The following is a 57,671-nucleotide window of genomic DNA, read 5'->3' on the forward strand; positions in this document are numbered from 1 at the left end:
TCACAAAAACATTGTGGTAAAACTCTAACTTTAAATTTTATACTTATAGTATTTTGAGGATTAATCTTGTTTATATAAAATCCTTTTTCAGGGCTCAGACATCTTTTTCTTATATTATTTATATGAAGTGAATTTTCTATAAAAAAAGTTCCTTTAGGAATATTGTCTTTAAAAAATATATTACTAACAATATAATTACTTATATTATATATGACAATATTATAAGTTAGTATATCGAATGCATATGTGCATGGTTTATCTACAAATTTTTCTATATTTAATATATTCCTTACAATATCGGTTGAAACTACATTACTAAAATTTGTCTGACTTATTAAAGGACTTGTGCAAGTCAATCTATATTGAAAATCCACCCTACATTCATTAATTACCCTCACTTTATCACCTTTTTCTTTTTAACAATTCTATATTAAAATTATTAATATTCATCTAGATACTGAATTATCATAGTTACACTTACCAATATTTGATTTAGAGTAATTTTGGTTATAGTAATATCCTCTATTAAATATCTTAAATTCAATGTTTTTATATTGCACACATCTGATGGAATTACTATAAATGTACTAAATGGCATATTAAAATTATTTATATCCTTTTTAGTAAAACTCTTATTTTTTTTAGTCTTAGATGAATATTCTAATATTAAACTCATATTTATATTACCTACTATTATTAAATTTTTACCACTTAAATATTGACCTTCCAATGAAGTACCTTTAATAGTTTCAGTTATTTTAGTATCTATTATTTTAGTTGAACATAATTCTATTTTAGGATTTGTATTTTCTATATTTAAAATAGATGAATTCTTATTACTTAAATGTATATTTTGATATATATTGAATTGCTTAAAATATTCTAAAGGCCCTAATTCCTCAAAGCAAGATAATTTACAATCCATCTTTTCTAAAATAACTTTCATAGTAATATCCTCCCTTCATATTATTCTTTAAGTTGTTACAAAAGTAATGCAATCTTAATCATAACTCTTTATAAATATATTAATTAATATGTAGTTTTTTAATTTTAAATAACTATAAAGCTATAAATATAAAAATATAGAGTTTGCTTTAAGCAAACTCTATATTTTTATATCAATTTATTTAAATCACATTATTTTGAATAGGTATATTAACCCAATCACACCAAGCACTATTAGCCCAATAGCTGCATATCTTTCTATTTTTGTAAATTCAGGTTTATTTGGCTCTGTTTCTTTTCTAGCTTTTTTAAATACCGGAATACCTATTGCATAAATTACAAGAGATATTAATAAGTATTCAAGTCCAGCTGCATAAAGCAACCATATACCATATATAGTTCCTAATATAGCCGTAACAACTGCATATGTACGACTTGCAAATATTTTAGGATAAGTAGCATCTTTTGAAGCTATTTTATATAGATATAAAGTTGAAGCTATATAACAAGGTAGAGCCATAACACTTGTTATACTTAACATCATGTTCCAAGCATTTCCCGTAAAATGAACACATATTAGTATTATTTGCATTACTATAGTAGATGCAAGTAATGAAAATGATGGAGATTCATTTTTATTTTCTTTTGTAAACACTTTAGGGAATGTTCCACCTTTAGCTGCTGCAAATGGAAGTTCTGAAAGCATAACAGTCCATATAAGCCATGAACTTAAAATAGCTATAATAACACCAACATTCATTATTATGCTACCCCATTTACCCATTACAGACATTAAAACTGCTGCTGTTGATGGCGGAGCCATTGTTGATACAGTTCCTTGAGGAACTACCCCAAGTGGTAATAATGATAATGCTGTATATAGTAAAAGACAAGTTAAAAATCCTAAGAATGTTGCTTTTCCAACATCCTTTTGAGATTTAGCTCTTCCTGATACAACTACTGCACCTTCTATACCAGTAAATACCCATAAGGTTACTAGCATGGTGCTCTTAACCTGAGGCATCAATCCGCCTAATGCACTATCATGCACTGATGCTACTGTTTTTAATCCCCAGAAATCTGTAAAGAAAAGCGAAGCTTTAAATGATACAGCTAACACTAATATAAATATCGCTAATGGAACTAACTTCCCGATTGTCCCTATGATATTTAAAAATGAAGCTTGCTTAACTCCAGATAAAACAGCAAAATATATAATCCAAAGTACTATTGATCCACATGCAATTGATAACCAGTTGTTCCCACCAGTAAAGTATGATGGGAAGAAATAATTAAGTGAATCCATTAATAATACTGCATATCCTACATTGGCAAAAGAGTTACAAATCCAATAACCCCATGCCATTAAAAATCCTGTAAATTTACCAAAACCAAGTTCGCCGTATGCATATATACCAGTTGTTACATCTGGTTTAGCTGCTGAAAGTATTCTAAATGTATTCGCAATAAACCACATCCCTATACCTGTTATAATCCATGCAATTAGAATTGCCCCAGCAGATGCATGTTGAGCCATATTTTGTGGAAGATTATAAACTCCACCACCTAGCATAGCACTTATAACTACGCCCGCTAAAGCAACTACACCAAGCTTTTTAGTGCTATTATTGTCCGTTTTGCTACTGCTTTTATCGCTCATAATAGCCCTCCTAAATTTCATTTAATTTTATGAAACAAATTAGCTTTAAGTGCATTCTGCCATTTAAACTCTTAACAAAATGTACTTAGAAATATTATTTTTGAGTACATTCTGTTAATGGTTTAAATTCCATTTCGTCTAACCAATTATTAAGTGTTAATTTATTTAAACTTGAAAATCCACATTCAGGAACTGCATCTCTTGCAAGAGTTACATAAGGAGCACAAGTTAATGCATTTCCTATTTCTCCTGGTTTCATTATTGTATAAGCAAATCCAACGTAAGTTCTATCGAAGACTACATGTGAATCTCTACCACATTCTTTAACTGACCAAGCCACTGCTTTTCTATGCTCTTCTAAGAATTTTTTTAAATCTTCTTCATTATCATTTTTTGTCCAAAGTCCCGCATCCTCTATAAATAAATCCGCACAATGATCTCTATCGTTTGATAATGATATTGCTATAAATGACCAAACTCCGTAAGATTCTCCATCTTTTAAAGGTCTATCTTCTTTTGGTCTATAAGATGTAACACTTTTATTGGCACATATTACATGAGCCCCTGGAGCTGTTGTAAAACGTCTATTTTTTTCTGTACCAAATAATTCAATCCCTGCTTCTAATAAAGGTTTTGCATCATATACATGAAGTGGTGTTCCATCATATTGTTCAACATCAAATAATGGTTTTTCTTTTTCATCCGCTATTAATTCATGGGCTGCTAAATCATATCCCCATACTTGTCCTGCTATCCCACAGAAAGATGATGCTGTAAGCATATTTATTTGTCCAACATATGCATCGTTTATCTCCGCTCTATCGTATGAAACTATCCCGTCTAATAAAAAGTCATCTGTTTTTTTTACTGTACCAACTGAAACTGTAAGCACTGAAACATATCCATTTCCGTATGCACCTGGCATTCCATAACCATCACAATAACGATTGTATGGACTTATTGCTGTTTTATCAACTTTTGCCGCTCTCACTTTTCTTGACTTATTCGGCCCTATACCAATTGTTCTATTCCTTTGTTCTTCAAGATTTTTATTCACCTTAAACACCTCCTAAATTTTTTGTACATCAATTGCTTGTACATATAAATCTATACCCTCGCATATTACGCACAATCAGAAAACGTTTATTTCATTATATTTTGAAATATATAAACTTTACATTAATTCGCATGTTAATTAAAACCTTGCAAATATAATACGTCATATACCTTACTATAAGTTTTCCCTATAATTATCATATATTTTTACTATTTAACTTATTTATCTTAAAGTACTATAATGAAAACTATAAAAATTTAAATTAATTATTGAGAAAGAAGGTATTTTTTTATGAATATAAAATTAATATGCATAGATATGGATGGTACTCTTTTAATGGATCAACAAAATATTTCTAGAGAAAATAAAGATGCTATAAAGGAAGCTATTGCTAAAGGCATTCATATTGCTATTACTACAGGTAGAGTTTATGACTGTGCTAAATTATACTCTGATGAGATAGGTTTAAAAACTCCTATAATAGCTTCTAATGGAGCCTTTATCGGTGGAAGTGATGGTGAAGTGATTTATAGTAATCCACTAAATCGTAACGAAGTTGATGATTTTTTAAATATAACTTCTAAATATAATTTATATGCTTATTTAACTGCTAATTTTGGTATAGTTTCAACTAACAAACTCCCAGAGAATCATATTTATAAAGTTTTAAATAAAAGGCTTAAAGATGATGAGAAAATAAAGTTAAAAGTAATTGATAATATAGCAGATGCTTGTCATTTATATCCCAATGAATTATTAAAAGGAGTTTGTGTAGAAAAAGAAGATACAGAAAAATTAATGAGAGCAAAATGCGAACTTAAAAAATTAAATCCAGAACTTGAAATAGTCTCTTCTTGGGATGATAATTTTGAAATAATGAAAAAAGGTAGCTCTAAAGGAGAAGCTGTAGCTCGACTTGCTAAGTATTATAACTTAAAAAGAGATGAAATTATGTGTATTGGAGATAGTGAAAACGACTTATCAATGATTGAGTATGCAGGTGTTGGTGTAGCTATGGGAAATGCAATAGACAAAGTAAAAAAAGCTGCTCAATATGTGACTTCACCTAATACAGAATCAGGAGTTGCAAAAGCTATAAGAAAGTTTGCTTTAAAATCTTAATATCACGATATCGTGAATTAAAGGTTATAAATAAAGCAAGTACAGTAATTTTTTAATTTATATTTACTATGCTTACTTTATTTATACTTCAATCTATTTTAATAACCTATATTTTTTAAATATTGTCTTAATATATCATTTGAATTTTTAAACTTAGTTTTTTCTTCTTTTGTCATATCAATTTCAAAAACTTTTTCAGCTCCATCTTTACCTATTATAGTTGGTACACCTGTATAAACATCATTTTCACCATATTCACCTTCAAGTAAAGAAGACACTGGTAAAATTCTCTTTTCATCACTAAATATAGACTTAATAATTCCCACAACTGCAGCTGCTATACCGTAATAAGTGGTACCTTTTCTATTGTATACTTCCCAACCAGCTCTAGCTGTTTTTTCTACTAACTCATCTAAGTTGATTTCTGATTTTAGGTTTTTATCTTCTTCTATTATCTTGAATAGTGATTTACCTGCAACACTTACATTTGACCAAGGAACCATTTGTGAATCTCCATGTTCCCCCATTGAGTAAGCATGTATAGATTTTGGGTCAATCCCATTTAAGTGTTGTGATAAAAAATTCTTTAATCTTGCTGAATCTATCGTAGTTCCTGTACCTATTATTTGATTCTTTGGTAATCCTGATAATTTCCATATATGATATGAAATTATATCAACTGGATTTGACGCTATTATAAATATTCCATTAAATCCAGATTTCATAACTTCTTTTACAACTGAGTTACATATAGCTGCACTAACGTCTAGTGTATCTAATCTAGTTTGTCCTGGTTTTGGAGCTGCTCCAGCAGTAAATATTATAATATCCACATCACCACATTCATCATATGTTCCTTGTCTTACTTTAGTTCTCTGAGACATATACTCAACACCATGAGTTAAATCCCAAGCTTCCCCTTTCGCTTTTTCTTCATTTATATCAATCATTAAAAGTTCATCGCATACACATTGATTCACTATTGCAAATCCACAACTAGAACCTACCAGTCCAGTCCCTATTATTGCAATTTTTCTTGATTTTAAAGACATAATAATTACCTCCTACAACTAATTCAATTCATTATTTATAATAAATTATATCATTTATATTTTATAAAAAATATAATTTCATTTTATTTTTGTAGAATATTGTATTATTTTGTAGATTTACTTAATGAAAAACATCCTATATATAAGGATGTTTTTTATTAAGCAATTATATTAAAATCAAAAATATCTATTACATTTCAAACAATACTTCAATTTACTTTTTTGAATATTTTTTATTATTTATATCCTTGTTTTATAACTTATTTCCTTTTATATCATAATTACCTGGAATAGGTCTATAAATATCAGCTTTTTCTTTAGAGTCATATGGTTCACAACTTATTCCTAAAATTTTATCTCCCTCAACTATCATATATATAACTGTTGATTCTATATTATCTCCCTTTTCAGAGTCTAATGGATGATTTTTTACTATCACTGTATATTTACTTAACATGCTCAAACCTTCATAGTCATCTTTTATATTGTAAGCCCTACCTTCTTCATCTGATATATAGTAAGATGATGCTTCATTTGTGCTTATAAGTTTTAAGTTATTTTCTTTTAAAACTTCTTTTACTACTTTAGGTGTTAAAACTACCTCTACCGCCTTATGTTCAAATAATACATATCCACATAACAACACCCCTATTAATAATCCTATTAATGGATTGTGTTTCTTTATTTTTTTATAATTATTTAGTTTATCTTCTTTTGCATACTCATAAAAATTAGCATATGATAGTTGCATATATGGACCTACCCAAATATAAGCTATTCCAAATGTAATTCCAACTAAAATTACCCACCCTATAAAACTTAACGTTAATACTATGTATTCGCCTATATGATTTTTTATAATAATTATAGATTTTTTTATTGCTTCTATAGGTGCTATATCTTCTTTATCTGCAATTACATATTCTACTTGCGACAATATAATTGAGAAAAAGAAACCTGATATTGTTATTATACTAGATACTATAACCATAGCTGAAAAACTATCTTTTGATAAAACAATAGGAATTGCTACTAGTGGAGCTGTTAGTATAAAAATTATAAGCAATTGTAATAAAGATGTTGAGTATGATTGATAGAGTCTATCAAATCCTTTCAATAAATCATTTAACTTAATATCTCTGCCTTTTGTACAATCTAATGTTAGTATCATAAAACCTAGTGTTAAAGGCGTTCCGATAATAATTGTTAAAATACTTATTATCATATCGATTTTATATGATGTTATAAAAAGTTCGCTTACAAATTGCGGTACGGCTGAAATTAGTGTAACTATTAAAGTAGCTAACATTAATATTTTTTTATTTGCTTCTAACTGTTTTCTTGAATCTTCTTTTATCTGCCTTCTTATTTCACTCTTATTCATTTTATTTTCCCCTTTTAAAATTTCCGACTTCCTTTAATATAATTGTATATCTATTTTTTCTACTTTTAGTTACATTAAATTTACAAAATCTGTGAAAATGTTAAAATAAGTTCTTCATAAAAACATTCTATATTTTTATATCTATCTCTATTTTTTTCATAATCCTGTAATTTATCTATAAGATTGGGTATATATTTATACCCTAAATCATAGTCATGCTTTAAATGTTTATCTGCATAATAATCTCCTCTATACCTTCTCGTCATCATTATAGAAAAAGCTCTTATAATGTGTTCATTTACACATTCCTCCCAATCTGCATATCCTGAGAAAGGAGTTTTATATGTTTTTAAATATTCATATGCAGATTTATATTGGTTTATTAGTTTTTTATTTTTTTCAGTTATGGGATTTATTATAGGATGGCTAAGTTCATGAAAAATAGTATTACAAGATAATGCACCTCTATTCAATTCATTTTCATCCTCATTTTTACTTATACAATCTAATGTAAAAACAGTATAAATATCAATTTTATTATTTTTATTTTTAAAACCAATACCAAAATTACCTTTACTCAAATTACTAACAATAAAATTATAATTAATATTTGTACTTCCATAAAACTTTTCTGTTGCTTCAATAAATGGATATTTATTTAAATGATTATTTATTTTTAATATACTTGGAACATAATAAGAATTTATTTTAGGAATAAAGTTTTGAAAATCTGTTTCTTTTTCAAATCGTTTTAATAATTTAATTAATTTATCAATATTTTTTTGACCTCCACTCATTTCTACTGAAGTATTTGATATTTCATACTTAGATTTAAAATCATTTAACATATCTATAGATAATGCCAGTTCTATAGGCCTTCCTAAAAAAAATCCGTTTTGAGTCATTTCCTCTATTTGATTATATATTTTATGATTTTTAAATTTTCCAAAATAATTTTTTATTTCATTAGTATACATATTATTAGTTTCTATGATTGGTGAAAATCCGATTATATTTTTACATATATCACCGTGTTTACTTGTGTATAATATAATGTTTATCAGTTCTACTTCTAAGCTAACTTTTATTTTTTTCATATCTATCCCTCCCTAAAATATAAAATTCCATTTTATTTTATCAATACCTTTTATGTTAATCTCAATTTATATGGTCATAATTTATTTTTAATTTTTTCTTTCATTTTAATATATATCAATTTGTCTAAAAGTTGACTTAATAAAACTATTTCTTCTTCAAGCCCATATCTGCAATATAGTTCACCTAATATATATTGTAATTCTTTTATTATTCCATCTATATTTTCCATTTATCTCTCCCTCAATAATTTACTATTTAATTAAAATAAAACCGACTAAGTTTCTACTTAGTCGGTTCTCTCATTGTCTTAATACTATGCTTATTTTTTATTTAAATCTTTATTTTTATATAACATATAGTCAGCTTGTCTTATAATACTATCAATATCCTGATTTTCATCAAATATGGCATAACCTTGAGATATACTTATTTTAAATTTTTTATACCTTTCATTCTCACAAGCATTATTAACATCGTATATATATTTTTTGCATTTATCTTCATTTGCATCAAATAATAATGTTATAAATTCATCTCCACCCCATCTAAATACTAAATCATTACTGCCACAACACCTAGCTAATATGTCAGCAATTTTTTTTATAAATTTATCTCCATCTATATGCCCCAAAGTATCATTAACTTTTTTTAACCCATTTATATCCCCTATTACTAATCCTAATTTAAATTTTTCACACTTTTTTATTTCAGTTATTTTTTCATCGAAATAGGTTCTATTATATAGTCCTGTAAGTATATCTCTATAACTCAAATATCTTAATTTATCTTCTATCTTTTTTTGTTGTGATATATCTCTCACAGACCCTATAAGTCCATGTAAGTTTCCATACTTATCTATAATAGGGGTCTTTATAGTCTGGTATATAGCAAATTCATCACTATTTGGTATGGGAACCTTCTCTTCTATATAAAGAGCTTTTTTATTGTTCATTACTACTTTATCATTTTCTCTACATGTATTTATAAACTGCTTGTTCATATCAAACTCTAAGTCAGTTTTGCCTATAAGATCATAAACGCCTCTATCATTATAAAATTTTTCACATTCTTTGTTTACTATAGTGTAATTTAAATTTATATCCTTACAAAATATAATTTCTGGAATACTATCTATAAGTAAATTAAACATACATGATGCATTTTTACATTTTTCAATATCTAATGTAGGAATCAACACGCCTATATAAATATTATCTTTAGATATTTTCATTCCTAATTTATTGTAACTTTTTTCTTGTAAAGTAATTGGTCCTTTATATCCTATACTTTCATCTTCTATTAATTGTTGTATCATTCCTAATTCAATATTTAAATTAAAACTTTTATTTAAATATATTTTTTTATTTTTATACTTTGTCCATATTGGAGTGTCAATCTTGTCTAATTCATAAATCCAGCTATCCATAATCATCTCCCTAATAGTTACATATCATTTCTATGTTTTCCTTATTATCTATGTAGTCAATAAATTCATCTTGAAAAATTTGATTTAATACATTTATATACTTTATTTTATTAATAGGTATTAGTATAAACTTATCTTCTAACTTAGAATATAAATGAATTCCATTTTCCTTTAAAATATATTTTATTGGTTTTATCTTGTAAATTTTAGATTCTAAATGTACTTCTATAATTTTCTTATTTTTTATACAATATGTAATTTCACTATATAACTCATTTTTCAAATCAATTTTTTCATTTGAAATATCTATTATAAGATATTCTTCAAATTCCTTAATTTGTGATTTTACTTTCTCTCCACTTACTAATAACATTTTTTTTATTAGATTTTCAAAAACTGAATTTTGTACAATATGTTCACCTATATGTAGCGATAACATTAAAAATTTAAACTCACAATTATTAATTACTCCTTTTTTTAGCATATATGTTTTTTCTATTTCAATACCACCATTTATTCCTCTATGAATGACAATTGGAATCCCTAATACTGTCAATTTGTCTAAATCTCTTTGAATAGTTTTTATAGATACATTAAAATGCTGTGCAATTTCTCTTGTAGATAACCGCTCACTTTTTAATAACAAAAAAAATAATTCTATTAACCTCATGCAACTAAACTCCTCCTTATTTTATGTAAAATATTAATTTAGTAATTATTTTTTATTAGATATAATTTTACATCTTACTTTTCGCTTCAATTATAATTTATTGTTGAAGTATTACTTTTAAGGTTAATTTTATTTTTTTGTATATAATATAGCATGCTCTGTCTAAATTCGTTTTATAATCACTTTCCATTATAAAAATCACATTGATTAATAACACCTTAACATTTATGTATATTAATTGTATCTGCCTCTCCAACATTCTTAAGCCTATTATCCCTAATTTTTTAATTTATATCAGTACACAAAAACTCTATTATAATATTTAATAATACTCTTAATCTAAGACACCTAGCGTCTTATTTTGTCGTAAAAAGTAAAATTTTACCATTTTGATATTATATCAGATATATAATCTTATTTTTTACCAATATAAAAAGTGTAGATATATATTATCTACACTTTTTATAAATATGTTTTAATTAAGCCTCTATCTCAAATTTAACTTTAGATTTTTGCGAAGATTTTTTATATGTTCTAAATTCTCTAATTACAATTACCCAGGTTATAATTATTGCAATAAAATCCGATATTGGCTGTGCGTACCAAACACCGTCTAAACCAATGAATTTTGATAAAATTATAATCATAGGTATTAATATTATAACTTGTCTAAGCAATCCTAATACTATTGCTTTTTTAGCTTTACCTATAGATTGAATATAATTTGATCCTAATATAGATATAGGTACTAGTGGCATCATTAATGAATATTTTTTAAGACCATTTATCGTTACTGCAACTAGTTCCTTATCTCTATTAAATGCTGTAACTAGCGTTTCTGGCCATAAATTTATAACTCCCCATCCTAAAGTTAAAATAGCTATTCCATATATCAATGATATATTAAATGTTTTATTTACTCTATCATATTGTTTTTTTCCATAATTAAATCCTATAATGGGCTGAGATCCCTGACTAATACCAAAAACAGGCATAAAGAACACCAACATAATAGAAGTTATAGTTGACATAGCTCCTATAGCTAAATCTCCACCATATAATTTCAATGCATTATTGCTAATGATCTGAACTAAACTTGCTGCTATTTGCATTGAAAATGCAGACATACCTATTGCAAATATAATTTTAACTATATTTATATCTAGTTTTAAATATTTTTTATTTAACTCTAAATTCGATTTACCTCTTACATAATACATTACTCCCCATACTGCTGTAACAGTCTGAGCAATTACAGTAGCAATAGCCGCACCTTCAATTCCCATGTTAAACTTAAATATGAAAATATAATCTAAAACTATATTCAAAATACAACCAACAGACATTATAATAGCCGCTAATCTTGGGTTTCCATCTCCTCTTATTGTGCTATTTAGTGTAAATGCAAGTATATTAAATACCGATCCTAAAAGTATTATATTTATAAATGGTTTTGCATAAGGCAATGACTTATCACTAGCTCCAAATAAAATCAATATTGTATCTCCAAATGCTATACCTATAATCATTAAAATTAATCCAATTATCACAGACAAAGTTATTGAATTTCCAAGTACATTTTCTGCTTCGTCTCTTTTTCCTTCGCCCAACTTTATGGATATATTCGTAATAGCTCCTATTCCAACTAGCATCCCAAATGCTATTAAAATAGTTGTTATTGGCATAGTAACACCAATGCCAGCTGTAGCTAGCTGTCCTACATCAGGTATATTTCCTATAAACATTCTATCTACAACATTATAAAGTGCATTTACTAGCATTCCTATTATTGCAGGAATAGAATATCTTATTAGTAATTTTCCTATAGACTCATGTGCTAATAATTCTTGTGTCTTATCCATATTAATCTCCTTTTTAAATTTCATATTAATTTTACGTAATACAATTTAAAATAGCTGACTCCTATAATCTAGGAGTCAGCTAATATAAATATATTTGCTTTGTATCTTATTCAATAAAATCAAATAACGTTACCCTATTTATTTCATATTAAGTTATAACATTTGTTTTAAAATTATTAAATCTATTATGATACACAAATATCATTTTTCTTTTCATTAAGCCCTAATTTTTCTAACCCTAATATTGCTTTCTTTAAAAATTCTATATTTTCTACTAAAGCTATTCTTACATATCCAGATCCACCGTATCCAAATCCACTCCCTGGTAATACTAATACATCCGTCTCATCTAAAACATAACTTACGAATTCTGTATCCTTCATGTAATTATACTTTTCGGGTATCTTTGCCCATATAAAGAAAGATCCTTCTGGTTTGCTTACATTCCATCCAATTCGATTAAGTTCCGATACAAAATATTCTATTCTTTCTTCATATATCTTGGCTTGATATGAAGAGTAAACTTCCATATTATCAATCATATCTATGGCTGCTTTCTGAAAAGGTATAAATGTACCAAAATCAACATTATATTTTAAAGCTTTTGCATTTCTTAATACTTCTTCATTTCCTAATGCAAAACCTATACGCCAGCCAGCCACATTACATGATTTACTTAAACTGTATAGTTCTACAGATACTTTATTTCCATCAGGTAAGGATAGTATACTAGTAACATCATTACAGCCAAAGCAAAGTTCTCCATACGCCAAGTCATGTATTATCTTAAAATTATATTTCTTAGCTAGATTTATTACTTTTTGTAAAAATTCTTTTGGTAATATTTTCGTCGTCGGATTTCCAGGAGAGCATAAAACCATTACATTTGCATCTATTAAATCTTGTTCTTTTATAGAATCTAAATCTGGAACAAAGCTTTCTCTATCACATGGAAAATATACAGACTCTCCACCTATTAAATGTACAATGTTCATATATACACTATATGACGGAGAAGGAATCAAAACTTTATCGCCTTCATCAATCATAGATGAAAGCAAATAATATATTCCTTCTTTTGTTCCATTTAATATTTCTACTTCTTTATTTTGATTCAAATCAACATTAAATCGTCTTTTATAGTAATTTGATATAGATTTCTTAACTTCTTTTTCTGTATCTTTATCTGTAAATCCATATCCATGAGAGTTTTCATCTAAAATATATTTATTTAATTTATTTAATATAGATCCATCAGGAGGATCTATAGGATTACCTATTGATAAGTTAATTACATTATCTTTTTTCAATAGTTCTTTATCAATAAAACTAAAAGCATCTTCTGGAATTGTATTTATATATTTCTTACTCATATTCCCTATCCCCCCATGTATTATCTTATCGGTTTTTCAAAGTTAACTTGTCCAACTTTTATTTGTTTTGATAATACTTTTTCTTCAAATCTAGTTATAGTAGCATCTAGTTTATCAACAATTTCATTTATAATTTCATTGTCCAAATACATAGACATTGGGAAAATTAAAAATGCAGTATGGTTTTTATCTCCAGGATATACCTTATATTCAGGTACTATACTTATTAATGGTATAACCTCTCCAGCATTTACCTGATCCCAACAGTATTGCATAAATACCTTTGAAATATTTTCATAACTCTCATTAAACAAAGTCTCAATCTTATTAAAATCTATAGTAAATACAATCTCCCACCCAAGCGAGTTATTGATAATTGATATTCTTTCATTTTCCTCTAATTTATTTTTTAATTCTTCACTCATAGAATGTAGCTTTACTAAATAATTTTGGAAGCCCTCTCTTCCCAGTCTATTCATAGCTACCCATGATGTTACAATACCTGTTGCCGGTCTAGAATTTTCGAAAGTATATCTATAAGCTCTGAAGTTTCCAAATTCATAATCTGATTCTCCATACGAATATTTACCATCATTTAAATAATCGAAATTATCATCTGTCTTTGATACAAACATACTAGTAGAATACGGACATAGTCCATTTTTATGCATATCAACACCGAAGGAATCAAATTTAGAAACTCCTTCTATGCGTTTAACTACTTGTTTAATTTTACTTTTAATTTTTTCATCTGATACTTTTTCATTCCATTCATCTTCACTTAATCCCATAAAATTAAGCCATAACCATCCAATAACACTATCTAAATGGAAATATGGGAAATAATCTTTATTATTTTTTTCAAATAAATCTTTTACACTATCGTATACTCCTACTGTATCATCACATGCAAAATTTATTGTTGTCCCTCCTGCACATATAATTGCAGCTATCTTCTTCCCCTTTTTATGTTGCTCTTCAATTGTATCTAATAAACTTTGTCTATCCATTTTCCATCCATCTTCGGACTCTATTCTAATACAATTATTAGAACCCATTCCTAATATAGAGCATACATGCTCAACACAATAATGTGATGACTCATTAGTTAAAACTACTAAATTTGGGTCTATACCTTCATTTCTAGAGTTTGGATTTATTTTTGATATTGCTGATTTTACAGCATATAAAAGTGTTAATTTCCCCCCATTGCAAGATATCCCATAAGAGTTATCCCATCCAGCTAATTTTCCTATCATTCTTGCTATTTTTTGTTCAAATAATAATACTTTTCCCCCAAATGAATCCATCAAACTATTAGTGTTGTATAATTGCGTAATAGTTGATGCTGCAACTGTATCTATAAGCGGCGATGGAACCATATTGAATAAAGAATAAGGAGACTGAGTTCTTATGCTTCCTTCAAATAGTTCTGCTAAATCTTCGAATACTTTTTCAGATGATTCCCCTTTTTCTGGTATAACTATATCTTTTAAAATATCATTATATGAAAATTTATCAACTTCAAATTTAGGATTTAATCCTTTATCATTTAAAGACTCATGTAGTAATGAAACTTTTTCTAATAATACATTAAAATTACTTTCATTTGATTTTAAGAATTCTTTTTCTAGACTCATGGAATTTAATCCCAATGTCGATTCTTTTCTATTCTCTTCCCTATTTAAAACTGTTGCTTCCAATGTTATTCCCCCCATATGTTGTTTATTCTTAAAATAATAACAATTTTTACCATTTATTTGTAATGGTAGTATGTATTTCTTCATTTGTCTACAAATAAATAAATATTTTTTTATAAAAAAATAAATTTTTAATGCTTTTTTAACTATAATAATCCATATTCATGGTTTTATTTAATAAATAGTCTATTTATCTATTATTATCGTAAGATATCTAACTTAAGCTTCTACTTTAAATAAAAAAAATAGATACAGCATTGCTGTACCTATTTTTTTATTTAAATTTAATTTGAGTTTTCTGTTAATCTATCTATTATGCTAACAAGATTAGCTATTTCAGGCTTAGTTATTTGTTCATCTGCTCCAATTGATTTACCTTTGATACGCATTTCTTCACTTATTAATGAAGAGAATAATATTAAAGGAATTTCTTTAAGTATACTATCTTCTTTTATAAGTTTTGTTAACCTATGTCCATCCATTAAAGGCATCTCTATATCTGATACTATACAAGAAACATGCTTTTTAACTGGATCTCCACAAGTTCTAACTTCTTCTAAATACTCCCATGCTTCTTGTCCATTATCTACTTTGATTGTACTCTTGTACCCAGCTTTATGTAAACATTCCACAATCATTTTAGAAAGTAACATTGAATCTTCTACTATTAAAACTGTTTTATCGTTTTGTTTACGCTCCCCTAATCTTTCTATAGCTTCAAATTGGATGCTTGACTCCGGACTTATTTCTGCAACAATTTTTTCAAAATCTAAAATAGTTATAAGTCTATCTTGGTATTCTGCTATACCTGTTGCAACACCTTCATCTCCACCATATATAACTCTATCAGGTTTTTTTATTGATTCCCAAGATACTCTCGCAATCCCTACTACTGATTCAACATGGAAAGCGAAATTTAATTTATTAAAATGAGTAACAATAAAAATATCAGTAGTTGAGTTATCTGATTTAGGAAGATTTAAATATTTACCTAAGTCTATTACTGTTATAATTTCATTTCTTGGTTTAAATACACCTTCTACAACTTCATGTGAGTTAGGCATTTTTTTTACATCTTGCGCTATCATAATTTCTCTAACTTTTGCTACATTTATACCGAATAATTCACCTGCAATGGTAAATTCCATAATTTCAAGTTCATTAGTTCCCGACTCTAAAAGTATTTTTGTTTTACTTGTGCTTTCTGAAAATCCCATAAATAACCTCCCGTGTTACAAAATTTGTAACTTTCAAAATATCATTGCTTATTTGTATATACGGACTTTCTTTTTAAATCTGTAGGTCGCTTAGGATAGATATATGTGTATATGTTGATTATTTTTGTGTGTTTTGTGGATATCTTGCTTTACGTTTTCACACTTTCAAAATCTGCCTGTGTATAACCTAGATAATATATTTTAGATATAGGTTTATATTCTGTAAATTAAATTATATATAAACCTATAATTATTATTGCTATAGTTATTAAAATCCAGGTTAAATTCTGTGATAATGAAGTTGGTATTATGTAAATGTATGGATTTAAACTGAATAATTTATTTTCATTTTCTCTTTTTAAGTTTTCTATAGCTAACATTTTAAATTTAAATTGAGTTGTTGATAAAATTCCTTCTTTAAACATAATATCTATGTTATTAATAGCTTTAGATATTATTTGTTGTTTTTCTTCATTTGTTTTACAATTTTTTAGTTGAGTTTTTAAATCTTTATTTTCTTTTATTGATTGTTCTGCTTCTTGTTTTATTTCAGGATATTTTTCAGTTATAAATTTTTGCTCACTTGGAGTTAGCTTTTCACCTTTTAATATTTTTATAGCTATACGATCTGCTTTCTTAGTTTCTATATTTATTTTGTTAGAAAATTTTTCAACATCCTCCATACCCTCTATTTTAATTTTAACTTGGAGTTCTGAAAGAACTCCTTTTTTGCCCATGATTTTTATGTTATTAATTGCAGTAGATATTATTTGTTTTCTCTCTTCATCTGTTTTACAACTTTTTAATTGTTGTTTTATATCTTGCATTTCTTTTTTTGATTGATTTGCAAATTGTTTTATATCTGGATATTTTTCAGTTATAAGACGTTGCTCTTTTGGATTCAATTTTTCACCTTTAATTATCTTTATAGCTATTAATTCTATATTTTTTAGTTCTTCCTTAATTTTTCCTATAAAATTTTCAGATACTATATTTTGAGTTTTATTTTGTAATTGTTTATTTTCTTCATTAGGTTTTATATTTGACTTTGTATATAAATTTGCATTGTAAGTACTTTTATTTACATTATTGATCATCTTCTATTTGCTCCTCAGGTGCAGTTTTTATTAATGTAAAATTAATATACTTATATTACCATACATTAATTACTTGTCTACCCTTCACAACTAGACAGTATAAATACCTTGAACTATAATAGTTTTAAAACTATACAATTTATTTAATTTATATATAAACAAGGTTAAAGTTTAGAAAGGATAGTTATGAGTAAAATAGGATTAATATTAGAAGGTGGCGGTATGAGAGGAATTTATACTGCTGGAGTGTTAGATTTTTTTATAGAAAAAGATATAGAAGTTGATATAGCAATTGGAGTTTCCGCTGGGAGTTGCCATGCCTCTTCTTATTTATCAAAACAATTTAAAAGAGCATATCATGCTACTGTAGATTATATAAATGATAAAAATTATTTAAGCTTTAGTAATTTAATTAAAACAGGTTCAATATTTGGTATGGATTTTATGTTTAACACAATACCCAATGAACTAAACATTTATGATTATGATACTTTTAATAAATCCAATACTAAGTTTGTAGTAGTTGCAACAAACTGCGAAACAGGCACCCCAGAATATTTTGAGTTAACAGATTTAAAGAAAGAAATTATTTATATGCAAGCATCTTGCTCTATACCTATGTTTGCAAATATAGTTGAAATAGATAATTATAAGCTAGTTGATGGTGGTGTTTCTGATTCTATACCATTAGAGTATTCTCTAAATCAAGGTTATAAAAAAAATATAGTTGTATTAACTAGAGACATTACCTATAGAAAAAATAAACAAAAATTTACTTCAGTTGTAAAACGAAAGTATAAAAAATATCCAAAACTTATTAAAGCTATTGAAAGTAGACATATCAACTATAATAAAAGTCTTGATTTAATAAATAAATTATCTCAAAGTGGAGATGTTCTTGTTATTAGGCCAAAGAACCCTGTTAAAGTTAGTCAAGTTGAAAAAAATATTGATAAACTTACTGATTTATATAATGAAGGCTATAATAATGCAAAAGAATTATATCAAGATATATTAGATTTTATAAATACATCTAAAAACTATAATTAATTTTAATAATTTTTATATATAAAAATAATAGCTGATGCGCTTATGTATTGTCATATGTCGCATCAACTATTAAAAATTTTTCTAATTACAATTCTAAGTTTAAAAGTTCTTCATAGCTCTGTCTTTTGCATATTAATTTAACTTCTCCATTTTGTACAGATACAACTGCTGGTTTTGTTATTTTATTATAATTTGATGACATAGAATATCCATATGCACCCGTTGAAGACATTATTAGTATGTCCCCACTTTCTATATCCATAATATCTGCATCTGTTATAAGTATATCCCCACTTTCACAACACTTACCTGCTATTGTTACTTGATTATTTTTTTCTTGGCCCATTTTATTGGCTATTGCACATTCATATCCTGCTTGATATAGTGAAGGTCTTATATTATCTGTCATTCCTCCATCTACACTTACATAAGTTCTTACATCTTTTATATCTTTTATAGACCCCACTGTATATATTGTACTTCCTGCATTCGCTACTATTGATCTACCTGGTTCTATTATTAAAATAGGTGTATCTATTCCTATTTCTCTGCATACTTTATTTGATCTTTTTATTATAGCTTCACAGAATTGCTGTATAGTTTTAGGTTCATCTTTTTCAGTGTAATAAACTCCTACACCTCCACCTAAATCAACTTCTTTTATATCTATATTATATGTTTCTTTAATTTCTTTTACTAAGTTCATCATTATTTTCACTTCATCTAGATATGGTTCAACATCAAATATTTGAGACCCTATATGTGCATGTATTCCTACTAATTCTATATTTTTATAATTTTTCATATTCTCTATCGCACTATGTAAATCTCCATTTGATAATGTAAATCCAAATTTAGAATCAATTTGACCTGTTTTTATATAGTCATGGGTATGCGCCTCTATCCCTGGAGTTATTCTAAAGTATATAAGTTGCTTTGTATTTCTTTCTTCACAAATTTTTTCTAATATATCTAATTCATAATAATTATCTACAACAAATCTTCCTACTCCAAACTCTACACCCATAATTATTTCTTCTATCGTTTTATTATTTCCATGAAATAATATTCTTTCCATTGGGAAATCAACCTTGTGCGCTGTATATAATTCTCCTCCAGATACTACATCAAGATACAATCCCTCTTCGTTTATCAAGTTGCACATATGCATTGGTAAAAAAGCTTTACCTGCATAAGCAACTCTATTACCACTTTCATTAACTCTAAAGTTATCTACATATTCTCTGCAATTATTTCTAACTAATTCTTCATCAAATATATATAAGGGTGTTTGATATTTTTCTTTAAGCTCTTCACAACTCACACCTCCTATATAAAGCTGATTTTCTCTAATAGACATTGTTCCTTGTAATTTCATTTGCATAACCTCCCATATTTTGATGTTTTGAGGTTGCTACAGGACATTTTAGTTTTCTATATAAAAAATCCCCTCTTAAGTCATCACTTAAGGGGGGATAATTATACTAATATAAAATACTATCTATTCCTCAAATGTAGCTCAACACAATTTACCTTGTGACAGTTATACATATATTCTATGCATACCCAGGATTATAGCCTTAAAGCTTAAGCTATATCCTTCGGCGATAGTTCCTTTCCCAATAAGTCATTGTGCTTACCTCATTATTGGTACTGATAAATATCGCGACCTCTACAATCAATATTCTTTTGTTAATACGTTATTTTACATATCAAATTTGTATTTGTCAATGTTTTTTCTGAATATTTTAAATAATTTTAAAATATTCATATTATAAATTATATTATTAAATTTTTACTCATTTCACTTATCTCTCTCATAATATCTATTTCAATTATTTTAATAAGTTCTTTATCAAGTATTACCTGCTTATAATCTATACATCCAATCACAAAAGGTACCCCTAATTTTCTAAATACATAAATTCTAGAGTTATCTTTATAAATCTTCTCAAAATCATTGTTTATTATACTTATTATCGATTTCATTTCTTCCATAGTTATAACTGATTTTACAAGATATTTTTCTATTATAGTAATTGCTAATAATTCTTTTCTTCCTATCATAGTATTAGATTGATAAAAATTATAAAATATATCTTTAGTATAATTACTTATAACTTTTTTATCTAACATAATTTCCATATTAAATTCTTTTGCATCTGTTTTTTTAGTAAACATATTTGCTATATCATCTAAAGACACATCATCTTTCATAGAAAGTATTAAATCTATTCTTTCTAATATTTTTTCTTTTGGAAAAAAAGTTTCCTGTCCTGTAAATGTAGATTTTTTTATAAACCACTCTTCAGGTATAATATTTTTTCTCTTCCATCTATATAATTGACCATAGGAAATATTCGCCTTTATCAATAAGTCTTTCTTTGATATTAATTCATCCATATTTTTGTCCTCCTTAGCCTATCTTAACATGATTTTTTACAGTTGAATTTTTAGATATATTAAGATTGCTAGTGTATTCTATATTGTCTATATTACAGTTGCTTATTATATCAACTTGTTTACCCCTTATATTTGTTATATCACAATTTTTAAGTTTAATATAATCGCCTTCTATAGTACTACATTTAAAACTTTTAGTTAAGATACTAGATAAACTTAAAAATGTTAAAATTGACTTATTGTTTTGCTTACGTATATTAATATTAGTAGCTCCAACTTCATTGCAACGAGACTTTCCTTTAAGATAGATAGTAATATCCTCTGAATTTATTAATCCATTGCAATCTATAGAACCATCTATCACTATGTTCTCGCATTCAATATCTCCATCTACACTTATATGTCCTATAACTCTTACTTCTTTAGCTTTTAAATTTCCTTTTATATTGGTATCTCCATATATTGTAACATTGTTACACTCAACGTCATAATTAAACTTGGCATCTCCACGTACTATTAAGGTATCTAGTTCACAATTTTTATCTACCGTTAAATCTCCATTTATTTTTAAATAATTTGATATTAAACTTCCTTTTATAGTTGCATCTCCATTTATTTTTAAACTTCCAAAGTCACAATTTCCACTAAATACTGCGTTTCCATTAACTTTAACTTGGCTAGCTTTTACATTTCCTGTTGAAGTTGCATCTCCCATAACACTTATCTTTTCATATTCTCCAGGGCTTATAAATCCATCACCCATTATTTTTATATCATGATTCATACAGTTTACCTCCTACCTTATATCTTATTTATGTTTTTTACTTTTGATCTATCGTCTACTTCAATAGTTCCACTATACTCAATAGTATCTATATTACAGTCTGCCCCTATTTTTATGTTCTTTCCTCTAATAATTTTCACATAACTATTTTCTAATTGTATATTGTCGCCTTCTATACTATTTACAGTTAGTCTATACAATTTTTTAGGTATCAATAAATTGAAAATACTTTGTAATAATCTTCTTTCATAACTTATATTTACTGTACTTGCTCCTATTTCATCTATTGTTGATTTTCCTTCTATTCTCAAGTCGAAGTTTTCACAATTCAAAAAACCTCCACAATTTATTACCCCATCTATATAAACATCTTCACATTCTATATCTGATAATACTTTTAAAACTCCACTTACATTAACTTTATCAGAATTTATACTTTTTAAGCATTTTAAAGACCCTGATGTATTTAACTCCTTAGAGTTTATATCTCCTTCTATTTTGCAATTTCCTGATGTTGAAAATTTTTCACTATCTATATTACCTGTAACTATTCCATTACCTGATACACTGAACTTGTTACATATTATATTTCCATGAATTTTACCATTACCTGATATAGATACTTTGTCAAATTCTCCACCTGGATATGTTCCCATTCCATTTATGTTAATTGAATTTAATTTATTTTCCATATAACATCCTCCGTAACATTGTTTTATTATATAATATTACATTAGCATAACATTGTTACACAATCAAGGTAAAAACTTATTAATTTTTATAAATAAAAAATCACCCTAATTTAAATCAGAGTGATCTTAATAATATTATGTTCCACAATATGTTCTATAAGAACAGTTTGTCACTTTCGGAAGCTTTGAATATTCATCTTGGTCTTTAGAATGATCATACGGTTTTGAAACTATTTCTATTAATTTTTGCATAACTTGAAAATCACCTTTATTCGCAGCTTCTATTGCTTCTTCTACCCTATGATTTCTTGGAATTACTGCTGGATTAGAATTTTTCATTAATTGATTTACTAATTCTTTCGATTGTGGCTGTCTTTGTAATCTTTCTTGCCATATCTTGTACCAATTATCAAACTCTATACTACTAAACATTTCTCTACCGTTATTTTTTTCAAAGGTTAAATATATAAAAGTATTTGTGAAATCTTCATTATACTTTTCCATCATGCTAAGAAGATCTTCAATTATAGCTTTGTCCTGTGCTTCTTCATTGAATAAACCTAACTTTGATCTCATTTTAGATAGCCAATTCAAATAATATATATCTGTAAAATCTGAAATTGCATCTTGTGCTATTTTTATAGATTCATCTTGATTTTCATGTAACAATGGTAATAAAGCTTCAGCAAATCTACATAAATTCCATTCACACATAATAGGTTGATTTTTATATGAATAACGTCCCTGAGTATCAATAGAGCTAAACACTGTATTTGGGTTATAGCTATCCATAAAAGCACAAGGTCCATAATCAATAGACTCTCCACTAATGGTCATGTTATCTGTGTTCATAACCCCATGTATAAATCCAACAGTTTGCCATTTAGCAACAAGGCTAGCCTGAGATTTTATTACTTCTTTAAGTAAATTAATATATTTATTCTCATTATCTTCTATATTTTTAAAATGTCTTTTTATTGTATAATCAGCTAGTTTTTTAATATCATCTATACTACCAAATTGGGCTGCATACTGAAATGTACCAAATCGTATATGGCTAGAAGCTACACGAGTTAATATGGCACCTTCTTGTATTTTTTCACGAACTACTGATTCTCCAGTCTTTATTACTGCTAAACTACGTGTCGTTGGAATACCAAGTCCATGCATGGCTTCACTTATTATGTATTCACGAAGCATAGGCCCAAGAACTGCTCTTCCATCTCCTCCACGTGAATATGGTGTTCTTCCAGATCCTTTAAGTTGAATATCATATCTTTCACCTGAAGGTGTTGTTTGCTCACCTATTAATAAAGCTCTTCCATCTCCTAACATTGTAAAATGACCAAACTGGTGACCAGCATAAGCTTGAGCAATAAATGAACCTTCTTCTATAGTTTCATTTCCTGAAAGTATTGATATACCTTTATAACTTTTAATCAAATTGCTATTTAATCCTAAAATTTTTGCTAAATCATCATTGAAAATTACTAATTTAGGATCTTTTACTGGATTTATATTTATTCTACTGTAAAATAACTTTGGTAACATAGTGTAACTATTATCTAGCTTCCATCCCATATCTACAATTTCTTTTTTATTTAACATATCTACTCCTTGTATATTTTATATTTGAAATGTATTTCTTTTATTAAATTAATATACCCTTATTCTTAATTTGAAATAAGTTTATTTATAGAAATAAAAAAACTGTGACTAAGTATTTTAACCCAAATACTTAATCACAGCTATAACATTCCCATTTTCACTATATCGTGAAATATTATAATTTATTTATATATTTAAAACTGTAATTCTGGATATAATAATTTAAATATTTTCATATTTCTTTCTATCTTTGGAAGATAGTATTGACTAGCATATGCTCTCCTATCAATAGTGTCTTCATCCCCATTTTTAACATTCCATTCTCGAATAACTGTTTCTAAACCTTGATTGTTAAATTTAGATACATAATATGCTCCTAGCTTTAAACTAGTTTGTGAGTCAACTAAATCCTTAGGTTTAAATTTACTCATTTTCAATTCTTTAGCTAATTTCATTGAAGCTTCATCACTAAATCTTAAAATCCCATTATTTGAATTTGACTCATATTTCTTATTATCAAATCTAGATTCAAAGTGCGCAAGTTCAGCTAATAAATATGGATCTATTTTATATTCATTAGCAATTCTTTTTATATCAGATTTATTTTCTATAGGAAATAATGCTGTTCTTATCGTAAAAATCACTCCTACTAATATAAGTACAATTGTTACTATGGTAGTCATTATTTTTTTCATATTAATTTCCCCTAATTTTTTTTAGTAACTATATCAAGATAATATTTAGATGTAATTAAATAATAAGTTATATAAATTATTGAGTAAGGTATCAATGTAGATGCCATTACAAATGTTGTGCTTTGCCCCATCATATCACAAACAACATAATTTGCTACAATACTATGGATACTTCCTACTAACAATGGCACGAAGAAGTTGAATCCAACTTGCTTATACACAGCTGATTTTATATCACTTTCATCTACTCCAATTTTTGATAATACATTGTATCTAGGTGCTTCATCTTGAGCCTCAGATAATAACTTGAAGAATATTACACTACCAGTACATACTAAAAATACTAATCCTACAAATACTCCTATAAATACTAATACTCCAGAAGTTGTAAATTCTGCTTTGAATGTTGAATAGTAAGATTTCATTAATCTACTAACTGATTTTTCATAATCTCCAACTGCATATTTTTCAGTTATTTTTGCGACTTCATTATCAAAGTCTTCACCATCTTTTTGATTAGTTATATCATATGTGTAGTAAGTGCTTACGTCATTAGTTGCTTTTAAATTTTCAAAAGTACTATCAGCTACGACTATAGTATCCTGAATATTAGTATTATATAACACCTTATCTAAATCAGATTTAAGTTTTAAATTAACTGTAGATCCATTATTATTTATATCAACTGTTGACTTAAATTCAAAATCACGTTCTTTAGGATACACATGAATAAATTCATCGTTTTTTATATTATCTATTTCTTTATCACCTTTTAAATTTAATATTTCATTTAACTCTGATAAAGATATTATTTCAAATCTATCAGTATATTTAGCACTCGAGTCTGTTTGTACCGCCGGTAATTCAATATACTTATATTCAATTTTATTCTTTAATTCATGGTTATCTGACTTGCTTAAAGCATCTTCAAATTCGTTTATATAATCTTTGTTATCAATTTTTAAAGTATATGAATAGGGAGCAATTCTTTCTACATTTTGAGAACTCATAAAATAAGTAGTCATAGCTACCCCTATAGCAGTCAACGTTGTAGCACTTAATATCGATATTATAGCCAACATCTTTGCATTACTGCTAATTCTATATAGCAATTGAGATGTAGATATCATATTTAATCCTTTGTAATAGTTATTCTCATTATTTTTCTTTTTTCTAATTATAAAATACATAAAAGATCCAAAGAACAGGAATGTACCTATTACAACTGTAGGTAATGTAATCATAGCTCCTAAAACTAGATTTATGTTTTTTGAAACTATAATATATGCTGCATATCCAAGTCCTATAAGGATTATTGACATTAAAGCTAATAATTTTGATCCTTTTTTAGATTTTTCAGATACACTTGAAGCCTTAAATAATTCTATAAGTTTAAATTTATATATTATTCTATTACTTTGGTAAGCCATAAATAAAAATACTAGCATGAAAAGTATAAATGTATCAAATATACCTTTAAATGATACTGCAAAAGTAATATCTAAATTTAAGCCAATAAGCTTTAAAAGTACTACTAGCATAAGTTTAGAAACTATGATTCCTGATATTATTCCTATTACTAGCGCTGCTGAACCTATTATTAATGTTTCAAAGAATAATAACAGCCCTATTTCTCTATTTTCTATTCCCAAAAGAGCATATAGTCCTATCTCTTTTTTTCTTTTCTTTATAAAGAAACTATTTGAATACCATATAAATAAAACTGAAAATAAAGCAATTACAATTGAAGCTGCATTAAATGCAGTAGATACCTTTGTACTCGCTGATAATACAGCATCTATACTTGGATTGTACTGTAAGTTCTTAAATGAATAATACATGCATACAGTAAATACTATAGAGAAAAAGTATAAAAAATATCCTTTTAAATTCTTCTCTACATTCTTTTTAGCTATATTAAATAAGACCATTATCACCACCACCTATCAATGATAAAACATCTAAAATTTCATTAAAGAATTCTTTTCTAGACCCAATTTTGATAATTTCCTTAAATATTAAACCATCCTTTATAAATAAAACTCTATTACAATAACTAGCAGCAAAAGCATCATGTGTAACCATCATTATAGTTGCATCTTGTTCTTGATTTAATCTTGTCATCGCATTTAAAAGATCTGCAGATGACTTAGAATCAAGTGCTCCCGTAGGCTCATCTGCTAATATTAATGAAGGTTTAGTGATTATAGCTCTAGCACAAGCTGTTCTTTGCTTTTGTCCTCCTGATACTTCATAAGGATACTTTTCAAGTAAAGTTTCTATTCCCAATGTAGTAGCTATTGATTTTACAGTTTGATTTATTGTTTTTGCATCAACTCTACCAAGAGCTAATGGTAATGCAATATTATCTTTTACAGATAATGTATCTAATAAATTGAAATCTTGGAATATAAATCCTAAGCTTTCTCTTCTAAACTTAGATATCTGCTTGTTGTCTAAGTTAGTTATATTTTTATCTTCTATCTTAACGTCTCCGCTAGATGCAGTATCTATAGTAGATACTATGTTTAAAAGAGTACTTTTACCAGCTCCAGAAGGACCCATTATTCCTACAAATTCTCCTTTGTTAATTTGAAAATCTATACCATTTAATACTGTTTGTTGATTTTCTTTATTTCCATATATTTTTTTTAAATTTTTAACTTCTAATATTTTAGACATATTTTACTACCTCCTATTTCTCTTTACAGTAATTCAGTATACTAGGTTTTGTGATTTTCTAATATTGATTTACATATCAATAGACTTACAAATTTGTAATTATAAAATATATGATTTCTTAAAGTTTTGATTGTTTATTGTAATACATGATAAAATAAAATATATAATAAAAGTTAGGATGTGATTTTTTGCCTTTAGATAGAACAAATAAAGTTAGTTGTAGTAATTATAGGTGTGAAATTGAAGTTACTCTAGAAATTATAAGCGGCAAATGGAAATCTCTTCTATTATGGAACTTAGGTATTCATAAAGTTATTCGCTATAATGAATTTAGAAATATAATTCCAGATATAAGTCAAAAAATGTTAACTCAGCAGCTAAGATCTTTAGAAAAAAATCGTCTTGTACATAGGAAAATTTATAACCAAGTACCTCCTATGGTTGAATATTCACTTACTGACTTAGGATTAAAGTTATTGCCTATATTAAATGAAATGGATATTTGGGGTAAGGAATTTGTTTCAGAATTAAACAAATAAAAATAAAGCCTTCTAATTTAATAGAAGGCTTTACTTTCATTTAATATGATTTTATTAGAAGTTTACATCTGCTCCGTAGTAAACAGCTTTAAACAATTCTTTCATTTCTTCTACTGATATTTCTCTTGGATTTGTACCTGTACATGGATCAGCTACTGATGTTTCTGATATTGATTGTAAATTCTCCATAAATACTTCTTCAGATATTCCAAATTCTTGTAATGAATTAACCATTCCCATATCTTTTCTAAATTGTTTTACAAGATTTACTAATGAGTTAACTAATTCTTCTTCACTATTTCCTTGTAATCCTAATCTTCTAGCTATATCTGCATACTTATCACCTGCTGTTTTTGCATTGAATTGTATAGCTGGTGATAGATATATAGCATTTGCTAATCCATGAGGTATATCAAATATCTTACCAGTCTTATGTGCCATAGAGTGAACTATACCTAATATTGCATTTGAAAATGCCATTCCTGCTAAGTTTTGAGCTATATGCATATCTTTTCTAGCTTGTTCCTCTCCATTATAAGAATCAATTAAATTTGCATATATCATTTCTATTGATTTCATAGCTAATGCATCTGTTATAGGATTACTAGCATTTGATACATATGCTTCTATCGCATGTGTTAATGCATCCATTCCTGTATTTGCTACTAATACTTTAGGCATAGTTTGCACTAATTTCGTATCAACTATAGCTAAATCTGGTGTTACATTGTAATCTGCTATAGGGTATTTTACTCCTGTTTCATTATCTGTTATTACCGCAAATGAAGTTACTTCTGTAGCTGTACCACTAGTTGTTGGTATTGCTATGAATTTAGCTTTTTGTCTAAGTTCTGGTAAATTAAATGGCTTTGCAGCTTCTTCGAAAGTAAACTCTGGGTATTCATAGAATATCCACATAGCTTTTGCTGCATCTATTGGAGATCCTCCTCCTATACCAATTATTAAATCTGGGTTGAAATCATTCATCATTTCAACACCTTTTCTAACAGTTGCTACTGATGGATCATTTTCTACCCCTGTAAAAACTATATTTTCTATATTAGCTAATTTTAAGTTTTCTTGTATTTTAGGAACTGTTCCATCTTTTATTAATCTCTCAGATCCTATTACAAGCATAGCTTTATTACCCTTTACTTCTTTTAAATGATCTATTGCATCGTCTCCAAAATATAAGTCTCTTGGTATTGTAAATCTATTCATTTTCCATTCCTCCTATTTTTATATAAATGTTTTAATTTATGTGTTTGTTTGTTGCTACATTTATTAGTATATAGACGTTTCAACATAAAAAAAAGAAGGCACCTTTTGGTATGACACAAACCAAAAGGTAGTATTTATGTGATTTCATAGGATACACATTTTAAATTTTTTAATAAAAAAATCCCACTTAATGTGGGATAAGTTTATTTATATAAAAATTTTATATAAAGCGACAATCGTTGCAATATTACACATTGCACTAATCATTCCTTCTTGTGTTCCTGTTTTTATATTAGCTATATGTAATCTACGTTTACTAAGTGGGTATAATATCGGCACTCCCATTGGGTTAAATAAATCTAAAATAATATGACTTACATATCCAATAGTTGCTCCCAAAGCAAATATACCTAAGCTATTATAAACCATAGTTGAAAACACTGTACAAAGTATTACTAAAACTATCAAAGATGGTAATTCTAAATCCAATAATTTTCTAATTTTCTTGTTATGTACAAACTTAGGTCTCATAGAATTTAATGCTGTATCTAGTGCTATCCAAATTAAAAAACCACTTGCAGCACCTAAAATAAGTCTAGAGTTTAAATCTCCTTTGTAAATATTTTTAAGAAAATCTACCGTTCCAAATAAAAATATAGCTACCAAAGCTGTACATACTAAGGTATGCGTGAAACCTCTATGTTCAGTATTTTTACAAATAATCTTAGATATTGGTTTTAATTTTTTGCCTACTTCACTACCTTTATGATCTATATCTGGTAACAAAGCTCCAAAACTTGCTCCTGTAATAAGCATAACTCCTTGCTCTACTGATACTGTATTTCTACTTCCTAGAGCTAGTACTGCCAAAGTAGCTAGTGCTACTCCACCACATTTATGCGTCCTTCCATTCATCCATGTCTCTCCTAGTCTTTATGTCTACATTTTAATTTATATTTTATAATAATACACTACTTACAGCAAGTATACCTAACTTTTATAAAGCCTATTTTAAAATATGTAAATTGTTCTACCTGCTTATATTTAAGACTACATATAATATTATAAAATATTAATAATCCTCAATTTGTGTTAAATTAAAATGCAAATAATAAACTTTTATTCACACTTTTTGATGAATTTCATAATATGTACTATAGCTAGTAAATAGCTATAAAATCAAATATAATTCTAAAGGTGATATTTTATGGCATTTGTAGTTAAAGACTGTAAACAAGTTAAATCAACAACTATGGCAGATAATCTAGCTGCAGGTTCTGTTACTGTATTAGATATAGCAGCTAATTACGAAGCTAATGATAGTACTAAAAGTATAATAAAAGGTACTGTAACTGTTGTTTCTGGAGAAGCTGTTATTCTTGAATTAGTAGATGATGCTGCTCCTACAGTAGCAATAGCTACATTAAAAACAGATACAAGCGGAACTTACGGATTTGCATTTACTCCTTCTGGAACTGCAAAATATAGTCTTAATGTTTATAAAGTACTTTCATAATAACAGGTTTAAAATAATTTTATTAAGTTAAAGGTTGATATAAAATGTCCAGTAAAAAAATAATAAATGGTAAGGAATGTGAAAAGTTAGAGGTAGTTTCGTTAAATATTAATGGAGAGGATTCAAATAGTAATAAATTTACTGGAGAATATATATCCAAACTATCAAAAGATGGACCTATAGTTATAAATATAGAAACTCTTCATAACTCATCAAATACTACCTCTCCACTTTCTGCTAGTGAAAATGTGGAAGATAGATCTTCAAATGAATCTAATATTGAAAAAATATATAAGTATAAAAAATATAATAAAAATATTTTTATAGGTATATCAATCACAGCTATAGCTATACTAACATCATTGATTATATTCTAACTATAAAAAATATAAGGGAGGTGTTTTCCCTCCCTTATTTAAATAAAGAGGATTTAAAATGCTCTATTCACAAATAACATGGTTCATAAGAAAAGAAGATTTGCAAAAAAATATTATAATTTCAAATAGTTTCGTGTTATCACCTGAAGAAATATCTATTATATTTGGAACAGTAACTTTAAAAGATGGAACCCTTGCCAATGGGTTTGGTGTTTGTCTTGAAGAAATTGATAAAACTAGCAATATATCTATTGATAAGTGTTTTACATTTACTAATGAGGAGGGTAAATACTATTTCTCTTTCATACCTCTAGAGAATAAAATATATAATGTTGTTGTTTATAGGTATATATAACATACTTTTAAAAGCATGGAGGCAGATTCATGGGTACTTTTAATGGAAGTTTAAATTTAAAAGTTAATCAAGGTGAGATTTGTAATAAAACAATAGTAATAACTGAGCAAATAGGTTCAGTTGTTAAGGGTAAAGTTACTTTTACTGATGGAACTCCAGTTTATAAAGCTACAGTAGTTTTGAGCTATTTAGAAAATACAAAATCAACTCCTGTAACATTTACTTTTACTGATATAAATGGTGAGTTTATATTAGGAATTAAGAATACTAGCTTAGACTATATTGTTCAAATAACTTATAATGAAGATATATATTAATAAAAATCACCTTGTTTTAAATGAGGTGTTTTTATTATTTTATAAAAAAATCTCATCAGTCTTTATACAATCTACAACATGACTCTCCTTATTTCTAATTATCCTTTGCTAATATCTTACTAATTAAATTATTATCATATATTATGGTACGGTTTTCTATTTCTACCTTCATCGATACCACAGACATGCTTTTAACCCAAATAAAAAAGATACTGGATAAATATCCAATATCTTTTTAGTAAATTTAAACGTTGTAGATGATTCATTAAAACCATACCACCAGTTTTATTAATTATTATTTATCTTCATTATATATATTATATCTCTATCTAACTAGCACTAGCTTTATCTTTTGTATTATGAGCATTCCAAGTAAATGATAAAAATACTATTGCTAAAATCGAAGATATTATTAGCATTATAAATCCTCCATCCCAGTTAAATTTATCAACTACCATACCCATTGCCAACTCAGCTAGAACTTGTCCTCCCATATATCCAAATAAACCTGTAAATCCTGCTGCAGTCCCAGCTGCTTTTTTAGGTACAAGATCCAGTGCACTTACCCCTATTAACATAACAGGTCCATAAATTAATGCTCCTATTGATGCAAGCGCACAATTTATAGCAAGTGGACTTGTACTTTTCCAATATACCATTGTTGCTATAGCTACTCCAACCATACATATTACCCCCATTGGAGCACGTCTACCATGGAATACATGGTCACTAATCCATCCAACTATAATAGTTCCAGGTATAGCTGCATATTCAAATAATGCAAATGCTATAGCAGAATCTTTTGGATCAAAATTTCTAACTTCTTGTAGATATGTAGGAACCCAACTTATAACCCCATATCTAACCAAATAAACGAAAACGTTTGCCACAGCTATACACCATAACAACTTATTATTTAATACATACTTAAATAAAATTTCCTTAGCAGTAAGTTCTTCTTCAGCATCTATACCTTCAACCTCATACTCTGGATAATCATCTTTAAATTCTTCAATTGGAGGTAACCCAACAGATTGCGGAGTATCTCTTGCAAATATAGTATATACTATTCCACCTACAATTGCTATTATTGCTGGTAAATAAAAAATACCTTTCCATGTTCCAAATAATGATACCCCAATTAATGCAACTGTAGCTATAAATCCTCCACCTATATTATGTGCAGTATTCCAAATAGACATCTTTACACCACGTTCACGATCTGAAAACCAGTGAGTCATTATTCTACCACATGGAGGCCATCCCATTCCTTGGAACCATCCATTTAATAACATTAAAATAAACATAAGAGAAATATTTGTTGCATTTGGTAAAAATAAATTTACTATACCTGACAATATAAGCCCTATTGCTAAGAAATATCTTGGGTTAGATCTATCTGATATGTTTCCCATTACAAATTTACTAACACCATATGATAGTCCTAAAGCTGATGCAATAAATCCTATCTCAACCTTTGTAAACCCCTGTTCTATAAGATATACCTTTGATAAGGCAAAATTACTTCTTACAAAATAGTAGATAAGATATCCTACATAAATACTTATAAACACCTGGATACGATATCTTTTATATGTTGGTGCGATTTCTTCTTCTGGCAGTCTTTTTATATAAGGTGCCGGCTTTAAAAATTTTAGCATTAAAAATCTCCCTCCCTTACGCTAAAAAAAACCAAGCTAAGCCTATATTAGTTCTATTGTACTAATATTTAAGGCTTGTGCTTGGCTCCAATTCTCTAACGCACGTTATATTGTATTTTATCTAAACTTTTTATCTCTTATATAAAATTTACCATATATTACCTTATTTTTCAACAATTTTCAACAAATAAAACTATTAACACTTCTACTAAATTTATTATTGATTCCACTAAATCTTAATATCACAGTACATCAGTACATCAATAATAATAAAAACTTAAAATATATACTTATAATAAAAAACTTAAAATATTATAAAATCTAATGTACTTAATGTACTAATCCTTAAAATCATTGATTTATATATGTTTAACTCGGTACACCAAACATAATACCTATTGTATTTTTAATGTAGTTTTGCTGTACTTTTATAAAATTTTCAGTTTGTTTTATATTTCATCATCCAAAATTCTAATATTTAGTGTACTTAAAACCCACTATGTCCAAATAGTGTCTTGTATGGTGGCGTAAAATATCCCCGCTTATTTCCTACTTTTTTATAAACTGCTCCATTATTTTCTAAGTTAGCTCTAAGGCCTTTACTAGATTTTAGATGTAGTTTATTAGCTATATCCGTTGAAGATTTCCAAGTCCATCTATCTCTATTAACATCCCAATCAAATTCTGTATTAATACCTAATTCTAAATGACCTATAACTTTAAAATCAGCATTACTCGTATTTAGATTGTCTATTTGTTCTTGATTTAAATAATTTGTTTCTAGCTTTTCTTCCTTAAGATGCATAACTTCACCCCAAAGTTTATCTATATCTATTTTATCTATATTATCAAAATCTATCTTCTCAATAGGAATAACCCAATATCTTCTATTACCTGTTTCATCTTTTAAAAACTCTTCATTATTGACAGTTGCATAAAAAGAAGTTTTTCTAGGATACTTAACAGGTGCTAGTCCATATGGTCTTCTAAACTCATCTATTTGTTCCGTTATAAATGCTTTTAGCTTTGCTAAATCTTTTTTAAGAGTTGAATCTAACTCACCTAGTTCGCATACCCAATATTTTATACATTGATATACTTTATCTTTATCACTTGGATCTAGCTCTAAGCCAGTTTTAACATGTATAGGTATTAACTTTCTTATTAGTCTTGTTTTTCCTATACCTTGTTTTCCTTGCAAAGTTAGTATTCCTTCTATATTAGAATTTCCTTCATTAAAAGGAATAGTAGCTGTATTTAGTAACCATTTTCTTATTAATAGCTTTTTTAATTCTTGGTTAAAATCATTTCTAGTTATAAGAGCATCACATAACATTTGTATGTATTTCATTTCTCCATCAAAATTCATATAACAATCTCTTAGATAATCTACTACTGGATTTACTGGATAATTATTTGCTATACGATTTACAAAAGCATGTATTTTATTTATGCTAAGTGAAAATCCGTACTTATAGCAAAGCGAGTGTATGTCTACTAATTGACTTTCAAAATTGGTTCCTTCTAGCCCCGTTATTTCAATATCTTTTATTATTTCGTTGTACTTTATGGTTATATTATTTTGTTTCAATAATTCATCTAGGTTTTCCCATATTTTCTTAGGTTTATTTTTTTCGTCTGTGTAGGGAAAGTTTATATGATATTTTTTATTATTTTCTTCTTCTTGTCTACAACTTAGCTCAAATGCTTTGTCTAAGTTTTCTTCATTTATAGCTTCTTTGACTTTTTCATTGTAAAATTCATTGATATTATTTTTATTTACTGTATTTAGTCTTGTTATATTACTTTTGGGTAATGATAAAGGTTTGTTTAATATATAATAAGCTTTTTTTAAAGCTTCTATAAATTCTATTTTTTCTACTCTTTTTATAAAGTCGATTATATCTCCACCTACTCCACATCCAAAACATTTGTAAAAAGCACCATTTCCTTTGTCAGCTATTTGAAAACTAGGTGTTTTGTCTTGGTGAAAAGGACAGCTCATTTTGTTTTTTGTTATTTGGTTTGGATAATAGTAGTTTATTATTGTTTCTAAATCTCTAAGACTTTTTATTTCATCTGTGTATTGTTTATACATCCTAATCCCCCCTTGTTTTTAAAGTATTATATCTTTTGTTTCTATTTCTAATGCTTTTGCTATTTTATATATAGTTTCTGCTCTTGAATTTCCATTTTGGTTTATTAGTCTTGATACTGTTGATTTTCCTAATTTGCTTTCTTTTGCTAGTTTTGTTATTGAGTATCCCTTTTTTAGCATTTGTAGGTTTATTAGTTCTGTGTTTATTTTATATTTCATTGTTTCCTCCTATTTTGTTTCGTTTTGTTTTATGAGGTTATGATATCAGGTGTATTTGAAAAGTTACAATAAAGTATTTGAATAAATTATTTTAATGTCCTTACCCCCCCTCGCGAAACACGATACCCTCTTTTTATGTAAATAGTAATTAATGTGATTTATATTTTTCCTCATGCAAAAAAGACATTGATTTTTAATCAATGCCTTTTTGCGGATTTCAATAATTAAGATGCTTCACAAAAGTTATATCAAATATTAGTTTTACTTTTTTCTTGTTTAATATAAATCTTCACCTTCTTCAAAACAAATACCAGCCCCCATAAATAGAGCATGTAAAATCATATTTATTTCATTAAAAGTCAGCCAATACTTAACTAAACCTTTGTATCTTCTAAAAATAAAATTAAAGACCTTTTTCATTTGCTTTTTCTTCGTCCCCTTTAGGAAATATTCTACTCCATGCAATACTCATTCTATATACTTTAAATCCTATTTCGCTAAATAGCTTTATATCTTCTTTATGTCTTCTTTATATAACACATATGATTTTTCACACTATTAATATAAATTTATCTTGTCCGGCCATGGGTTATTTTGTGCAATACTCCATGTCTTATCAATATATTGCAAAGTATAAATTTGCTCTACTGCATGGAAATAATAAGAACCTTTTGTAGTGACCTTGTATCCAAACTCATCTTCCTTCAACAAATTCATTTTTTTAGCTAACATCAATTCAGCTCTATAATCTTTCTTTAAATCACTATCAAACATTCTTTTATAAAGCTCTTTATCTAAATTCATGTTGTAAACATTCCAAAATAACCAATACGATTTTCTTGAAAACTTGGTGAAATTTAATACTAAAGCACAAGGAAATTCCTTTTTATTTATTGCATTTATATATTCTTCAATAGAGAAAGTATTTAATTTAAACTTATCATCAAATAATGATGCAGCTCCTGGACCTAATCCTATAAAATTTTCTCTAGTTATAGAAGAATATTTTTCTGTATTAGGTTTAGCAAAAGTCCATACAGAGGTTCTATCTAAACCTATTTCTTCTGCCATATTTACAAGTTCAAAAAGCATTTTTTTCTTTTCATTAGCAGATAGAGGTTTTCGTTTATTATTAGCATAAGAAAAATCAATAAATGGATAAGTAGAAATTTGAGTTGCTCCAATTTCAAATGCCAAAACCATATCTTCTTTTAAATCTTCTATACTTTGATTAGGTATTCCAAATATTAAATCTACATCTATAGTTTCAAATCCCACTTCTTTAACTAGCTTTATTTTTTCTGCTTCATTATTTTCTTTTCTACCCAAACTTTCTAAACAATCTTTATTAAATGATTGAATTCCAACACTTATCATATTAAATCCTAATTTCTTTAACTTATTCAATAAGCTTAAATTTATATTACTTGGATGCAATTCTATAGCTAGGCTACCTTTTAGATTGAAGTTTTCTTTTACAGTATCTATAATTTCTTCAAGATATTCTATAAGTAATGCAGGTGTTCCACCTCCGAAATACAAAGATGTTATATCCTGTTTTTTATATCTTATATTGGCTAGTTCTATCTCTTTTAACAAAGCTTGTTTATATTCAAAAGCCTTTTTTTCGTCATATAATACTTTATTATATGGACAAAAAGAGCATATACTTTTACAAAATGGTATATGTATATATAAGCCTAAATTATCTTTATTATTTAAATTTACATAATCTAAATTATCATTATCAGTACATTTTACAAATTCAAAGGGTTTAAAACTCCTATTTAGTATTGGTCTTAAAATTTTAGTCAGCATATTTTCTCCCTCTATACAAATTTCAAATATGTTTTTAATGTTTCATATATTATCTTAGGATTTCCACTAAACAATAAAGAGAACTCTACCGCAAATAAGTATCCACATTCATTACATAGTCCATCTATTTCTACACATCTTCCACATATAAATCTTTTTTTATTTTCTACTACCAAACATTGCTTACAAGGTCTGCTCCAATTATTATCTAAATAATAATCTAATGCAGAATATAAATTAAATATGGGATAACCTTCCTTAATAAGATGTTTTATAGTATTTACTACCTCAAGTTTTTGTTCTTTAGTTAAACTTAAATCCTCTGTTCCCTCATATGGGGTATGAAAGTTAAAAGAAATGCTCTTTAAATTTTTTGTATTTTTAACTAGTTCGCATAATTTTTTTATGTCCGTATAATTTCTATTATTAATAGCCATATAAACGCAAATATTACTTTCATTAGCCTTTTCTACATTTTTTAATATGGTGTCAAAGGTATTACCTCTTATATAATTATGATTTTCTTTGGTTCCATCAATGCTTAGAAATATAATATCTGCTTCTTTAATATCTAAATCTATAGTTCCATTGGTAACTATATTGACTAATTCAAAGCCTATTTCTTTAGCTTCTTTTATTAAGTCTTTTACATTTTTTCCCTTATCCTCCCAAAGAAGAGTTTCTCCTCCACAAAAGAATAAGATTCTAACGCCTTCTTTGTAAAGCTTTATCATTTCCTCTTTTATTTCTTCATAGGGATGAATTATTTTGTTTATATTGTTGACTGCACAATGCTTACAAGTAAGGTTACAATAATCTGTAAGTATTATGGTAGCTAGTATAGGATTAGTATTTTTTAGGAATATTGTTTTTAATCCGTAAGTTGAAAATTCTATAAATGATTTTAGCTTCATGATTTGTCCGCTCCCGATTTTAATGTATTGAACAATATATTTTTGTAAATTTTTTACAATTGTATCTCTATTTTAGAATAACATAAAAAGAACTGCTAAACTATAAATTTAGCAGTTCTCTTGTTCCTCGTTTCCGAGGATTTCAATGGTGGAGACGAATCTCAGGAATAATACCCACGATTTATTTAATAATTTTATTTATCATATTAATGATAGTAATTGTATATATTAGACAATGGATTCATTACTCCATCAATACCGTAATCAAATACACCTTTTTTTACAACCTTATAAATTTTAGTAAAACTCGGTATTTCCATTAATCCCTTTTTACCTTTATATTGTTGTATTTTACACTTCTCTATTATTTGACTTTTATCAACATTAAAAGGAAATTGATGCGAAACATCAAATCCAGCATCATATAACAACTTAGATCTTAGTTTTAGACAGTTAAAAATAGTAGAAACTAACCAGCCATCAAGTTCCTTTAATTGTTCTTCATCATCAATAAGTGGGTAAAAACTCATCAATCCTTTAAAATTCAATCTTTTATACACTCCACTTAAATAAAGTTCTAGTAACTTATCATTTAAATTTCCATATAAATACCTTCGGATTTGCATTATTGCTGTTACAAACATTGCATCTTCATCGTTATTAGGTATAGTTATGGCTATAAATGGCTTACTTTTAATCGGTTGAATAAGGTTTCTATACAATAAGTAGCTAATTTCCTGTTTAATCGCTCTAATCTTATTATTTTTTATACTTACTTTATTTCCTGATAATTTGTAACCTAAAAAGTCAATATATTCTTTTGTTTTATAAAATTCAGATGGCATATCCCTACTTGACAATAAGCTAATTCCTTCAGATTTTTTTAAGTTTATATGAACTCCTATTTCTTTTGAAAATGATGTTATAATTTCAAAAGACTTGCATATTTTTGTATAATCATTTGACCAAATTACAGTATCATCAGCATATCGTGCAAATCTTAAGCCTTCTGCTTCAAGAGCTCGGTCAAGTTTCCAACAAACTAAATTAGCAAGAAACAATGAAATTGATGTTCCTTGCGGTATTCCACGCTCATTAACATTAACAAATGCTTTAATTAACCGCCTTTCATAATCATTTATAATAAATCCATTCTGATCAAATTGTTTAAATAAATAATCATGCTCTATTGATCCAAAAAAATCACTAAAATCAAATTCTGCAACAAACAGCCTTGGATGAGATTTTAGTTCTAATGAAATATCCTGCACAGCATAGTGAACATTTCTATCATCTCTATATGCATATGATAAAGAGCTAAACCTATGTTTATTCTTACTCAATAACCTGTGATATAAGTAATTTGATATCGCAGCATCAGGTATTTGATATACTGTTATTTTTCTTATTCCTCCTGATGCTTTGGCCACCTCTCTAATAAATGGATCTTTAGGTTTATAATCATCATTATTTAGCTTATATTTGATGGACTTTGATATTTGCTTTGCATGTTTTATTACATAAAATGGATTAAATTTTTTATCTGCTTGCCAACAGTCTGGTATTTTTACATCCTTAACCGGTGGATTTTGAATTCGCTTTCTATTACGTTGGTATATAATTTCTAAATTATTATGATACATATGATAACGTTTAGCATTTTTTCTAGCTTCTTCAATTATTGAATCATATATTACATCCCTCATGATCGCTCCCCTTTATTTATAATACAAAAGCCCTTACAAAAGTAAGAGCTTCCACGGATACACCGAATTAAAAGTAAGTTTTCAATTTAAAATGATTTTTGATTATCATTCCCTCATAACACAACGTATTATCAATAATACAACAATAAAATTGCGAAACGGGCATCCGTTCGTCTCCTAAAGACATACAAGTATTATAACATAAAAATAATCAATTCCAAATATTTACTTTTACTTAACATGCATAATATGCCTTCAAAATAATAATACATTAATTCCTCTTTTGATTTTTAATTTTATTTAAATATTATCAAATATACTAATCTGTTTCTCGCCTCTTTTGATACCTTTAATTGACTTCATATCTCTTATTGTTATTTTAGCATCTTCTCTTACTTCACCTATTAATAAAGGATTGTTTTTATTGTGAAGTTTATAATTATCTTCGACTTGATTATAGTTGAAATTTGCATAACAATATAAACAGTGGTGTCTGCATGTGTTATATTGACCTATATCTACACTCTTAACACATCCACATACATCTCTTTGTGTATCATCTTTTTTAACATTTATTTCATATCCTATTACCTTAGATACTAAATTATCATCTATACATTTCCCTTTATTAATTCCAAATTCAGTTAAATCATATACTTCCGAACATGTTTCTATTGATATATCATACTTTATAGCTATTGAAGATAGTTGTTTAGAAATTTCTTTTATTTGATCCATACCCATAGGAATTAAATCTAACTCTTTTGTATTTCTCTCAGTTTTTTTATATAAATCTACAAAACTTATTACACATTTATCGGTATATCCTTTTAGCTGAGAACATAATTTATCAAATGCTTTACAATGATAGTCAATACTATATTTTTCACTTAATAATATTGGATCATATCTAAGTATTACTTTATCTTTACCTATCTCCTCAGATAATTTTTTAAAAGATTCTATTACTCTTTTCTTATCTAAAATTCCCTTTTCTACATCTTTTCCGTATGATGTTATCGTATATTGAAAATAGTAATTATAATCTCTTAATTCATCTAACCTATCAATCATAGGTGTAGCATCTTTTGTCCAAAATATAAAACAATCAACTTTTTCTGGTGTAATCTCTATTTTACTTACTTGCTTTAAGTTCATTGGATTTATTACATATACAAATCCTTCTTTTAATCTATTAAAAAACCAATCACTATAAAATGCCGGTATATCCGTCCTTCTACTTACACTTACTATCATATGTATACACTCCTCTTTACAAACAATATGGTTGGCTACTTAGTTTAGTACAATTATTATTAACGGTGATGTTTAAACAGTGACAATTTTCAGTTTCATCACAGCAACCTTTATAAATATCATCTAATACAAACTCCCCTAATGACTTTTTTATAAATAATTTATAGCTAATTTTAGATACATCACTCCATCGTCTATAACTTGTATTTATTTCATACCTTGAAAAACATGTATTATGTCTTACACAATCATCGTGATTAAATGCACAGCATACCGGAATTATGTATTTCAAATCAGAATTAGTACTTTTGAAGTATTCTCTACATTCAGTATTTATTATTATTGACATAAACTCTCGATTTCCTACTCTACTTGTCACATCTACTAAACAAAGTAACCCATTTCTTTTTAAATATTTTTCTCCTATATCTAAAATAACTTTATATGACCCTTTATTTTTAGAAAAATTTATATTATATAATTCATTTAAAAATTTAAATGATTGTAAAATATCTATAGATTCATGATCTAATATCTTTTCAATTTCAGATTCTATATCCTCTTTGTTTTCGAATTTTATTGTGTATAGCTCACACTTTATTTCATTGCTATTTAATTTTATAAAGCTACCCATATTTTCAATTAATTTTTTTTGTACATCTAATGCACTTTCATTTCCATCGATTGAAACAATATTGATTTCTTTATTTTCAAACATTTCACATATAACTTGTAATAGTCCTAATAAGTTTCCACCTGTACCTGATCCTATATCTAATATATTAATTGTATCTTTTAATAAAAATTCATTATATATATTACTATTAGAAAATATATTACTATATATAACATATGCTTCTTTGAAACTTCTAGGAAAATATGTACCTAAATATTTTAAATTTTGCTCAAAATCATTATCAATATTAACCATAACATCATTATGATTTTGATAATATTCAGCCCCCATTTCACTGTGTATATACTCATATAACCCTTTGTTTACATTTATCAATTTACTTCCCCCATTCTAAAATAATTTTATGTAAACTCACTAAAAAAGCTATTGATTTTATTCTCAATAGCTTTTCGTGGATTTCAATGGTGGAGACGAGGGGAGTCGAACCCCTGTCCGCAAGTCTTTTCCTCGCTGCATCTACGTGCGTAGCCGTCTGATTTTAGTTCTCGTCGCATACATAGCCCAGTGGCAATCTATGTATTTGACCAGTCCCGATTAATCTACTGTCCAGTCGAGACACCCCGAAAGTAGTTCCCTGCATAGATGACGTCCAGGCCTAGCCGGCAGGAGGGCTTAGGCGGGACGAGCAGTCAATTAAGCTGCTATTGCGTAATTATCGTTTGCGTTTGTTTTAAGTTCCCCAGTTTTTACGTGACCCAGAGTAACACGACACGCAGCCTCAAGTGCCAAACCCACGTCGAAACCATTACGCCCCCGTGGTAGTTTTATAGTCATGAGACTTATTTTCGCAAACTTTTTTCACCATTAATACTATTTAGTTGTTATATATATAATAAAACTTTTGTTAAACAAAAGCAATACTATCTCGTTGGAATTATATCTAGTATCTACCAGACATCTCTCTTTCAATACGTCTACTAGCATCTTTCTTAGCTAAATCTTGACGTTTATCATATAATTTCTTTCCTTTAGCCAAAGCAATCTCTACCTTAACTTTACCATTTTTCAGATAAACACTTAAAGGAATCAAAGCATAACCCTTAATAGTCGTAGCCCCAATAAGCTTTCTAATCTCAGACTTATGAAGTAACAACTTTCTAACTCTAAGAGGATCAACATTAAAAATGTTACCTTGCTCGTATGGACTTATATGAACCTGCTTTAAAAACACCTCTGAATTATCAACAGAAGCATAACCCTCAGCCAAGTTAAGCTTACCTTGTCTAATAGACTTAACCTCAGTACCCTTTAACTCGATACCACACTCATAAGTCTCTTCTATAAAATACTCATGTCTAGCCTTTCTATTAGTAGCTAAAACCTTAACACCTGCCATACAATCACCTCTTATCCTTATCCTTCATTAATTACCTTAAAATATACCATATACAACCATAATAGTCAATACTTAGTAAATACCAGCAAATCAAAGCATAAACTAGATTTAATAATATTATATGTAATAACACAATATATATTACACATAATCAATACTTATCATCTTAATATAATTAATACCCAAATAAAATCTTTAACAACACATAAATCAAATATTATTTTAAAATAATTTAAAAATAACTTTAAATTTTAATATCCTTTTATTTTCATTAATTTTCTACTCTTTTTTAATCTCTTTTAATCTCTTTCTCTTTTCTCTTCCCAAAAGTTAGATTACAAAAAGCGAGGGTTTGAATGGTTGTTGACGAAACACTTAAATACCGTTACTCAGGTATTTGTGTGAAGGAAACAACCATTCAAACCCTCGCCAACAAGTAACTAACTACTCTTCTTCAACTTTGCCTAAAAGTTTAAAATCTATCTCTTTAAAGTCAGTATTAACCTTATCAACCTTAATCTTAACAACATCACCAATTCTATATAACTTCTTAGTTCTCTCACCTAAAATAGTAAAAGTACTCTCATCAAAGTTATAATAATCATCGCTCATATCAGCAAGTCTAACTAAACCTTCAACAGTATTCTCAAGTTCAATAAACATACCAAAAGAAGTAACACTAGAAATAATACCTACAAACTCTTCTCCAACCTTATCTTCCATATATCTACACTTATAAATATCCTTAACATCTCTTTCAGCAAGTTCTGCAGCTCTTTCCTTCTCAGAAGACTGAGTAGAAGCATAATCAACAATCTGAGCTAACTGATCTTGTCTCTTCTGATTTATCTTACCATTTAAAAACTCTTTTATAATTCTATGGATTTGTAAATCAGGATATCTTCTTATAGGAGAAGTAAAGTGAGAGTAATACTGGGCAGCTAACCCAAAGTGACCTACACACTCAGGTGAATATCTAGCTTGCCTTAAAGAACGTAACATAATAGTACTTATCGCTTTCTCTTCAGTCTTACCATGAATTTGTTCTATAATCTTTTGAAGTTCTTTTGGATGAACACCTTCTAAATCACCCTTAATAACATAACCAAAAGTAGCAATAAACTTATTTAAAGTCTCTATCTTCTCAAGTGCAGGAGTCTCATGAACTCTATACATAAACGGCATATTTAACCAGAAGAAATGCTCAGCTACAGTTTCATTAGTTATTAACATGAACTCTTCTATTATCTTATTAGAAATTCTTCTCTCGTATTGTTTTATATCAACAACATCCCCATCACCATTTAATATTATCTTAGCTTCTGGGAAATCAAAATCTATAGCTCCACGTTTCTTTCTTCTTTGCATTAATATCCTAGCTAATTTTTCAGAGTTATAAAAATCATCTACTACATTAGCAAAAGTCTTTTTAAGTTTATCATCATCATTTTCAAGAATATCAGATACCTCAGTATAAGTCATTCTAGCTTTTGAATTTATAATAGTTTCCTTTATATCATGCTTAATAACTTCACCTTTACTGTTTATTTCCATAAACACAGATAATGTAAGTTTATCCTCAAAAGGATTTAAACTACATACTCCATTAGATAAAGTCTTAGGTAACATAGGTATAACCTTATCAACTAAATAAACAGAAGTAGCTCTTTTTAAAGCTTCTTTATCTAACTTACTTTTTTCTTTTACATAATGAGTTACATCAGCTATATGAACTCCTAACTTATAGTTTCCATTAGGTAATAACTCTATAGATACAGCATCATCTAAATCCTTAGCATCTTCACCATCTATAGTAAATATATTCATATCTCTTATGTCTAATCTTCTATCTATTTCTTCTTGTGGTATTTCAATAGCAACTTTTTCAGCTTCATCTAATACCTTTTTAGGAAACTCTTCTGGTAATCCATGTTCTCTAATTACAGAAGTAATCTCTACATATCTTTCACCTTTTTGTCCTATTACTTCTATTATTTTTCCTTCTGGCTTTCTATCTTCAGTTGGCCATTGAGTTATTCTACAAACAACTTTATCATTTGATTTTGCACCATTGAAAAATTTCTTAGGTACGAATATATCTTTATTAAACTTCTTGTTGTCTGGTAAAACAAATCCGAAGTTTTTACTATCTTGGAAAGTTCCTACTACATCTGTTATAGCTCTTTCTACTACCTTTACTATTTTACCTTCTGCTCTTCTTTCATCTGTTGCTGGTGCCGTTATCTCTGCTATTACTCTATCATTGTGCATAGCCCCGTTTAAACTGTCAGCAGGTATAAATAAATCTTGTTTGTATTCTTCATCAGATTCTACAAATCCAAATCCTTTTTTATGAGATATTAACTTCCCTACAAAAAGTCCCATCTGGTTTGGTGACGTATATTTTCCTTTTTTAGTAAGAATTAAATATCCGCCTTCTACCAACTCATCTAAAAAGTTATAAAACATTGGCATTTCTGTATGGTGTATATCAAATATAACTGCTAATTCTTCTCTTTTTAGAGGATTGTACGCTTCTTCTGATATAAGTCCGATTAATCTTTGCTTTAGCTCTTCGCCCATTTTGTGCCTCCTCATTTTTTTATTTATTTATTAATTCATTGTATGCATTTATGAAATATTTTTCCCATTTTATTTATATAAATTACACATATATTAACTATTTCTAAATTATATCATTATTTGGTTTGTTTGGTAAATTTTTGTTATAAATAAAAAACAATTACGATTTTCGTAATTGTCATCTTATGTTTAAATAAATTTAATTTTTATTATTTAATTAAAAGTAAAGCTATTGCATTTAAGAAAAATAATACTGAAGTTATTTTTGTTACTCTTCCTAAGAAAGCTTCTTTTCCTTTTGGCTTGAAATAGCTTTGTGTTCCTTCTCCACCGAATTCAGTAGGTACAGCACTTTTTGTGTCTTGTGGTAATATACTGATTACTAAAACGATCGATAATACAATTTGTAATCCCATTAAAACATTAGCCATGGTTATCCTCCTACATTTATAATCTCTAATTTAACATAAGTTTAGTGTAGCACAATAATATGCTACCTTCAAGCTATAAAGCCAATCTTCTTTATATTATTATACCCTAAAATCCATTCATTAGTTTTCAATATAAGAAGTTTACCTATACCTATATTAGCTTATCCTGCTATTACTATTCCCGTTATCGTGACGATTATTATTTAATACTATTCTATTTTGTCATATCTAAATTGAATTTTTAAAAAATAAAGAGCCTTAGTAAAAACTAAGACCCTTTATAAGCATTTATTTGTTTATTGGAATTATTTCTTTAAGTTGTAGAAAGAATTTAATCCACAGTATCTAGCAGGTTCACCTATCATTTCTTCTATTCTTAATAATTGATTGTATTTAGCAACTCTATCAGTTCTTGATGGAGCACCAGTTTTTATTTGACCAGCATTTACAGCTACTGCTAAGTCAGCTATTGTAGTATCTTCTGTTTCTCCTGATCTATGAGATATAACTGCAGTGTATCCAGCTCTCTTAGCCATTTCTATAGCATCTAAAGTTTCAGTTAAAGTACCTATTTGGTTAACTTTTACTAATATAGAGTTAGCAACACCAGCTTCTATTCCTCTTTCTAATCTTTCAGTATTAGTAACAAATAAGTCGTCTCCAACTAATTGTAATTTGTTTCCTAATCTTTCAGTTAATACTTTCCATCCAGCCCAATCTTCTTCATCTAATCCATCTTCTATTGTTACTATAGGGAAGTTGTTAGCCCAATCTTCGTATAAGTCAACCATTTGCTCAGCAGTTAACTCTTTACCTTCTCCAGCTAAAACATATTTTTTAGTTTCTTTGTTGTACATTTCTGTAGCAGCAACGTCTAATCCTAACATAACGTCTTTTCCTGGCTCGTATCCAGCTTTTGATATAGCATCAACTATTAATTCTAAAGCAGCTCTGTTAGAGTTTAAGTTTGGAGCGAATCCACCCTCATCACCAACACCACAAGCTAATCCGTTATCAGCTAAAACTTTCTTTAAAGAGTGGAATACTTCTGCACCCATTCTTAAAGCTTCTCTGAAAGACTTAGCTCCAACTGGTAATATCATGAACTCTTGAACGTCTACGTTATTATCAGCATGCTCTCCACCGTTTATTATGTTCATCATTGGAACTGGTAATTGTTTAGCATTTACTCCACCTATGTATTGGAATAAAGGTAGTCCAACTTCTTCAGCAGCAGCTCTAGCTACAGCCATAGAAACACCTAATATAGCGTTTGCTCCTAATTTACCTTTGTTTGGAGTTCCATCTAATTCTATTAATAATCCATCTATTCCAGGTTGGTCAGTTGCATCCATACCTTCTAATTCAGGTGCTATTATTTCGTTAACATTGTCAACTGCCTTTTCAACACCTTTTCCTAAGTATCTACCTTTATCTCCATCTCTTAACTCAACTGCTTCGAAAGCTCCTGTTGATGCTCCTGATGGAACTATAGCTCTACCAGTTGATCCACTTTCTAATACTACTTCAACCTCTACAGTTGGGTTTCCTCTTGAATCTAATACTTCTCTAGCGTATACTAAATCGATTAATGACATAATTATGTCTCCTTTCAAGTTTATATATTAAAGTTAATATATATTTATATTATATTATATTTTTCGTAAAACATAGTTTATTTTTGGTAAAAATTTGTAATATTTAAATTACTTTTCTATTAATGAAGTTCCCGTCATTTCTTCTGGTTTTTCTATATTCATTAAGTCTAAAACTGTAGGTGCTATATCAGATAATCTTCCATCTTCTTTAAGCTTAGCTGATTTATATTCATCACCTACTACTATAAATGGTACTGGGTTAGTTGAGTGAGCTGTAATAGTAGTTTTAGTTTCAGGATCTTTCATAAGCTCTGCATTACCGTGGTCTGCAGTTATTAAAGAAACTCCACCTTTTTCTAATATTTTAGCTGTAACTTGACCAACACACTTATCTACTTCTTCTACAGCTTTAACTGCAGCTTCAACAACTCCAGTATGTCCTACCATATCTGGGTTAGCGTAGTTAAGTACTATAAAGTCATATTTATCTTCATCTATAGCTTTTAATATTTTTTCAGTTAATTCATCAGCACTCATTTCAGGTTGTAAATCATAAGTTGCAACCTTTGGAGATGGTACTAATAATCTTTCTTCACCTTTGTTTGGATCTTCTACTCCACCATTGAAGAAGAAAGTAACATGAGCGTATTTTTCTGTTTCAGCAGCTCTTAATTGAGTTTTACCGTTTTTAGCTAAATACTCTCCTAATGTATTTTCTAAACTTTGTGGCTTAAATGCTACGTGTACATTCTTTATAGTTATGTCATATGTAGTTAAACAAACAAAGTAAGTTTTCATACAAGGTCTTTCAAATCCAACAAATTCATCACATACTAATGCTCTAGTTATTTGTCTTGCTCTATCTGGTCTAAAGTTTCCAAATATTATAGAGTCATTTTCTTTTATAATGCCTACTGGCTTATCATTTTCAACTATTACAGTTGGTAGTACGAATTCATCTGTTTTATCTTCAGCATAAGCTTTTTCTACTGCTTCTTTTGCAGAAGTCGCAGTTTCACCTTTACCATCAACCATAGCTTCATAAGCTAATTGTATTCTTTCCCATCTTTTATCTCTATCCATAGCATAGTATCTTCCTGATACTGATGCAAATTTACCAACACCTAATTCTTTCATGTAATTTTCTACATCTTCGATATAAGTTAGAGCACTCTTTGGAGCTGTGTCTCTACCATCTGTGAATGCATGAACATATACATTTTCAACACCATTATCTTTAGCCATTTTTATTAAAGCTTTTAAATGGTCTATATGTGAATGAACTCCACCATCAGATAATAATCCCATTAAATGAAGTGCATGTTCTTTTCCATTTTTCATAGCTTCTAGTAAAACTTCGTTTTGGAATAAATCTCCATCTTCTATTGCTTTACTAACTCTAGTTAAATCTTGATATACTATTCTTCCTGCTCCGATGTTAGTGTGCCCTACTTCTGAGTTACCCATTTGTCCATCTGGAAGACCAACATCAAGACCACTAGCTTTTATTAAAGTATGAGGGTAGTTTTCGTTTAGTTTATCTAAGTTAGGAGTATTAGCACTTGCTACTGCATTTCCCATCTTTATTTCACTACAACCGAAACCGTCCATTATTATTAATGCTACTGGTTTTTTCATGTATTTCACTCCTTAGAAATTAACAAGCTCTGTAAAGTCAGCAGGTTGTAAACTAGCTCCACCAACTAAAGCTCCATCTATATCAGTTTGGTTCATTATTTCAGATACATTAGCAGGTTTAACACTTCCGCCGTATTGTATTCTTACTTCTTCTGATATTTCTTCTCCGTATAATCCTTTAACAACTTCTCTAACATATGCTATTACATCGTTAGCTTCTTCAGCTGTTGCAGTTTTTCCAGTTCCTATAGCCCATATTGGCTCGTATGCTATAACAACTTTTTTCATATCATCTTTAGATACGTTTTCTAAACCTTTTTCTACTTGTACTCTACATTTATCTTTAGTTTTATTTGCTTCTCTTTCTTCTAAAGTTTCACCTATACATAATATTGGATCTATTCCAGATTCTAAAGCTTTTAATACTTTTTTGTTAACTGTTTCGTTAGTTTCATTGAAGTATTCTCTTCTTTCAGAATGTCCTAATACTACGTAGTCTATGTTTAACTCATTTAACATAGGTGCAGATATTTCTCCTGTGAATGCTCCGTTATCTGCATAGTGCATATTTTGAGCACCTATTTTTATATCAGTTCCTTTTGTTGCTTCCTTTAAATCTTTTAATAAAGTAAAAGGAGCACATATAACTGCTTCTACATCTGTGTTGTTTACTTTTCCTTTTATTTGATCAACAAACTCTACAGCTTCAGCTATAGTTTTGTGCATTTTCCAGTTTCCTGCTATTATAGGTTTTCTCATTTTTATATCCTCCATTACTATAAAATCTTTATAGTAGTTTTTTGCTTTATGGTAGCTTTGGTAGTTATACTACCACAAAGCATCTATTTTAAAATTATTGGTAACTATTTTTTATTATTTGTTATCTAAAGCTACTATACCTGGTAATTCCTTACCTTCTAAGAATTCAAGAGAAGCTCCTCCACCTGTTGAAACGTGAGTCATATTATCTCCAAATCCTAATTGGTTAACAGCTGCAGCAGAGTCTCCTCCACCTATTACTGTAGTAGCATCATTTAAAGCTGCCATAGCTTTAGCAACAGCTAATGTTCCACTTGCGAAGTTTTTAAATTCAAATACTCCCATTGGTCCATTCCATACTATTGTTTTAGAAGCGTTTACTGTATTTACATACTCTTCTATTGTTTTAGGTCCTATATCAAGTCCCATGAATCCTTCTGGTATATTTGCATCTTCAGTTATAACTGGAGTAACATCAGCAAATTTATCAGAAACAGCATTGTCTACTGGTAATAATAAATTAACACCTTTAGCTTTTGCTTTATCCATCATCTCTTTAGCATATTCAACTTTATCTTCTTCTACTAAAGAAGTTCCTATTCCATAACCTTGAGCTTTTAAGAATGTATAAGCCATTCCTCCACCTATTATTAGGTTATCTACTTTTTCTAATAATTCATTTATAACTGCTATCTTATCAGAAACTTTAGCTCCTCCTAATATTGCAGTGAAAGGTCTTACAGGATTAGCTACTGCTTCACCTAAAAACTTTAATTCTTTTTGTATTAAATATCCGCAAGCTCTTTCATTTAAAAATTCACCAGCACCAACTGTTGAACAGTGAGCTCTATGAGCAGTTCCGAATGCATCATTTACGAATATTTCAGCTAATGAAGCTAACTCTTTAGAGAAGTTTTCTTCATTTTTAGTTTCTTCTTTTCTGTATCTAGTATTTTCAAGTAATATTACATCACCGTTTTCCATCTTAGCTACAGCAGCTTTTGCATTTTCTCCTACAACGTTTTCGTCAGCTGCAAATACAACCTCTTTACCTAACATTTCAGATAATCTTTTAGCTACTGGTGCTAAAGATAATTCAGGCTTAGCTTCACCTTTTGGTTTTCCTAGGTGAGAACATAATATAACTTTCGCTCCGTTATCTACTAAATATTTTATAGTAGGCATAGCTCCGTTTAATCTATTTTCATCAGTTATAACTCCATCCTTTAAAGGTACATTGAAGTCACATCTTACTAAAACTTTCTTACCACACACATTTATATCTTCTATTGTTTTTTTATTAAGCATTGACATGGTCATATCTCCTCTCGAAATAGTTTTCACTATTTAGTATATCATATTTCTGACTTTTTCCCGTAAAAAGTGTATCACATTTATAAAAAAATCCGGAGCCCGTAGTGTTAAACTACAAACCCGGACTTTTGTGAAGCCTGTTATTTTATTTGAATTACTTAGCTAAGTTAGCGAAGTATCCTAAAGTTCTTATTAATTGAGAAGTGTAAGACATTTCATTGTCATACCAAGAAGTAACTTTAACTAATTGTTGTCCGTTTACTTCCATAACTTTTGTTTGAGTTCCATCAAATAATGAACCGAATTCTATTCCTATTATATCTGTAGATACTAAAGGCTCTTCAGTATATCCGAAAGATTCATTAGATGCAGCTTTCATTGCTTCATTTATTTCTTCTACAGTTACATTTTTATCTAATGTACAAACTAATTCAGTTAAAGAACCAGTTATAACTGGAACTCTTTGAGCTCCTCCGTCTAATTTACCTTTTAATTCTGGTATAACTAAACCTATAGCTTTTGCAGCTCCTGTAGTGTTAGGAACTATGTTTGCAGCAGCAGCTCTAGCTCTTCTTAAATCACCTTTAGCATGAGGGCCATCTAAAGTATTTTGGTCATTAGTATATGCATGTATAGTAGTCATAAATCCTTTTTGTAATCCGAACTTATCATTTAAAGTTTTAGCCATTGGTGCTAAACAGTTAGTTGTACAAGAAGCTCCTGATATAACTGTTTCACTACCATCTAATATATCATGGTTAACGTTGTATACTACTGTTTTTAAATCTCCTGTTGCAGGTGCAGATATAACAACTTTCTTAGCTCCAGCTTCTAAGTGAAGACCAGCTTTTTCTTGAGAAGTGAAGAATCCAGTACATTCTAATACTATATCAACATTTAATTCTTTCCAAGGTAAGTCTTGAGGGTTTCTTTCAGCAGTAACTTTTATTTCTTGTCCGTTAACTACGAAAGCTCCTTCTTTAACTTCTATTTCACCGTTGAATCTTCCTTGAGCTGAATCATATTTGAATAAGTGAGCTAATGTCTTAGCATCTGTTAAGTCATTTATTGCTACTACTTCAAATTTATCTGTTTGCTCCATTAATCTTCTTAGAGCTAATCTACCTATTCTTCCAAATCCATTAATTGCTACTTTAACCATTGTATTTGCCTCCCTAAAGTAAATGTGTGTATATTTAGCTAGCTTTAGCTAGTTATTAATTAATTAATTTATTTCTAATATTTTATAAGCACTTTCTTCATCTGTAACAATAATCATATTTTCATTAACCTTTGAAATTGCAGTAACTGCTTCAGCTTTACTTGCTCCTGCAAATATTGCTATATTATTTTTCACAGATTTAAATGTTTCTAGTTTAATTCCTACAGTGTTTAATTCATATACTATTTCACCATTTTTATTGAAATAATATCCAAAGGCTTCTCCTACAGCTCCTTTAGCTAATATTTCTTCAACTTGTTCTTTTGGTAGTTTTCTTCTAGTAGCCATTTCATCTGCTCTTCCGATTCCAAAGACAAGTATGTCTGTATTTAATACATAATTTAGTGTTTTGTTTATATCAGGTTCTAAACTAAGCGTTTTCATCGCTTCTACACCTAATTCATCTGGTACATGAAGTAATTTGTAATGTGCTCCTAATTTTTTTCCTACAATAGCTACAATATTGTTTGATTGAGTTTCTACATCTTTTCCAACTCCGCCTCTTGCAGGTACGATAGTTGTTTGATGATATTTTTTATCGCTTTTTAAACTGTTTGCAAATTCTAACATAGTGCTTCCACCTGTTATTGATACTATGTTTGTATCTTTTAAAATACTTAAAAAATACTCAGCACCTTGTTTAGCAACATCTTTTAACAAGCTTTCATTTTTCTCAAAGTTACCAGGAACTACTATAACTTTCTTTATTCCCAGCTTTTCCTTAACTTTATGTTGTAGCTTTGAAAGACCCATAACCTCATTCATAACATCTTTTAACTGTTCTAAAAGCTCTAATCCTTCTTCTGTAACCGTCATTCCTGATACCGCTACATTTATTAGATTTTGTTCTTTCAAAATTTCAGTTTCAGATCTTACTATTCTTTCGCTAATTTCTAGCATATTTGATAATGTACGTCTTCCTATTGGTTCACTTAAAGATATTTGTCTTAGGATCGAATATCTTCTTTCCATAAGTTCTATTACCTGTGGAATTAATTTCTTTTGCATATCAATTAAATTATTCATTAAGACTTGCTCCTTCAATATTAATCAATGTCATAGGGACTTTTTTTGTCCCTTGTTTACTTTTTAGTCCCACAAGTTAATTTCATTTTATAGGAAATCCTTATTAATTTCAATACTTTTTAAAATTTTTTTATATTTATTTATTTTAATATTCCCTTCTCTTACTAGATGAAGGTATCTGAAGCTCTTCCCTGTACTTAGCTACAGTCCTTCTAGCCACTGAAATTCCACTCTCTTTTAATATCTTAGATAAGTGCTCATCACTTAATGGTTTCTTCTTATTTTCCCCTTTTATTGTTTCCTTTATAATCTTTTTTATACTTGTGCTTGATGTCATTTCATCATTTGTAGTCTCAATTCCACTACTGAAAAAATATTTAAATTCATATAATCCAAAAGGTGTTAACATGTATTTTCCATTTACACCTCTACTTACTGTCGATTCATGGCACTCTATAATTTGAGCTATGTCTTTTAATTTTAATGGCTTTATAAATTGTGGTCCTTTATTAAAAAAATCTTGCTGATACGAAACTATAGACTCTGCTATTTTAAGAACGGTATGATTTCTACTTTGTATATTTTTAACTAAATGTGTTGCAGAGTTTAATTTTGATTTTATAAAGTCTTTTGCTTCATTATCTGAAGATGAATTTTTAAGTACTTCTTTATAAAAATTGTTTATTTTCAACATATATGAATCTTTTTCATTCATACATACTATAAATTCACTATCTATTTTTTCAACTATAACATCAGGCTGAACATATATCGTTTTCTCACTACAACACATCTTCCCTGGTTTGGGATCTAACTGCTTTATTTTATTAACTAAATTTATACATCTTTGCATTGATATTTTATGTTTTTTACTAATTTCTTTTACCTTATTTAAAGCTATTAAATCCAAATCTTCTTTTATTATATTTATTAATTCTTCATCATAAACACCTTGGTTTTTTGCTTGTATTATTAAACATTCAACTAAATTTCTAGCTCCTACACCAACTGGATCTAACTGTTGAATTTTGTATAAGCAGTTCTCAAATGTAGAACTTTCTACATTTAGTTCACTAATTATTGACGCTTCTGATACTCTTAAATATCCATCTTCATCTAAACTATCTATTATATAATTACAAACTTCTCGTTCTATTTTGGTAAGTTTATACAATCCTATTTGAAGATTTAAATATTCATATATATTAGTTTCTTCTTTTACCATATTTTCAAAATTAAAGTCATTATCTGGATTATAATTAACTTCTCTTTTATATCCATTATCCATATCTTTTATATAGGCTTCCCAATTTATTTCTTCTCTACGTTCAACATCTAATAATGGATTTTCTTCTGCTTCTTTTTTTATTTCTTCTTCTAGTTCCATTTTACTCATATTAAGTATTGCTAAAGATTGTTTTAACTGTGTTGTCATAACTAGCTTTTGAGACTGTGTCAACTCCAACCTATTATTAAAGTTCATAAATTTTTTCACCTCACTTTATGTATTATTTCAAACTAAAAACCCTTTTGCATGAATATATTCTACCACTTGGTATAACACTTATGCAAAAGGGTTTTATTTAATATTTTATTACATGTTCATTTTATCTAATATAGCCTTTAGTTCCTCTTCATTAAATACATATTTTGTATTACAGAATTGGCATCCTATCTCAGCTTGTTTGTCTTCTTCTATTATTTCAGCTACCTGATCTTTTCCTATAGATATTAAGACACCTTCTACTCTTTCTTTAGAACATTCACATTCAAAACCTACTTCACACTTATCTAATATTTGAGGGTTTAATCCATCAAGTACTATTTCAAGTATGTCTTCAGGAGTTTTTCCATCCTTTAACATACTAGTTACAGAATCTAATTTTGCAACATTAGCTTCTAATGTTGCTATCGTTTCTTCAACAGCATCTGGCATTAGTTGAACTATAAATCCTCCTGCATACTCAACTTCATCTTCTTTAGTTAATACGCCTAAAGCTACTACTGATGGAGTTTGCTCCGATAAAGCAAAGTAATAAGTTAAATCCTGAGCTATTTCCCCACTAACTATAGGATATGATCCATTATATGGTTCTCTTAATCCCAAGTCTTTAGTTACTCTAACTGTTCCTTCTGTTCCTACAGCAGCCGCAACATTTAATTTTCCATTTGGATAGTCTTCAACTACAACATTTGGATTGTCTACATATCCTTTTACTATTCCTTTAGAGTTAGATGTTGCTAATATACTTCCTATAGGTCCTCCACCTTTTATTATGACAGTTAATTTATCTCCGTCATTTTTCATCATAAGACCCATCATAGATGTTACTGTAAGAGTTCTTCCTAAAGCAGCAGTTGCAACTTTAGTTGTTTTATGAAATTCTCTAGCTTTTTCTACCATTTCTCTAGTATTTGCAACAAATGCTCTTACTTGTCCATCCCCAGCTGTTGCTCTTATAACATAATCCTTCATATATATTCCTCCAATCATCTTAAACTAGTGTTGTCTATTTTTTACAAACAAAGAATATTCTCTCTGATTCTTCATTTGGTTTATTAAATGTAAAGTCGCCATATACTTTTATATGCTTAAATCCAGCACTTTGAAGCATTTCCATTATTTCTTCTTCTGTATATGCTCTTTGTTGGTGAACTTCTTCAAATTTATCATATCTGCCATCTTCATCTTTTATAAAGAATGCTAATTCCATCTCTAATAAATTTTCTTCATCATCAAAATAGTTTTGCCATAAGTATGATACTTCTTCTCTATTTTCACCATATATATTTCCACCTAATATATTAGCAAGTTTATAATATGAACTTATATCAAACATAAATAATCCATCTTCTTTTAATAGTTCATACGTAGTATCAAATACATTTTGTAATTCATCATCATAAGTTATATAGTTAAATCCATCGCAAGCACATAAAACACAGTCTAATCCAGTTATGTCAAAATCTAATTCTGCTATGTCTTGTTGTAATAATACTAATTCTATCCCTTGCTTTTCAGCTTTTTCTTTTGCTACACTTAGCATTTCTTCAGATATATCTATACCTGCTATATCATATTCTTTTTTAGCCAAAGGTATAGTTACATTTCCTGTACCACAAGCTAATTCTAATATATTTTTAACTTTTACATCTTCATTTTTTATTGTATCTTCTATATATTTAACCCATTTGTCATAATCAACATCATTCATAAGTTCATCATACACAAATGCGAAGTCTTTATACTGATTCATCGTTTTCGTTGTCTTCCTTTTCCTTTTTTTTCTTTTGTTTCTTACGGGATGTTAGCATACCACCTATACGCCCTGCTTCTTTAGCAGTCAAACCTCCCCATCCAATCTCAGAAACCTTGTCCATTAGCCCAAGTTCTGAGGCTATCTCATATTTCATTATATCATCATCTGTCAATATTTTCTTTTTATGGCTAGAGCTTTTAGCTCTTGGTTTATTTATATCAATTTTTTTATC

At 28.2% G+C, this 57,671-nt stretch carries 52 protein-coding genes, 1 other RNA gene, 2 pseudogenes and 1 riboswitch (1 of these 56 running past the window's edge); of the genes and pseudogenes, 7 read left to right on the forward strand and 48 right to left on the reverse strand.

Annotated features, from left to right (window positions below; all coding sequences use genetic code 11):
- From ACRCYC_RS15620 to hdcA, 4 genes and pseudogenes are all read right to left on the reverse strand, one after another.
- Window positions 1-374, reverse strand: a pseudogene (locus tag ACRCYC_RS15620) (hypothetical protein); the annotation flags it as partial.
- A 65-nt stretch (window positions 375-439) separates the two neighbouring features.
- Complete coding sequence (locus tag ACRCYC_RS15625; protein WP_438620027.1) at window positions 440-946, reverse strand: hypothetical protein; 507 nt, start codon at window positions 944-946, stop codon at window positions 440-442.
- Window positions 947-1,132: 186 nt separating this feature from the next.
- Window positions 1,133-2,605: a basic amino acid/polyamine antiporter gene (locus tag ACRCYC_RS15630; protein WP_438620028.1), complete on the reverse strand. Its 1,473-nt coding sequence runs from the start codon at window positions 2,603-2,605 to the stop codon at window positions 1,133-1,135.
- Between the two features lie 94 nt (window positions 2,606-2,699).
- The gene (gene hdcA, locus ACRCYC_RS15635) at window positions 2,700-3,662 is read right to left on the reverse strand and encodes a histidine decarboxylase, pyruvoyl type (protein ID WP_438620029.1); all 963 of its coding nucleotides are present in this window, start codon (window positions 3,660-3,662) and stop codon (window positions 2,700-2,702) included.
- Between the two features lie 291 nt (window positions 3,663-3,953).
- Here hdcA and ACRCYC_RS15640 point away from each other — a divergent pair, with 291 nt between their 5' ends.
- A complete protein-coding gene (locus tag ACRCYC_RS15640) occupies window positions 3,954-4,784 on the forward strand; it encodes a Cof-type HAD-IIB family hydrolase (RefSeq protein ID WP_438620030.1) in 831 nt (276 codons plus the stop codon).
- A gap of 98 nt (window positions 4,785-4,882) precedes the next feature.
- On the opposite strand, the gene ACRCYC_RS15645 is transcribed toward ACRCYC_RS15640, so the two are convergent.
- The 11 genes from ACRCYC_RS15645 to ACRCYC_RS15695 form a co-directional block, all read right to left on the reverse strand.
- On the reverse strand, window positions 4,883-5,836 hold the full coding sequence (locus tag ACRCYC_RS15645; protein ID WP_438620031.1) for an L-lactate dehydrogenase: 954 nt from the start codon (window positions 5,834-5,836) through the stop codon (window positions 4,883-4,885).
- A 253-nt stretch (window positions 5,837-6,089) separates the two neighbouring features.
- A complete protein-coding gene (locus ACRCYC_RS15650; RefSeq protein WP_438620032.1) occupies window positions 6,090-7,220 on the reverse strand; it encodes a DUF975 family protein in 1,131 nt (376 codons plus the stop codon).
- Window positions 7,221-7,300: 80 nt separating this feature from the next.
- The gene (locus ACRCYC_RS15655; protein WP_438620033.1) at window positions 7,301-8,317 is read right to left on the reverse strand and encodes a DUF4932 domain-containing protein; all 1,017 of its coding nucleotides are present in this window, start codon (window positions 8,315-8,317) and stop codon (window positions 7,301-7,303) included.
- Window positions 8,318-8,391: 74 nt separating this feature from the next.
- Window positions 8,392-8,547 (reverse strand): hypothetical protein, encoded by a 156-nt coding sequence (locus ACRCYC_RS15660; RefSeq protein WP_438620034.1) that lies wholly within the window; start codon window positions 8,545-8,547, stop codon window positions 8,392-8,394.
- Window positions 8,548-8,637: 90 nt separating this feature from the next.
- Complete coding sequence (locus ACRCYC_RS15665) at window positions 8,638-9,744, reverse strand: diguanylate cyclase domain-containing protein (protein ID WP_438620035.1); 1,107 nt, start codon at window positions 9,742-9,744, stop codon at window positions 8,638-8,640.
- 10 nt (window positions 9,745-9,754) lie between these two features.
- Complete coding sequence (locus ACRCYC_RS15670; RefSeq protein ID WP_438620036.1) at window positions 9,755-10,414, reverse strand: helix-turn-helix transcriptional regulator; 660 nt, start codon at window positions 10,412-10,414, stop codon at window positions 9,755-9,757.
- A gap of 479 nt (window positions 10,415-10,893) precedes the next feature.
- On the reverse strand, window positions 10,894-12,276 hold the full coding sequence (locus tag ACRCYC_RS15675; RefSeq protein ID WP_438620037.1) for an MATE family efflux transporter: 1,383 nt from the start codon (window positions 12,274-12,276) through the stop codon (window positions 10,894-10,896).
- Window positions 12,277-12,461: 185 nt separating this feature from the next.
- Complete coding sequence (locus tag ACRCYC_RS15680) at window positions 12,462-13,649, reverse strand: pyridoxal phosphate-dependent aminotransferase (protein WP_438620038.1); 1,188 nt, start codon at window positions 13,647-13,649, stop codon at window positions 12,462-12,464.
- Between the two features lie 20 nt (window positions 13,650-13,669).
- Window positions 13,670-15,352: a pyridoxal phosphate-dependent decarboxylase family protein gene (locus ACRCYC_RS15685; protein ID WP_438620039.1), complete on the reverse strand. Its 1,683-nt coding sequence runs from the start codon at window positions 15,350-15,352 to the stop codon at window positions 13,670-13,672.
- A 281-nt stretch (window positions 15,353-15,633) separates the two neighbouring features.
- Entirely contained in the window at window positions 15,634-16,566 is a 933-nt protein-coding gene (locus ACRCYC_RS15690) for a chemotaxis protein (RefSeq protein WP_438620040.1), read from the reverse strand.
- Between the two features lie 227 nt (window positions 16,567-16,793).
- Window positions 16,794-17,663, reverse strand: a complete 870-nt coding sequence (locus ACRCYC_RS15695) for a hypothetical protein (protein ID WP_438620041.1) — start codon at window positions 17,661-17,663, stop codon at window positions 16,794-16,796.
- Window positions 17,664-17,849: 186 nt separating this feature from the next.
- Between ACRCYC_RS15695 and ACRCYC_RS15700 the strand changes: the two genes are divergently transcribed.
- Entirely contained in the window at window positions 17,850-18,713 is an 864-nt protein-coding gene (locus tag ACRCYC_RS15700; RefSeq protein ID WP_438620042.1) for a patatin-like phospholipase family protein, read from the forward strand.
- 85 nt (window positions 18,714-18,798) lie between these two features.
- Here the strand turns inward: ACRCYC_RS15700 and lysA are convergent, their stop codons facing one another.
- From lysA to ACRCYC_RS15740, 8 genes are all read right to left on the reverse strand, one after another.
- Window positions 18,799-20,091, reverse strand: a complete 1,293-nt coding sequence (lysA, locus tag ACRCYC_RS15705; protein ID WP_438620043.1) for a diaminopimelate decarboxylase — start codon at window positions 20,089-20,091, stop codon at window positions 18,799-18,801.
- Between the two features lie 129 nt (window positions 20,092-20,220).
- Window positions 20,221-20,396, reverse strand: a riboswitch (Lysine riboswitch).
- Between the two features lie 96 nt (window positions 20,397-20,492).
- Window positions 20,493-21,116, reverse strand: a complete 624-nt coding sequence (locus tag ACRCYC_RS15710; RefSeq protein WP_438620044.1) for a DUF4004 family protein — start codon at window positions 21,114-21,116, stop codon at window positions 20,493-20,495.
- A 13-nt stretch (window positions 21,117-21,129) separates the two neighbouring features.
- Window positions 21,130-21,900, reverse strand: a complete 771-nt coding sequence (locus tag ACRCYC_RS15715; protein ID WP_438620045.1) for a polymer-forming cytoskeletal protein — start codon at window positions 21,898-21,900, stop codon at window positions 21,130-21,132.
- 17 nt (window positions 21,901-21,917) lie between these two features.
- Complete coding sequence (locus ACRCYC_RS15720; protein WP_438620046.1) at window positions 21,918-22,592, reverse strand: polymer-forming cytoskeletal protein; 675 nt, start codon at window positions 22,590-22,592, stop codon at window positions 21,918-21,920.
- Window positions 22,593-22,727: 135 nt separating this feature from the next.
- Window positions 22,728-24,200 (reverse strand): protein adenylyltransferase SelO, encoded by a 1,473-nt coding sequence (locus ACRCYC_RS15725; RefSeq protein ID WP_438620047.1) that lies wholly within the window; start codon window positions 24,198-24,200, stop codon window positions 22,728-22,730.
- A gap of 194 nt (window positions 24,201-24,394) precedes the next feature.
- Window positions 24,395-24,895, reverse strand: a complete 501-nt coding sequence (locus tag ACRCYC_RS15730; protein ID WP_438620048.1) for a transglycosylase SLT domain-containing protein — start codon at window positions 24,893-24,895, stop codon at window positions 24,395-24,397.
- 11 nt (window positions 24,896-24,906) lie between these two features.
- A complete protein-coding gene (locus ACRCYC_RS15735) occupies window positions 24,907-26,826 on the reverse strand; it encodes an ABC transporter permease (RefSeq protein WP_438620049.1) in 1,920 nt (639 codons plus the stop codon).
- Complete coding sequence (locus tag ACRCYC_RS15740) at window positions 26,813-27,577, reverse strand: ABC transporter ATP-binding protein (protein ID WP_438620050.1); 765 nt, start codon at window positions 27,575-27,577, stop codon at window positions 26,813-26,815. Before ACRCYC_RS15740 ends, ACRCYC_RS15735 begins: the two co-directional genes overlap by 14 nt.
- 188 nt (window positions 27,578-27,765) lie before the next feature.
- Between ACRCYC_RS15740 and ACRCYC_RS15745 the strand changes: the two genes are divergently transcribed.
- Window positions 27,766-28,116, forward strand: a complete 351-nt coding sequence (locus ACRCYC_RS15745; protein WP_438620051.1) for a winged helix-turn-helix transcriptional regulator — start codon at window positions 27,766-27,768, stop codon at window positions 28,114-28,116.
- Between the two features lie 54 nt (window positions 28,117-28,170).
- On the opposite strand, the gene ACRCYC_RS15750 is transcribed toward ACRCYC_RS15745, so the two are convergent.
- Window positions 28,171-29,337, reverse strand: coding sequence for an iron-containing alcohol dehydrogenase (locus ACRCYC_RS15750; protein ID WP_438620052.1), 1,167 nt, complete (start codon window positions 29,335-29,337; stop codon window positions 28,171-28,173).
- A gap of 207 nt (window positions 29,338-29,544) precedes the next feature.
- A complete protein-coding gene (locus ACRCYC_RS15755; protein WP_438620053.1) occupies window positions 29,545-30,252 on the reverse strand; it encodes a metal-dependent hydrolase in 708 nt (235 codons plus the stop codon).
- A gap of 292 nt (window positions 30,253-30,544) precedes the next feature.
- Here ACRCYC_RS15755 and ACRCYC_RS15760 point away from each other — a divergent pair, with 292 nt between their 5' ends.
- Genes ACRCYC_RS15760 through ACRCYC_RS15775 form a run of 4 tightly spaced genes read left to right on the forward strand, consistent with a single transcriptional unit; the run spans window position 30,545 to window position 31,902 of the window.
- Window positions 30,545-30,853, forward strand: coding sequence for a hypothetical protein (locus tag ACRCYC_RS15760; protein WP_438620054.1), 309 nt, complete (start codon window positions 30,545-30,547; stop codon window positions 30,851-30,853).
- 44 nt (window positions 30,854-30,897) lie between these two features.
- Window positions 30,898-31,230 carry a hypothetical protein gene (locus ACRCYC_RS15765; RefSeq protein ID WP_438620055.1) on the forward strand — a complete coding sequence of 111 codons (333 nt, stop codon included), beginning with the start codon at window positions 30,898-30,900 and terminating at the stop codon, window positions 31,228-31,230.
- 58 nt (window positions 31,231-31,288) lie between these two features.
- Entirely contained in the window at window positions 31,289-31,585 is a 297-nt protein-coding gene (locus ACRCYC_RS15770) for a hypothetical protein (protein ID WP_438620056.1), read from the forward strand.
- A gap of 29 nt (window positions 31,586-31,614) precedes the next feature.
- A complete protein-coding gene (locus ACRCYC_RS15775; RefSeq protein WP_438620057.1) occupies window positions 31,615-31,902 on the forward strand; it encodes a hypothetical protein in 288 nt (95 codons plus the stop codon).
- A 329-nt stretch (window positions 31,903-32,231) separates the two neighbouring features.
- On the opposite strand, the gene glpT is transcribed toward ACRCYC_RS15775, so the two are convergent.
- From glpT to ACRCYC_RS15890, 23 genes and pseudogenes are all read right to left on the reverse strand, one after another.
- Window positions 32,232-33,563 (reverse strand): glycerol-3-phosphate transporter, encoded by a 1,332-nt coding sequence (glpT, locus tag ACRCYC_RS15780; RefSeq protein WP_438620058.1) that lies wholly within the window; start codon window positions 33,561-33,563, stop codon window positions 32,232-32,234.
- Window positions 33,564-34,050: 487 nt separating this feature from the next.
- A complete protein-coding gene (locus tag ACRCYC_RS15785; RefSeq protein ID WP_438620059.1) occupies window positions 34,051-35,661 on the reverse strand; it encodes a VapE domain-containing protein in 1,611 nt (536 codons plus the stop codon).
- Window positions 35,662-35,679: 18 nt separating this feature from the next.
- A complete protein-coding gene (locus tag ACRCYC_RS15790) occupies window positions 35,680-35,880 on the reverse strand; it encodes a helix-turn-helix domain-containing protein (RefSeq protein WP_438620060.1) in 201 nt (66 codons plus the stop codon).
- A gap of 285 nt (window positions 35,881-36,165) precedes the next feature.
- Window positions 36,166-36,403: pseudogene (locus ACRCYC_RS15795) on the reverse strand (family 1 glycosylhydrolase); the annotation flags it as partial.
- A gap of 35 nt (window positions 36,404-36,438) precedes the next feature.
- Window positions 36,439-37,698: a coproporphyrinogen-III oxidase family protein gene (locus tag ACRCYC_RS15800; protein WP_438620061.1), complete on the reverse strand. Its 1,260-nt coding sequence runs from the start codon at window positions 37,696-37,698 to the stop codon at window positions 36,439-36,441.
- Between the two features lie 11 nt (window positions 37,699-37,709).
- Window positions 37,710-38,612 (reverse strand): radical SAM protein, encoded by a 903-nt coding sequence (locus ACRCYC_RS15805; protein ID WP_438620062.1) that lies wholly within the window; start codon window positions 38,610-38,612, stop codon window positions 37,710-37,712.
- Window positions 38,613-38,818: 206 nt separating this feature from the next.
- The gene (locus ACRCYC_RS15810) at window positions 38,819-40,318 is read right to left on the reverse strand and encodes a reverse transcriptase domain-containing protein (protein ID WP_438620063.1); all 1,500 of its coding nucleotides are present in this window, start codon (window positions 40,316-40,318) and stop codon (window positions 38,819-38,821) included.
- A gap of 300 nt (window positions 40,319-40,618) precedes the next feature.
- Window positions 40,619-41,575 carry a DUF1848 domain-containing protein gene (locus ACRCYC_RS15815; RefSeq protein WP_438620064.1) on the reverse strand — a complete coding sequence of 319 codons (957 nt, stop codon included), beginning with the start codon at window positions 41,573-41,575 and terminating at the stop codon, window positions 40,619-40,621.
- 16 nt (window positions 41,576-41,591) lie between these two features.
- Window positions 41,592-42,587 carry a hypothetical protein gene (locus tag ACRCYC_RS15820; protein ID WP_438620065.1) on the reverse strand — a complete coding sequence of 332 codons (996 nt, stop codon included), beginning with the start codon at window positions 42,585-42,587 and terminating at the stop codon, window positions 41,592-41,594.
- 87 nt (window positions 42,588-42,674) lie between these two features.
- Window positions 42,675-43,027, reverse strand: a transfer-messenger RNA (tmRNA) gene (gene ssrA / locus ACRCYC_RS15825).
- A gap of 125 nt (window positions 43,028-43,152) precedes the next feature.
- Window positions 43,153-43,608 carry an SsrA-binding protein SmpB gene (smpB, locus tag ACRCYC_RS15830; RefSeq protein WP_438620066.1) on the reverse strand — a complete coding sequence of 152 codons (456 nt, stop codon included), beginning with the start codon at window positions 43,606-43,608 and terminating at the stop codon, window positions 43,153-43,155.
- A gap of 444 nt (window positions 43,609-44,052) precedes the next feature.
- Window positions 44,053-46,191 carry a ribonuclease R gene (gene rnr / locus ACRCYC_RS15835; RefSeq protein WP_438620067.1) on the reverse strand — a complete coding sequence of 713 codons (2,139 nt, stop codon included), beginning with the start codon at window positions 46,189-46,191 and terminating at the stop codon, window positions 44,053-44,055.
- A gap of 209 nt (window positions 46,192-46,400) precedes the next feature.
- A complete protein-coding gene (gene secG / locus ACRCYC_RS15840) occupies window positions 46,401-46,622 on the reverse strand; it encodes a preprotein translocase subunit SecG (RefSeq protein ID WP_438620068.1) in 222 nt (73 codons plus the stop codon).
- 305 nt (window positions 46,623-46,927) lie between these two features.
- The gene (eno, locus tag ACRCYC_RS15845) at window positions 46,928-48,220 is read right to left on the reverse strand and encodes a phosphopyruvate hydratase (protein WP_438620069.1); all 1,293 of its coding nucleotides are present in this window, start codon (window positions 48,218-48,220) and stop codon (window positions 46,928-46,930) included.
- Between the two features lie 108 nt (window positions 48,221-48,328).
- Entirely contained in the window at window positions 48,329-49,858 is a 1,530-nt protein-coding gene (gpmI, locus tag ACRCYC_RS15850; RefSeq protein ID WP_438620070.1) for a 2,3-bisphosphoglycerate-independent phosphoglycerate mutase, read from the reverse strand.
- Window positions 49,859-49,870: 12 nt separating this feature from the next.
- A complete protein-coding gene (gene tpiA, locus ACRCYC_RS15855) occupies window positions 49,871-50,617 on the reverse strand; it encodes a triose-phosphate isomerase (protein ID WP_438620071.1) in 747 nt (248 codons plus the stop codon).
- A 114-nt stretch (window positions 50,618-50,731) separates the two neighbouring features.
- Window positions 50,732-51,931, reverse strand: coding sequence for a phosphoglycerate kinase (locus tag ACRCYC_RS15860; RefSeq protein WP_438620072.1), 1,200 nt, complete (start codon window positions 51,929-51,931; stop codon window positions 50,732-50,734).
- Window positions 51,932-52,085: 154 nt separating this feature from the next.
- Window positions 52,086-53,093: a type I glyceraldehyde-3-phosphate dehydrogenase gene (gene gap / locus ACRCYC_RS15865; protein ID WP_438620073.1), complete on the reverse strand. Its 1,008-nt coding sequence runs from the start codon at window positions 53,091-53,093 to the stop codon at window positions 52,086-52,088.
- 63 nt (window positions 53,094-53,156) lie between these two features.
- A complete protein-coding gene (locus tag ACRCYC_RS15870) occupies window positions 53,157-54,179 on the reverse strand; it encodes a sugar-binding transcriptional regulator (protein WP_438620074.1) in 1,023 nt (340 codons plus the stop codon).
- Between the two features lie 145 nt (window positions 54,180-54,324).
- Window positions 54,325-55,662 carry an RNA polymerase factor sigma-54 gene (gene rpoN / locus ACRCYC_RS15875; protein WP_438620075.1) on the reverse strand — a complete coding sequence of 446 codons (1,338 nt, stop codon included), beginning with the start codon at window positions 55,660-55,662 and terminating at the stop codon, window positions 54,325-54,327.
- A 111-nt stretch (window positions 55,663-55,773) separates the two neighbouring features.
- Window positions 55,774-56,655 (reverse strand): Hsp33 family molecular chaperone HslO, encoded by an 882-nt coding sequence (gene hslO / locus ACRCYC_RS15880; protein WP_438620076.1) that lies wholly within the window; start codon window positions 56,653-56,655, stop codon window positions 55,774-55,776.
- Window positions 56,656-56,689: 34 nt separating this feature from the next.
- Window positions 56,690-57,436, reverse strand: coding sequence for a class I SAM-dependent DNA methyltransferase (locus tag ACRCYC_RS15885; protein WP_438620077.1), 747 nt, complete (start codon window positions 57,434-57,436; stop codon window positions 56,690-56,692).
- Window positions 57,423-57,671 carry the 3' portion of a small, acid-soluble spore protein, alpha/beta type gene (locus ACRCYC_RS15890; RefSeq protein WP_438620078.1) on the reverse strand. The gene runs 6 nt beyond the window's last position, so only the last 249 of its 255 coding nucleotides appear in the window; the start codon falls outside the window, past its right edge; it ends in the stop codon at window positions 57,423-57,425. Before ACRCYC_RS15890 ends, ACRCYC_RS15885 begins: the two co-directional genes overlap by 14 nt.

The sequence above is a fragment of the Paraclostridium sp. genome (genome assembly GCF_051657365.1).
Classification (GTDB): domain Bacteria; phylum Bacillota; class Clostridia; order Peptostreptococcales; family Peptostreptococcaceae; genus Paraclostridium.

Coding starts and splice junctions, on each gene's coding strand:
- ACRCYC_RS15755 (WP_438620053.1), bottom strand. CDS start 30,252: ATGAATGGAAGGACGCATAAATGTGGTGGAGTAGCACTAGCTACTTTG.
- ACRCYC_RS15660 (WP_438620034.1), bottom strand. CDS start 8,547: ATGGAAAATATAGATGGAATAATAAAAGAATTACAATATATATTAGGT.
- ACRCYC_RS15785 (WP_438620059.1), bottom strand. CDS start 35,661: ATGTATAAACAATACACAGATGAAATAAAAAGTCTTAGAGATTTAGAA.
- ACRCYC_RS15655 (WP_438620033.1), bottom strand. CDS start 8,317: ATGAAAAAAATAAAAGTTAGCTTAGAAGTAGAACTGATAAACATTATA.
- ACRCYC_RS15750 (WP_438620052.1), bottom strand. CDS start 29,337: ATGAATAGATTTACAATACCAAGAGACTTATATTTTGGAGACGATGCA.
- ACRCYC_RS15770 (WP_438620056.1), top strand. CDS start 31,289: ATGCTCTATTCACAAATAACATGGTTCATAAGAAAAGAAGATTTGCAA.
- ACRCYC_RS15720 (WP_438620046.1), bottom strand. CDS start 22,592: ATGGAAAATAAATTAAATTCAATTAACATAAATGGAATGGGAACATAT.
- smpB (WP_438620066.1), bottom strand. CDS start 43,608: ATGGCAGGTGTTAAGGTTTTAGCTACTAATAGAAAGGCTAGACATGAG.
- ACRCYC_RS15690 (WP_438620040.1), bottom strand. CDS start 16,566: ATGGGATTTTCAGAAAGCACAAGTAAAACAAAAATACTTTTAGAGTCG.
- ACRCYC_RS15805 (WP_438620062.1), bottom strand. CDS start 38,612: ATGAAGCTAAAATCATTTATAGAATTTTCAACTTACGGATTAAAAACA.
- secG (WP_438620068.1), bottom strand. CDS start 46,622: ATGGCTAATGTTTTAATGGGATTACAAATTGTATTATCGATCGTTTTA.
- gpmI (WP_438620070.1), bottom strand. CDS start 49,858: ATGAAAAAACCAGTAGCATTAATAATAATGGACGGTTTCGGTTGTAGT.
- ACRCYC_RS15730 (WP_438620048.1), bottom strand. CDS start 24,895: ATGAAAAAAATAATGACTACCATAGTAACAATTGTACTTATATTAGTA.
- rnr (WP_438620067.1), bottom strand. CDS start 46,191: ATGGGCGAAGAGCTAAAGCAAAGATTAATCGGACTTATATCAGAAGAA.
- ACRCYC_RS15740 (WP_438620050.1), bottom strand. CDS start 27,577: ATGTCTAAAATATTAGAAGTTAAAAATTTAAAAAAAATATATGGAAAT.
- ACRCYC_RS15775 (WP_438620057.1), top strand. CDS start 31,615: ATGGGTACTTTTAATGGAAGTTTAAATTTAAAAGTTAATCAAGGTGAG.
- tpiA (WP_438620071.1), bottom strand. CDS start 50,617: ATGAGAAAACCTATAATAGCAGGAAACTGGAAAATGCACAAAACTATA.
- lysA (WP_438620043.1), bottom strand. CDS start 20,091: ATGAAATTACAAGGAACAATGTCTATTAGAGAAAATCAGCTTTATATA.
- ACRCYC_RS15735 (WP_438620049.1), bottom strand. CDS start 26,826: ATGGTCTTATTTAATATAGCTAAAAAGAATGTAGAGAAGAATTTAAAA.
- eno (WP_438620069.1), bottom strand. CDS start 48,220: ATGTCATTAATCGATTTAGTATACGCTAGAGAAGTATTAGATTCAAGA.
- hslO (WP_438620076.1), bottom strand. CDS start 56,655: ATGAAGGATTATGTTATAAGAGCAACAGCTGGGGATGGACAAGTAAGA.
- ACRCYC_RS15625 (WP_438620027.1), bottom strand. CDS start 946: ATGAAAGTTATTTTAGAAAAGATGGATTGTAAATTATCTTGCTTTGAG.
- ACRCYC_RS15765 (WP_438620055.1), top strand. CDS start 30,898: ATGTCCAGTAAAAAAATAATAAATGGTAAGGAATGTGAAAAGTTAGAG.
- ACRCYC_RS15870 (WP_438620074.1), bottom strand. CDS start 54,179: ATGAATAATTTAATTGATATGCAAAAGAAATTAATTCCACAGGTAATA.
- ACRCYC_RS15885 (WP_438620077.1), bottom strand. CDS start 57,436: ATGAATCAGTATAAAGACTTCGCATTTGTGTATGATGAACTTATGAAT.
- ACRCYC_RS15670 (WP_438620036.1), bottom strand. CDS start 10,414: ATGAGGTTAATAGAATTATTTTTTTTGTTATTAAAAAGTGAGCGGTTA.
- ACRCYC_RS15665 (WP_438620035.1), bottom strand. CDS start 9,744: ATGGATAGCTGGATTTATGAATTAGACAAGATTGACACTCCAATATGG.
- ACRCYC_RS15675 (WP_438620037.1), bottom strand. CDS start 12,276: ATGGATAAGACACAAGAATTATTAGCACATGAGTCTATAGGAAAATTA.
- rpoN (WP_438620075.1), bottom strand. CDS start 55,662: ATGAACTTTAATAATAGGTTGGAGTTGACACAGTCTCAAAAGCTAGTT.
- ACRCYC_RS15860 (WP_438620072.1), bottom strand. CDS start 51,931: ATGTCAATGCTTAATAAAAAAACAATAGAAGATATAAATGTGTGTGGT.
- ACRCYC_RS15680 (WP_438620038.1), bottom strand. CDS start 13,649: ATGAGTAAGAAATATATAAATACAATTCCAGAAGATGCTTTTAGTTTT.
- ACRCYC_RS15725 (WP_438620047.1), bottom strand. CDS start 24,200: ATGTTAAATAAAAAAGAAATTGTAGATATGGGATGGAAGCTAGATAAT.
- ACRCYC_RS15790 (WP_438620060.1), bottom strand. CDS start 35,880: ATGAAATATAAAATAAACACAGAACTAATAAACCTACAAATGCTAAAA.
- ACRCYC_RS15715 (WP_438620045.1), bottom strand. CDS start 21,900: ATGAATCATGATATAAAAATAATGGGTGATGGATTTATAAGCCCTGGA.
- gap (WP_438620073.1), bottom strand. CDS start 53,093: ATGGTTAAAGTAGCAATTAATGGATTTGGAAGAATAGGTAGATTAGCT.
- ACRCYC_RS15695 (WP_438620041.1), bottom strand. CDS start 17,663: ATGATCAATAATGTAAATAAAAGTACTTACAATGCAAATTTATATACA.
- glpT (WP_438620058.1), bottom strand. CDS start 33,563: ATGCTAAAATTTTTAAAGCCGGCACCTTATATAAAAAGACTGCCAGAA.
- ACRCYC_RS15645 (WP_438620031.1), bottom strand. CDS start 5,836: ATGTCTTTAAAATCAAGAAAAATTGCAATAATAGGGACTGGACTGGTA.
- ACRCYC_RS15760 (WP_438620054.1), top strand. CDS start 30,545: ATGGCATTTGTAGTTAAAGACTGTAAACAAGTTAAATCAACAACTATG.
- ACRCYC_RS15815 (WP_438620064.1), bottom strand. CDS start 41,575: ATGATAGTAAGTGTAAGTAGAAGGACGGATATACCGGCATTTTATAGT.
- ACRCYC_RS15640 (WP_438620030.1), top strand. CDS start 3,954: ATGAATATAAAATTAATATGCATAGATATGGATGGTACTCTTTTAATG.
- ACRCYC_RS15800 (WP_438620061.1), bottom strand. CDS start 37,698: ATGCTGACTAAAATTTTAAGACCAATACTAAATAGGAGTTTTAAACCC.
- ACRCYC_RS15650 (WP_438620032.1), bottom strand. CDS start 7,220: ATGAATAAGAGTGAAATAAGAAGGCAGATAAAAGAAGATTCAAGAAAA.
- ACRCYC_RS15630 (WP_438620028.1), bottom strand. CDS start 2,605: ATGAGCGATAAAAGCAGTAGCAAAACGGACAATAATAGCACTAAAAAG.
- ACRCYC_RS15700 (WP_438620042.1), top strand. CDS start 17,850: ATGAGTAAAATAGGATTAATATTAGAAGGTGGCGGTATGAGAGGAATT.
- ACRCYC_RS15810 (WP_438620063.1), bottom strand. CDS start 40,318: ATGAGGGATGTAATATATGATTCAATAATTGAAGAAGCTAGAAAAAAT.
- ACRCYC_RS15710 (WP_438620044.1), bottom strand. CDS start 21,116: ATGGATGAATTAATATCAAAGAAAGACTTATTGATAAAGGCGAATATT.